The sequence below is a fragment of the Arenibacter catalasegens genome (assembly GCF_002909235.1).
Classification (GTDB): domain Bacteria; phylum Bacteroidota; class Bacteroidia; order Flavobacteriales; family Flavobacteriaceae; genus Arenibacter; species Arenibacter catalasegens.
In genome coordinates, this window is the sequence record NZ_PHQQ01000001.1 from 346,030 (window position 1) to 403,700 (window position 57,671).

Below are 57,671 nucleotides of genomic sequence, written 5' to 3' on the forward strand. Positions count from 1 at the left end.
CCCGAAAACAGTTCCATCTTTACTCAAAATCGGCAATGATCGTCATTTTTTGTTTACTGCTAATTGTAGACTATAAACAGATTACTGATAATTAGGCCCAATCCTCCTTAATCAATTTGGTTTTAGATAAATGTGTGATTTTGCTGGGCTGAATCTTCGATTTCTCCTCGCTATGGCACTTTCGCAAGGACTGCAATGGTCATTTAAAAAGGGTAACAACTGATAATTGTTTAATTGCTTATTGTTAATTAAAATTGTAAACTGTCTACTGCAACTGTTCACTGATTACTGTTCACTACCTCCTTGCCCTCCACATAATCCTGTAAATAGGTATATCGATTCGTTAGTTTACCATCTTTTGTCATTCTGGCCCGTTCCAATACTCCGTCTTTGTCACCATTAAAAAAAGCTGGAATTACATTTTTCATGAAGGCATCCCCAAAACCAACACTGGCATCACGTGGCAATTCGCAGGGTAAATTGTCTACGGCCATTACCGCAATTGCTTCCTTATCCGTAAAATCTATCTCGGACTCTGTAATTGGATGGTATCCATAAATTGGATCCGCTATAGTACTAGGCCTTATGGTTGTGGCCACGGGACCATCAATATCGCAGCTAACATCGGCTACTACCTTGATTCTAAAATCGGGATGCTTGGCATCTTCCCGTGTAAAAAGATAAGGAGCACCATCACCGTAAAAATGACCAGCAATATAAAAATCTGTTACTTTGGCAAAACGAAAAAAATTGGATTTATAATCTTCAGGGTGCGCAAAAAAATCAGCTTTATTCCCTCTTATCCCATCTTTGCGCTTGTTATATTCAGAAATATCAATCTGACAATAGACTACTTCATCGAAGTCTTTCTTAAGGTAATCAGTAACCGTAACCTCCTTAACTTCCATGGCATCCAGCATTTCTTTGGCTCCATTTCCCACTCTGCCCCTACCAGTTAGGAGAATTTTAATATTGGGGAGTTTCACCTTCCTTAGTTCCGATATCAAGGCTTGTTGGTCTGTCAATGTTTCCGCTTTGGGTAATTTGAATAAATCAAATTTAAGTCCATAAGCCCTAATTCCATTATACGCCCCAACTATTCCAGCATATCTCCCAAAGGCAACCATCCGCTGTCCCTTAGAATTGGTAATTACTTCATGATCATACAATTCGATATTCTTTTCCAATATAGCATTGAGCAAAATTCTATTATAAGGTTGCTTTTTTATGGTGTGGGAAAAAAAGAAATATTTTTTATTGGGGATTAAATGATCAATAGGCACTTCCTTGACACCTATAAGCACATCGCATTTCTCCATTTCCGATGCCACTTGAAACCCTTTCGCCTTATACTCCACGTCTTTAAAAACCCTTATAGGCGATGGCTCTACTATTATCTTTGCCTCCTTAAATTTAACCACTAACTGTGCACAGGCATCTGGTGTTAGGACCACGCGACGATCTGGTGGATTTTTTCGCTCTTTAATAATCCCAAATTTCATATTTATAACTTTGTAGTCATGTTTAGTTGTAAATGTAACATATGACAAGTTGACAAGCAAAACTTTTTTTGGAATACTTTTTGGAGTACCTTTGGCGACCGCGTTAGGGATAGAGGCGGCATCTTTTTTGATTTTCCCTGGACCGTGTTCGGGAAAAAATCAAAAAAATATAGCCGACAGCCCGACCTTTTTTTGATACCTACAAGGTTTTGAAAACCTTGCAGGACAGGAAAAAAAGGGAACGCCAAAGAAAAGATTATATAGTTCATTGAAAAAAAAGATGAGAGAATAGTATTCTGCCTGTCCGTATCCTTTGATAAGGCAGGTTGGATTAAAATATCCCGCCATCGGCGGGATTCAATTCGATTACGGTACGCCCAGGCGTACCTATCTCATTGAAGGGGCCGACTGGTTTTGACAACGAGACCAATTGGAATGTAAGCATGTCGAGCGCTGGGCTACAGCTCGTTAATCTCATTTTCCACACTTTTTAATTGGCGAAAATAATTACGCTCTTGCCGCTTAATCCGAATCATAGTAGGATTTAGCCTCGTCCCTACTAGGTAGGGAAGCGAGATGTTTCTGGGAAGCCTTTGTTGACGGCGTCCCTATCAGAAGCACCATCAAAGTCAATATAAGGAAGATGTTGCTCTGCCATCCTCACTAAAACTTAAAGAGCTAAGTGTGTATTAGGCTGTTTCCAGTCAGGTGCACATCGAAAATTAATTGGGAACTAAGCATGTAGAAGGCATTGTAATTGCTTGTTTGGACGAGGGTTCGAATCCCTCCGGCTCCACTTCAAAAACCACCTACGGGTGGTTTTTTTACTCATTACTTTTTTATGTTGATTTTTTATAGGTATTCGTGAACCTCCTAAGGTCGGTTTCGTTACGCCTCTGGGATTCGAAGGCCAGCGCGCCAGCTCACTCCATCACTAAAAATGCCCACAGGGCATTTACTTAACGCTCGACCGTCTCCGGCTCCACGATCACCCACAACTGTGTTGTGGATCAAAACATTAAAACCCAACAAGTTTACTTGATTGGGTTTTGTTGTTTTTAGACACCTGGCTTGAAAAATCAGGCAGTTGTACTTGCAGTACGATAACCATTAGGGAAAACCGAAGGTAATCCTTCGGAAAAAGTAAGTTACGCCTCCAGGATTCAAAGGCCAGCTCAGTAGTTCGCGCCTGGCCAAAGCGAACGCAAACTATTTTCCAGTTACATTTTAAATGGCCCCTTCTATCTCAATGGACTTGAACAGATCAGAAAGAATGGAATCGGACAATGGCTTTACTATAAAGTCTTTTACTATATCATAGGAATGGGCTTTTTCAATATCCTGATTATCAATTGAAGAGCTCACTATATACACCCTAGTTTTATTTTCTATAGGTAACTTTATAAATTCATCCAAGAATTCCCATCCATCCATAATCGGCATATTTAAATCCAAGAAAATCACATCTGGCAATCGCTCTCCGCCTTTAACCATTGAAGTAAGATTTTCCAATGCCTCTTTTCCATCCTCATGCACTATGACGGAGGAACCAAAACTGCTGTTGTAATTTAATAAAATTTTTGTTCCATAAACAAAAATGGGATCATCATCAATAATGCATACTGTCTCAATCTTCATAAGCTTAAAAAGTGTAAAAGGATACATACAAATCGTCTGCATACTATTTTCTGGATATAATTTAGGCATATTATTTACAACCTACAATACCATGGAAAATATTGCTAAAGATTTGGTGGTCCTTATTTGGGAAAGTCTATAATTTTAAAAAGTAATATTTTTCCTATAATTTATTTTTCAACAAATGTAAGTAAAAATTGTTAACCATATGATAATTACTAATTCTAACTACCTATATTTCAATGACTCAACAACAATCCCTGAGTATATTGAATACAACCAATGACAATTGCGCATTTATGAAAGGTCTAGGAATCCTTTTTAGACAAATTAAGGGGTACTAATTGAATGAGTGAATATCGATCATCCCACCAAACCTGCAAGCACAAGTCATATAAATAGAACAAACGCACTAATAAACCACAGCGCTCCTTAATATGTAGCTGTTAATTTTCTCACCCCCTTTTAATTCATTTAAAATCCAAGTATCCTTATTTTCTCCTTCAAGCAATCTCCAGTCCTTCTCTGCTTTTACCAAAAGGTTTTTAATATCTCTCGGAAAGGCATTTGCCGCTCTAGCCTTTTCCCAGGTCCTGATTACTTTGAAAATGGCATCCTTTTCGGGACAGCTTTCCACATCTTTCTGATTTAAATAGAGACTGTAAGTAGTTCCTAGTCCGACCGAAATGGCCTGAATATGTTCATATTGCCCAACCGTTGAATTGGCATTGATGGGAAAATTTCCACCCATACCCACCGGAAAATAATTGGCGTATGTTACATCCCTAAGATCTTTACCCTGACTGGTAGCACTACCCCATTCCCTTGTATCAATATCATAAAGGTTTTTGCCCCCTCCAACATTCCATATGCTCTGATAATGCCATGAACCTTCAGATAATGTGGCTCCCGTGAAGCGAATGGGAGGAATTCCATGCGAGTGGGCCCTTTCGAACATTTTTCGGAAAAAGCGTTTGGCCGAGTAATAACCATGTCCGTTATTGAACAAAAACTCCTGTCCATCAAAATCGTAGTAGCCCAGACCGTTAATAAAACTAACATCTGCATAGTATTCTGCAATTTTATCCTGAAGTTGCATATTGGGTATTAATCCGTCATAGCCATAGTTTATGGTTACCTGTAGTTTGTATATGGTATCGTTGGTATTGTGCTCTATAGGTGTGGTGCCCCAATAGCCCCTCTTTACATTTAGAAGGCGATAAGGCTCTTCTTCGGAAATACCCAGATAATGGATAAGCTCCTTACCTATTTTTACCATATTCAGATTTTTTGCATGCCCTTCCCAACTAGCAATCTCGTCCATGTATTTAGGGTCGTCCACAATAATAATGGTATCCGTAGGACTGATGCCTTTCATCAACAAACGTTTTTGCTGATAACACAAACTATCGCTTGGAATGGGACTGGCATCTTTGGTACCTGGGGCCAATGCTGTAGTTATGGGGGTTCTACCTATGGTAATACCGTATTTTCCTGCCAAATCTGAGAACTCTTTATGTGACAAATTACCAGAAGTTAATTTTAACGGTTTTTTCTCAAAATCCTTTCCATCTATATACCCCTCATTTCCACGGTCTGCCCGCAGAAAACTCTGATCGTATAGACTAATCGCCTTAAAGCCCAATCTGGAGGTGTAGGATATAATACTATCATACAGACCGCCACTAGTAATGGCATCAGGTACGAAAGCGGCCGGATCTTTTACCCATTTTCCATCTATAGTGGGATAAGGTAGATCCTCCGACAAAACAATATCTTGAACTACATCCAGCAAGGCGGTACTGTCAGGGCTGCCCCATAAAGCGACAGATGATCCAATATAATCCACCCCAGGTAGAGGCTGAACCTGCAAATGATTGGGGGTATTGGCAGGCATATTAGGTATCAAAGAGAAATACACTTCCCTTTTCTTTGACCTATCCCTTGAGTTATAGGTAATGGATATTCTCCCTTTATCGTCAACCTCTGCGGCGTTACCGTACAAAATTCTATAATAGGGTTCTTTATGGGCATAAAAGGCCACATCATTTATTCCATTACCACCAAGGGTAAAGACCTGTCCTTCATGAAGTCCTTCCGGCAAGGGATATTGGGTGGAGTCTGGGGAATGAATAACATACTGAAAAGGAGCCGCATCCCCAATTGTCCTTGATGTACCCCCCAAAGTATTATCATCTAGGGCAAGCATACCTACGGCATAGTTGATGGTTTCACTAGTGTCTCTGGCTACACCAATAATTTCACCAAAAAGATTGGTGATATTGGTGTGGATAGAACCCCATTGCACCCCCTCAATATCGTCCCTATTGGTCAACGACAGCAGGGTAAATTTAAGATACTTATCCTTTGGCTCAACACTGATTTCCGCCAGGGAATTGTTGGGATAGGAAAGCTTTATCGTATTCTTGGACTTGTTATATTCGGCACTTTGTGGTTCGAAAATGGTATCAAGTTTACTGTTATATAAGGACAGCAATGGTGAGGTCTTATCGGACGGACTTAATTCTAGAGCTTGTTGTTTGGTAATATCTTTTAGGCTGTATATACGCCCTTGAGCATTCAAACTAACCTCCAAATAAGTTGTCTTGAAGTTGGTTTGGGCATTATTGGAACAACTCCCAATCACCAATAAAAATAGTAATGACAAAAGTCGACTACAATTCCTTTGGAAATATGATTTAAGACCTGTTGTAATAATAAATGGATTGTATTTTCCTAAAGCGTAATTATTCTTGGCAATTTTGTATATCATTTTCAATAATTTTTTAAATCCTTTAACTCACCAATTATTATTTCAAAAGAAAACTGATTCCATAAAAACATTCTATTGGTCGCCAGTAGTTTTAGAAATATTCAAATCTATTGAAAGGCTATCCTGATCAATGGAATCAAAGGCTATCTCTCCTGGTACAATCCCTTGAATTGAATCGACTGATATTGGTGCATCTACCAATATAGCAAGTGTATCCCTTACCCGTAATTCCTGTAAATAAGTAGAATCTTTCTGTGCGTAATCGTAGGCCTCTTGGGCATTCAATTCTACAAAAGGCCTACAGGGAAAATAATCAAAACCATACTCAAAATTACTGAGTATCGGCCGTTTCCAATAACTTAAATTTTTAAATACGGATGCCACAATAGGTAGCGCCGTATTAGAACCAGAACCCATACTCGTGGATGCAAACTGAACCCGTTTATCAAAGGTACCTACCCATGAACCAACAACAAGTTCGGGAGAACAAGCTATAAACCAACCATCGCCATTATTTTGAGTAGTTCCCGTCTTACCGATAAGATTATAGGGAATTTCATAGCCCACTAAACGAGATCCTGTACCCTCCTTAATAACCCCTTCCATCATTTTTTGAATGGATTTAATGTTTTCCGTGCTGGCTACGCGTCCTAGGTATAAGGGCTTTGCTTCATACAACAAATTACCCTGTTCATCCTCTATGCGGTCAATGGCATAGGGTTTTATTTTATTTCCTCCGTTGGAGATACTGGCATAAGCGGTTACCATTTCCATTAAGCTAATATCCGCAGTGCCTAGCACTATGGAAGGCACATTTGGAAGCTCGGATTCTATACCCATCCTTTTTGCCTGCTCCAATACTCTTTCTATCCCAGTCTTCAACTGAAGGGTTACTGAAACAGTATTTATGGAATTCACCAAAGCCCCATACATACTATAACTACCTCCATATTTATTATTGGAATTTCGAGGTCTCCAATCCTCATATTTCGAGTAGGTAACAAGATTATTGTCATAGTAATTACAAGGCTCCTCTCCTGCTTGCAAGGCTGCCAAATAGGTAATGGGCTTAAAGGTGGACCCCACCTGCCTCGGCGTGGTAACATTGTCCATTTGACTAAATCCATAATCGATTCCACCTACATATCCCATTATTCTTCCAGAGGTACTGCTTACTGCTATAACTCCGGCATGCAACCTATTTATACTTTTTACAATTGAATCCTCCAAAGACTGCAGCTGATCTTCATATCCTTTGCCGATTACCCAATATTTTCTATTTTGTTTTTCCTCGACAAATGCTTCGATCGCCGATTCCGTTATTCCACTAAGCCGCATTTGCCGCACTTCGTTATTTTGATCCACCAATTTTTTCAACAACACCTCCTTACCCCCCTCGGTAGTTGCTGAGGCCCAATAAGTATCCATAAGTTTTTGCAGGTTGTCCGCTTGACGGTGCAGGGCAGATTCTGCATACTTCTGTATGTTGACATTTAGGGTAGAATAAATATTTAAACCATCTGCCTCCAAATCGTAAATATGACCGTCAGGTGCAGGGTTCTCAGTTGCCCAAACTGCAAATTCCGTAGCAACATAATCTTTGAAATAAGCAGAAAAAGAAGATACTTTTTTTGGAGTCTGATAATCCACCTTCATTGGAATCTGGGCCTCTGCAAAAGCTTCTTCCGTGATATAATTGTATTTAAGCATTTGGGAAAGTACCACATTTCGTCTTTGCTCGGCCCTTTCGGGAAACCTTCTGGGATTATAGTAAGATGGTGCCTTTAACAGGCCAACCAAGGTTGCACTTTCCGACAAAGTCAGTTCCTCGGGCACCTTGTTAAAAAATCGGAATGCTGCCTTTTCAATCCCATAAATATTTTCACCAAAAGATACCGTATTGAAATAGAGCAAAATAACATCCTCTTTATCATATATACTCTCAAGTCTTCTGGCTATAAATATTTCCCTTATTTTATTAATTGGGGTAGAAAGAAAAAACTGTTCTTCCCTGCCAAACAAATTTTTGGCCACCTGTTGGGTAATAGTACTGCCACCTCCTGCGTTTTGCTGCAAAATGATGGATTTTATCAATACCCTCGCATAACTCCGGTAATCGATTCCACCATGCTGATAAAAACGTACATCTTCAGTAGCAACTAACGCCTCTTTAAGGGAGGACCTTATCTGTGAACTATCGGCATTAGATCTATTTTGAAGATAATAATACCCTATGGGTTCTTTATCGGAGGCATAAATGGTTGAGGTTACAGGGTTTTTTAAACTTTTTAAATAGGCCTTTGTTGGTAATTTGCCAAAGGCACCCAAATAAATGATCAAAAAAAGCAAAAACAGACTTGTAAATCCGGCAATACCAGCAAATAATAATGATTTAAATGGATGTTTCCTGACATATGCCAACACCTTCATTAACCTACTCCAGCTTGACACCAAAACATTCCTAACACTTTCCAAAAACATATTATCTTTTCTCAAATTTCTACATTTACAATTCGGTTACAAAAAAATAAGTCAATATTAAATAAGAATTACCCTTTTACCAATAAATAATTTTATAGGAATTTATAATAAGAGAATTTTGTATATCCAATTGCTTCATTAGAAATTACAAAACCTATAAATTAGGTTTCCAAAAAGGTATGATCTTTAACTTCGTTTTTAATGTTTTAGTTCTTCTACTTGTGTCTAGCCAATGAATGTCTTGATGTACATCAGAAAAAAATATAATTACAACGATCATATCAATTTTAACTTTTAAAATCGTTTCTTCTTATTTATCTTGCTGATTAATTGCCCGTTAGAGATATTGAATCGATTATCAAAAGAATTGAAATTTTAAGATAATATGCAATATTTGCGTTTTATCTTTGTAAAACGATCCGGAAATCTTTTCGAGCAAGGTAGATTGATTATCCTAATTAAATACATATTTGCGAATATTGTATTTTTTGTATTACCATTACTATAAGTAATATAGTTTTCGATAGGTAGTTTATTTGCATTTTAGAATCCAATCTTATGATAACACAGGTAACTAAAGGAATAAAAATATCGGTGAACACGAGTTTTGAAGGAACTTTCTTCAAGAATTATAAGATGCATTTTGCTTTCGGCTATACCATTACCATAGAAAACCAAAGCAAAGATTCGGTTCAATTAACGTCACGTCATTGGCAGATTTATGATTCGCTAAACGAATTGGAAGTGTTGGATGGCGAAGGGGTTATTGGCAAAAAACCAGTAATTAAACCTGGCGAATCGCACACCTACAGTTCTGGGTGCCTATTGGCTTCCACTATAGGAGCCATGAAAGGTCACTATAACATGGTAAGCATAAACAATTCAGAGAAGTTTAGGGTTTATATTCCCACTTTTAAATTTAGTGCTCCATTTGCCCTAAATTAGTCTTCCAAATTGCCTGGTCTTTTTCATAATTTCCCTTGGTTTTCTTTCATGGGAAACATTGGTATTGTATTAACTATCAACTCCCCAGAATCTGGCTATTCTAATTTAGAATACCACACTAAAAAGCATAATTCACGCACCACTTCCTTTTAATATCGCAGATGAATTTAGTACCTTTGTGGTGAATTTGAACTTAAAAATAAATTATCATGGGTAAAGGATTCTTTCAAGTCCCTACGGCATATAACGAACCTATTAAGAGTTATGCCCCTGGCTCTCCAGAGCGGGAAGAAGTATTAAAACAATACAGCACCTATTTCAATGGCCACACCGACGTTGCAATGTATATTGACGGGAAGGATGTTAAAACGGGACAAACCAAACCTATTTCCCCACCGCACGACCATAAGCATATAGTGGGCCAATATCATACTGCAAAGAAGGAAGATGTATCCCATGCCATTGCCAACGCATTGGAAGCAAGGGAACATTGGGCTAATCTGGAATGGGAACAACGTGCTGCCATTTTCCTAAAAGCCGCAGAGTTAATTTCAGGACCTTATAGGGCAAAAATTAATGCTGCAACGATGATTGCGCAATCAAAAAATATACATCAGGCAGAGATCGATGCGGCATGTGAACTTATAGATTTCCTTCGATTCAATGTAGAGTACATGTCCCAGATCTATGAGGAACAACCGGATTCTGCCGAAGGTATTTGGAACAGGGTGGAATACCGTCCGTTAGAAGGCTTTATCTACGCCATAACTCCGTTTAATTTTACCGCAATTGCAGGAAACCTTCCCGCGAGTGCAGCAATGATGGGAAATGTAGTACTATGGAAACCAAGCGATAGTCAGGTCTTTTCTGCCAAAGTAATAGTAGACATCTTTAAGGAGGCAGGAGTACCAGATGGCGTTATCAATGTGGTTTATGGCGACCCTGTAATGATTACAAAAGAAGCATTGAGCAGTCCAGATTTTGCGGGAATCCATTATACAGGATCCACCCATGTCTTTAAAGAGCTATGGAAACAGATAGGGAACAACATTCATATCTACAAAACCTATCCTAGGATTGTTGGGGAAACAGGTGGCAAGGATTTCATTATAGCCCATCCTACCGCGAATCCTAAGCAAGTAGCTACTGCTATTGTGAGGGGCGCCTTTGAATTCCAGGGACAGAAATGTAGTGCTGCCTCTAGGGTCTACCTTCCGAAATCTATTTCCAAAGAAATATTGGATTTTGCTAAATCCGATGTGGAATCGTTCAATAAACCAGGATCTCCCGAAGACATGAGTAATTATATTACTGCCGTTATACATGAAGGTTCTTTTGACAAACTGGCCAAATATATTGATCAGGCCAAAAAAGACAAGAATGCTGAAATTTATGCTGGTGGGAATTATGATAAATCCAAAGGTTATTTTATTGAACCAACGGTCATTGTAACGACCGACCCAAAATATACTACCATGGAAACCGAGCTTTTTGGACCCGTGGTTACCATTTATATTTATGAGGACAAGGATTGGGCTAAAACACTTAAACTGGTAGATAGCACCTCTGAATACGCCCTTACCGGCGCTGTCCTCTCAGGTGATCGATATGCTATTGCGGAGGCAACGAAAGCTTTACAGAACTGTGCAGGAAACTTTTACATCAATGATAAACCCACTGGTGCCGTTGTAGGGCAACAACCATTTGGTGGAGCAAGGGCATCCGGCACAAATGATAAGGCCGGTTCGGCCCAAAACCTATTGCGTTGGGTATCCCCAAGGTTGATTAAAGAAACCTTTGTTACCCCAGTGGATTACAGATACCCGTTTTTGGGCTAACAGAAGTCATTTTATAATTATAAAGCCCGTATTTGCGATTTGCAAATACGGGCTTTATTCTTGAAATAATCCTTTTAATAAAACTGGGCTAGAAACATTCCGCAATCAAACTAAAGGCAGAAAAATGCGCTTAATCGTTCAAAAATACAGGAACCGAAAATAACCCCTCAAACATCCCTCTTAATTACTACACAATAATAAAATCTGCAGTTAAAAGCAATTATTTAAAATATTTTGACAATAATAATGTAAACTTAACGTTAATTTATTGTAAATTAATAGTCAAAACAAGGTTAACCTTAAATCAAAGCATCATGAAAGAAAATCTTAAAAAAAATACTCCTAAAGAGGCAGCAAAAGCCATTTCATTAAGAAATTTTCCTAAATACATAAGGACCTATGCCAGGACGTGTAGAGAATCTTATTACCATATGTTAAGCCTATAGCCCTATCCTTTATATTTAACCGGCAGGTAAACTAACTTTTTGGTTTCAAAAAATTCCTCCTCAAACATTTCCGAAAGATTATGTATCTGCACGGTACGGTATTCTTTTAGCTCTTCCTCCAAATCACCTCCCTTTAAATAAAGGATTCCGTTCTTAAGGTCGTGTTCCGATTTCTTCTTGATTTTACCTTTCACCCAGTGGGTAAAAGTAGGCATAGCGGCTACCGCCCTACTAACAATATAATCGAACTGACCATCTATTTCCTCTACTCTGGAGTGAATGGCTTTTACATTCGTAATTTCCAATCCCTCCACAACTTCCTGCACTACTTTAATCTTTTTTCCAATGGCATCAACTAAAGTAAAATGTGTCTCGGGAAACAAAATGGAAAGAGGTATACCGGGAAAGCCTCCGCCAGTACCAACATCCAATACTTTTGCACCAGGATTAAATTTATGAAATTTAGCTATCGCTAGGGAATGTAACACATGCCGGAGATACAACTCGTCTATATCTTTTCTGGAAACCACATTTATCTTTAGATTCCAATCCTGGTACAGATCCTGCAACTTCTCAAATTGCAGTTTCTGTATATCGGTTAAATCTGGAAAATATTTATAAATAATTGAATGGTCCATTTTGTTTTATTAAATTTTTGCCAAAAATAGTACTTTAATGGGCATGGCCTACGTTTTAACAAAGCAGTTATACTTAATTTGGCCTTGAATTGCCGTATATTTACAAAAAAATAAATCATGGACAACAAACCCATAAGATTTTCAAGAAAAGACTCTGCCCAATTTTTCAAGACCCTAAATAAACGTGTTAATGATTATTTTAAGGAAAATGACCTTAAAAAAACTGGGAATTGGAAATTGCATATAAAGACTGCCGTAATGTTTGCGCTATTTTTGGCTCCCTATTTTCTAATATTGACCTTAGGGCTTCCCAATTGGGCTAATTTTTTATTGACCATTACCATGGGTGTGGGAATGGCAGGAGTGGGCATGAATGTAATGCACGACGGAAACCACGGTTCCTATTCCAATAAAAAATGGGTGAACAAACTCATGGGGGGCAGCATCTATATCCTTGCCGGAAACGTTTACAATTGGCAAGTTCAGCATAATGTACTGCATCATACCTACACCAATATACACGAGCATGATGAAGATTTGGAAGCAGGAAGAATTTTGCGGTTTTCCAAACATGCCAAGTGGCACAAATTCCATAAATTCCAGCATTTTTATTCCCTTTTCCTTTATGGACTTCTTACCTTTAACTGGGCCATTACCACAGATTTCCAACAAATGTATCGCTACACCAAAAGAAAATTGGCCTATGGAAAATTCCCCAATCCATTCATGAATTGGAGTATGTTGGTAGCAACAAAGCTTATTTATCTAACCATTTGGATAATACTACCTATGCTATTTTTAGATATAGCATGGTGGAAAATTCTTATAGGATTTTTTATCATGCACTATGTTGCCGGCGTTATTTTGAGCGTTGTATTCCAGTTAGCGCACGTTGTAGACGAAGCGGATACTCCCTTACCTGAAAAAGACGGCAGCATGAAAAACACTTGGGCCATACATCAATTGTTCACTACCGTAAATTTTGGTACTAAAAACCGTATTGTAAATTGGTTTACCGGCGGCTTAAACCATCAAGTGGAACATCATATTTTTCCCAACATAAGCCATATACATTACACAAAAATTGCCAAAATTGTTAAAGAGACTGCAAATGAGTTCAATTTACCATACAACGAATATAAAACTACAAGAAAAGCTATAATTTCGCACTTCAAACATCTGAAGGAATTGGGTAAAAAACCCACATTACATTATCAGTAAATTATAACAGAAAAATGAAAAACCATTTATCCGATAGGATCAACTCCATGTCCACCTCGGCCACATTGGCTATGGCCGCTAAAGCCAGAGAATTAAAAAGTGAAGGCAAAGATATTATTGGTTTAAGTTTGGGGGAACCAGACTTTAACATACCGGATTTTATCAAAGAAGCCGCTAAACAAGCAATAGACCAAAACTATAGCAGTTACTCCCCAGTGGATGGTTATGCAGATTTAAAGCAGGCTATTGCCAATAAATTTAAACGCGACAATGGACTTACTTATGGTCTGAATCAGATCGTAGTATCTACAGGTGCAAAACAATCCTTGGCAAATATTGCCATGGTAATGCTCAATGATGGTGATGAAGTTATTCTACCAGCTCCATATTGGGTAAGTTACAGCGATATTGTAAAATTGGCCGAAGGTGTACCCGTGGAAGTTCCTACGAGTATCGACACCGATTTCAAGATGACCCCGGAACAATTGGAAAAAGCCATTACACCCAAAACCAAAATGATCTGGTTTAGCTCCCCCTGTAATCCAAGTGGATCCGTATACAATCAGGAAGAATTGGAAGGCTTGGCTGCAGTATTGAGAAATCATCCAAATATTTTTATAGTTTCCGATGAAATTTATGAGCATATTAATTTCATTGGTGCCCATGTAAGTATTGCAAATATTGATGGAATGTACGACCGCACCATTACGGTAAACGGTGTTTCTAAGGCATTTGCCATGACTGGATGGCGTATTGGTTACATTGGTGGTCCAGAATGGATTGCAAAGGCCTGTAACAAGTTCCAAGGACAGATTACCAGTGGTGCCAATGCTATTGCCCAACGTGCTACCATAGCAGCTCTTGACGCCCCTATTTCCTCAATTAAATTCATGATCGATGAATTCCACAAAAGACGTGATTTAGTTTTAGCGTTATTGGGTGAAATAAAAGGATTTAACCTTAATGTACCCGAGGGAGCATTTTACGTATTCCCGGACATCTCTAGCTTTTTTGGAAAAACGCTTAACGGAATCTTAATCAATAATGCTTCCGATTTTGCACTATACCTTTTAGAAAAAGCAAATGTGGCCACCGTTACAGGTGAAGCCTTTGGAAATGCCAATTGTATACGTATATCCTATGCCGCCTCCGAGAAGGAATTGAGAGAGGCTGTTTCCAGAATAAAAGCAGTTTTATAATTAACGACAATAATCCAAAAAAAAATGGACGTCTTAACCGACGTCCATTTTTTTTGTTTTTATATGCGCTTCCAGAAATATGGAGAAAATAAAATCAATACGGTAAACAGTTCCAATCTACCCAAGAGCATTAGGAATCCGCACCACCATTTCCCCAACGCGGGGAGGCTATTAAAATTGGCCAAAGGATTTAAGGTACCTAAAGCCGGACCCACATTTCCCAGGGAAGATGCAGCACCACCAACGGCACTTTCAAAATCTAGCCCCAGTGCACCAAGCACTAAAGATCCAATTATAAACAGCAACATATAAAGTACAAAAAAGGCGATGATGTTATATACAATTTTTTCCTGTACCGTCTTATTGTTATACCTAACGGGAATAATGGCATTGACATGTAGGGTACGTTTAAATTCCAATAAACCGTTCTTAATAATAAGTAAGTGCCTCATTACCTTGATACCACCAGCGGTAGAACCGGCCGAGCCACCAAGGAAAAATAGTCCAAAAAAGAATACGGTTAAAAAAGGTGTCCAAGAAGTAAAATCGGCCGTTACAAAACCTGTGGTCGTAATCACCGAAACCACTTGAAACAAAGCATGCCTAAATGCACTTTCGCCTTCCCCAAATACCATGGGATGAAAATCGGACTCTTGAACATTGGCCTGAAAATACACTACCAAACTGGCAACTATGGTAAAACAAATTATAAAAATGGAGTAGAACTTAAATTCCTCATCCATAATCACTTTTTGCACCCTGCCTTTAAAGGCATAATAACTTAGTACAAAGTTGCTACCTGCCAAAAACATAAACAGAATTACAATGTATTGTATCAAAGGTTGGTCGTTCCAATAGGCCATGCTGGCATTCTTGGTAGAAAACCCCCCTGTAGATAGCGTTGCCAAAGAGTGATTTATTGCATCGAAAAAAGACATTCCAGCAAGTTTCAATAATAGGGTTTCAGCCACCGTATAACTAAAATAAATTAACCATAATCGTTTGGCTGTATCCGTAATCCTAGGATGAAGTTTATCCCCACTTGGTCCAGGAGCCTCCGCTGCAAAAAGCTGCATCCCTCCTATTCCCAAAAGTGGTAAAATGGCTATAGCAAGTACTATAATCCCCATCCCCCCGATCCAATGCGTTAAACTTCTCCATAATAAAATCCCCTCTGGCAAAGCCTCTATATCATCTACAATTGAGGCTCCGGTAGTAGTATAACCGGAAATAGTTTCAAAAAATGCATTGGTAACACCCGGAATAGCTCCAGAAAAAAGATAGGGCAACATTCCTGAGGCGGACATTACCAACCACCCAAAAGTAACAATGATATAACCTTCCTTTCGTTTTACTTCCTTTTTATGATGGCGCGTATAAAACATAGCCAAAACACCTACCAGCATTGTTACTATAGCAGCAAGCGTAATGCCCAAGGTAGCCCCGTCGTCGTAAATTCCACTGACTACTGCAGCCAAAATCATAAAAAAACCATTGCAAAGCAATAGCAATCCCATGAGGTGAATGATAATTTTAGAATTTAAACCCATATTACAGGAATAACTTTTCAATTTTAGGAATGGCACTTGGCAAACAACACACCACTACCCGATCACCCTCTGTAATCCTAAATCCTCCAAGCGCTATAATGCCTTGATTATCACGAATTACACCTCCAATAGTAGCCTCTCTGGGAAATTCGAGCTCCCTTATAATTTGCCCGTTCACCTGGGAAGTTGGCTTAACAATAAATTCCAAAATCTCTGCATTTAAATTATTCAACCTAGTCATTGCAACTATCTCTCCTTTTCGGATATGTCTAAAGATATTATTCGCGGCAAGTAGTTTTTTATTGAGTAAGGTGTCTATACCTATGGAATGTGACAATTGAAAATAATCCATATTTTCAACTAAAGCGATTGTCTTCTTAACATTCTTGGACTTGGCCACCAAGCAAGACATAATATTTGTTTCCGAATTCCCGGTGACAGCTACAAAAGCATCCATGGCCTCCAGATTTTCCTCTTCCAGTAATTCTACATTTCGTCCATCACCATTAATGATAAGGGCATTGGGCAGTTCATCTGCCAAATCAAAAGCCTTTTCCTTATTCTTCTCTATAAGCTTAACATTAAACTTATTTCTGCAAAGATCTCGTGCCGTCTTAAAGCCTACCTTACTCCCTCCGAGAATCATAACGTTTTTAATTTCCTTCTTCTCTTTTCCCGTGAGTTTATAAAGTTCGTCCAAACCCTCTTTGGCAGTTATAAAATAAACCTGATCATTTTCCTTGAAAATGGTATCTCCTCTAGGTACAATTGTATATTGAGTACCCATTCTTTGAATAGCAATGGGCATAAAGTGTAGTTCAGGAAATATTTTAGCCGCATCTTTTACCATCTTGCCCACAAAAGGTGCAGTCTTAGGCAAGGAAACGCCCACCATTATCAAGAGTCCTTCCTCAAATTCATAGGTGTTGTTAAAAGCAGATTGATTTAATAATAGTTGTATTTCGGTAGCGGCCAAAGCCTCTGGTGAAATAAGTTCATCAATGCCTAAATCTGCAAAATTAATTTCCTCTTTATTATGAATAAATTCTGCATTGGATATCCTGGCAATTGTTCTTTTGCTTCCCAATTGTTTTGCCAACATGCACAAGGTAATATTGGTAGTCTCGGAGGAGGTTACTCCAATGACAAGGTCGGATTTATCTACCTGTGCATCCTTTAAAATGGCGATTGAAGTGGCATCACCCCTAAGCACCCTAATATCCAAATGACTATCTGCATATGATAAACTATCCTTATTACAGTCTATCAGAGTAATATCTTGAGATTCGTAGGACAATAACTTGGCCAAATGAAAACCTACTTCACCCGCTCCTGCAATAATAATTTTCATCTGTTATATAAATTGTTTTTCATCAACCTAAGTGAACAATAATATGTGGTTGGTCCTGTATGCTCAAGTTATGCACCTTCCGTCCTCTACATTCAACTAAAACGGAAACCATATCTATTGTATTTGTATACCAGATTGGGATATAATAATAAATCCATTTTACTAAAAAAGTACAGAAGCTTATTAAGGCCAATTTCAAATAAAATCTGAATATAAGCGGCACAAAATTACACAATTAAATCGGGTTGTATTCCAAATAGAGAAGTTAAAACAAATGGAGGTCCGTGCTTATTGTAAAAAATTAGAAGTATAACTTTATGTCTATATAGTATCTTTACCAAAAATTTGATGATTATGGATAAGAAGGTGACCCCTTATAAAGATTCAACGCTTGGTAAAAAGGAACAGGTAACTAAAATGTTTGATACCATATCCGGAAATTATGATGGACTGAACAGGGTAATATCTTTTGGAATAGACATTAAGTGGAGAAAACGGGTAGTGTCCATCGTCTCAGAAAAACATCCCGAAAAAATATTGGACATTGCTACAGGCACGGGGGACTTAGCCATTAATATGACAGAAACTGGTGCAAAGGAAATTATTGGTTTGGACATCTCGCCTGGCATGTTGGAAGTTGGCAAAAGAAAAATCGTTGAAAAAAAACTGGAAAACATTATTGAACTGATAGTAGGCGATAGCGAAAACCTGCCATTTGAGGCCAATTCTTTTGATGCAATAACGGTTGCATTTGGCGTTCGGAATTTTGAAAATCTAGAAAAAGGCTTATCGGAGATATATAGGGTCTTAAAACCTGGCGGTTCATTTGTTGTTCTGGAAACATCCATACCCACAAAAACACCCTTTAAACAAGGTTATAAATTTTATACTAAATTCATCCTGCCCGGCATTGGTAAATTATTTTCCAAAGACCGTAGTGCTTATACTTATTTATCGGAATCCGCGGCTACTTTCCCCCATGGAATGGCCTTCAACAATATTTTGAATAAAATTGGGTTTATAGGTATAGATAATAGACCTCAAACTTTTGGGGTTGCCTCAATCTATGTAGCTACAAAGTAAAATATGAAAAATATTCTTATTCTTTTTTTGGGTTTTATACTTTTAGGCACCACTTCCCATGCCCAGTTTAATGAAAAACCCGTAATGAACCTTGAAAATGAAGATGAGCCCTTGCTTAATTGGGGATATTTTTTAGGCTTCAACCAGTATGACTTTAAATTCGAATATAAAGACGATCTGCCCGATGTTTTGGTGGACAAATCCTTTGGATTTAATGTAGGTCTTATCGGGGAACTACGACTCAACAAATTTTTGGACCTAAGGTTTGAGCCCGGCCTACATTACAATCAAAGAAATTTAGGGTTTCCTGGTTTTGATAATGAAAGAGATGCTATCCGAGAGGTAAAATCGACCTATATAAACTTTCCCTTGCTCCTAAAAGTTAGCACTAAAAGGTTAGGAAACTGGAAGCCTTTCCTTATCGGAGGTGGCTCAACATCTATGAACCTAGGGAGTAATGAACAAAGTTTGGACGATAACAGCAGTGCCACTTTTCGAATGAAAAAAACAACCTATTATTACGAAATGGGTTTCGGGATCGATTTTTACCTAGAATATTTTAAGTTCACTCCATCTATCCGTGGCGTTTTTGCCATTAATGATGAACTGATTCGGGATAATGACCCCAATAGCCCGTGGACAGGCAATATTGAGGCTATGATGACCAGGGGCCTGTTTATCAATTTTACCTTTGAGTAAAAGACTACCCCCTTCTAATTTCATTAACAAGTATAGCTGTTGCCGTTGCCACATTTAAACTTTCTGTTGTTTTAGCGCCAAACTGGGGTATACTTATTTTTTTACTTACCAAATCCTCAACCGCTGCTGACACCCCATTGGCTTCATTCCCCATAACCAATATCCCGCTTTTAGGAAACTGCTCATTATATACCTCCTTGCCATCCATAAATGCCCCGTATACAAGAACATCTGTCCGTCCAAAAACCTTTTGCAAATCTTCATATACCAAATTTACCCGGCTAATAGAACCCATGGTAGCTTGTAGGACCTTGGGATTATAACAATCAACGGAATTGGGCGAACAAATTAGGCTTGCAATTCCAAACCAATCGCATAAGCGGATAATAGTACCCATATTTCCGGGATCCCTAACATCGTCTAGGGCTATGACCCAGTCAGTAAAGTCTATTTCCTTAGGCGCAGGAATATAAAAAACTCCCAATACCTTATTGGGAGTGGACAATCCACTCATTTTTTTCAAATCTGCCTCACTTACCAATTCCACAAAATTCCCATTCGTCTCCAGAAGGGAGCTCTCCGTAACATATATTTTATAGACCTTAAGTTTGGATTGCAAAAGTTCATTTACAGTCTTGATTCCTTCGACCACAAACAACTTATTTTGTGTTCGGTACTTTTTTTGCTGTAAATTTTTTATAAATTTTATTTGGCTTTTAACAACCATACAAATAATGTATTTTTGACTTCTATGAGGACACGGCCGTGTATGTATTTTAACATTACGAAAATAGGATTATTATTGCTAGTAATTGCAATAACCTCATGCAATGCCATAAAAAGAGTTGGCGAAGACGAACTCCTATTGACCAAAAATCTTCTTTACGCCGATAGTGTAAAAATTACTGACGAAGATATTCATAGCCTTATTTTTCAAAAACCGAACAGTACCCTACTGGGATACCCCCTTAGATTAAATCTTTACAATCTTGCCAAGAAAAATCCCGATTCTTCCTATCAGGTTTGGTTACACAAAAAAGCAAAAAGGGAGCAGCACCTCGTCAATATCTTATCTAAAAAGCAGGTGGAAAGATTAGGTGAATCCTTTTTGGTAAAAGGGGCAAGTGTATGGCTCAAAAACATAGGAGAACCCCCGGCAATAATAGATACCACAAAAGCTAGAAGATCACTGCAAAGACTGAATGCCTTTTATAAAAGCAAAGGGTACTTTAACAACAATACCACCTATGTCATAGATAGTAGCTCTAGAAAACAAAGGGCTATAATGCACTACAGCTTAGATTTGGGGAATCCATATCTTATAGACTCGGTTACCTCCAAAATTACCTCTTCCGCTCTAGACTCCATTCATAAAGCAAACAAAAGCAATTCGTTTATAAAGCATGGTCAACAAATAGATTTGGACAATTTTAACAATGAAAGGGAACGATTGACCAATCTTTTTAGAAACACCGGGATACATAACTTTCAAGAGAGCTCCATTTCCTATGATTTAATTGGTGACACTACCAAACTTGGAAACAATAAACAATTGGATATTCTTTTAAATATTGAAGATTTAAAAACAAGAACTGACAACACCATTTCTACCTCGGAATACAGGGTACACTCATTTGAAAAAATCAACATATACACCAACTACACCTTTAATAATGGATTGGACAGCCTAAACAAATTAGATTATAAGGACTTTACAATTTACTATCAAGGTAAGTTGCGCTACAAACCAAAAACACTTACCGACGCCGTTTTTCTCAAAAAAGATAGTATTTATAGAGAAATTGATCGTATTAGAACTTATAGACAGATTACTAACCTGAATACCTTTAAATACCCTAATATTGAATTTGTAGAAGATAGTGTGGCGTCTAAATTAACGGCCAATATCTATCTTTCTCCTCGACCAAAATACTCCTTAGGTACCGATTTTGACGTAACCCACTCCAATATTCAATTTTTGGGAATTGCCTTCAGCCCATCCCTACAAGCAAGAAATTTGTTCAAAGGAGCAGAAAACCTCAGCATTTCAGGAAGATTTAACATAGGGGGCTCCAAGGACCCCAATATAGCCGACAACCGTTTTTTTAACATCCTGGAAGTGGGAGGGGACATCAACCTTAATTTACCCCGAATTTGGTTCCCATTTGTAAAAACATCTAAAATAATCCCAAATTACATGCTTCCCAAGACCAAATTATCTATGGGAACCAGTTTTCAACAGAACATAGGCTTGGACAAGCAGACTTTTAATTCGGTTTTTGGATATAGTTGGTCGCCAACAGATTTTATAAAAAACACGGCCGAACTTCTAAATGTTCAATTCGTACGTAATGTAAACCCAAATAGATTTTTTACGGTGTATCAAAACACCTATGAAAATTTAGATGATATTGCGGACAATTATGAGACCGAACCAGCTCTTGCCGATTATTATGAGACCGCTGATGGAAGTACGAACCCAAAATTAATTATTCCCGAAGGCACCATAGGCTTTACCAATGCCATCCTAAATGGAGAAGTATCTTCCAGTTCTTCAGATTTTGACGACATAAGTAGTATTGAAGAAAGAAGAAAAAGACTTACCGAAAACAATTTGATATTCGCGAGTAATTACACCTTTAATAAAAACAATAAAAATGGTATTACCGATAACGATTTTTATCAGTTCAGGTTCAAATTAGAAAGTGCCGGAAACCTATTGTCCGGAATTTCCTATTTAATTCCATTCTATAAAAGTGAGGATGACAAACTTTTGGTTTTTAATGTACCTTATTCCCAATATGTTAAAACGGAATTCGACTTTATAAAACATTGGAGTACTTCAGGGACCAATGTACTGGCATTCAGAAGTTTTTTCGGCATTGCCATACCTTACGGCAATTCGGACAACATCCCTTTTGTCAGAAGTTATTTTGCTGGTGGATCCAACGACAACCGTGCTTGGCTGCCTTATTCCTTAGGGCCTGGGAGAACCGATGATGTAAATGATTTTAACGAAGCCAATTTAAAAATAGCGCTTAATTTAGAATATAGATTTCCATTGGTGGGCGATATAAAAGGAGCTCTTTTTGCCGATGCGGGCAATATTTGGAACGTCTTCGACAATGTTACAGATGAAAAGGCAAATTTCGAAAACTTAGGCTCCCTCGCAGACATTGCACTAGGCACTGGCCTTGGTCTCCGTTACGATTTTACCTATTTCGTTTTTAGACTGGATATGGGATTTAAAACCTACAATCCAGCGGAAGAATCTACTAAAAGATGGTTTAGAGACTATAATCTATCCAAGGCAGTATTCAACATAGGTATAAATTATCCTTTTTAGAGCTGAATATTTTATTACTTTTGTCCCATCTTTTTAATTAATTACACTAAAATAAGATTATGTCACACAATATTAAACCAGGAGTTGCTACCGGAGATGAAGTACAGAAAATTTTCAACTATGCGAAAGAAAAAGGTTTTGCCCTTCCTGCTGTTAATGTTATAGGATCAGACACTATAAATGGAGTTTTAGAAACTGCTGCCAGTTTAAATGCTCCTGTAATAATACAGTTCTCGAATGGAGGAGCCCAATTCAATGCTGGCAAAGGATTGTCCAATGAAGGTCAGCAGGCCGCCATTTTGGGTGCCGTTGCCGGAGCAAAACACGTTCACCAATTGGCCGAGGCCTATGGTGCCACTGTAATATTGCACACAGACCATTGTGCAAAAAAATTATTACCATGGATCGACGGATTGTTGGATGCAAGTGAAAAGCACTTTAAAGAAACTGGAAAACCGTTATACAGTTCACATATGATCGACCTATCGGAGGAACCGATTGAGGAGAACATTGAAATTTGTAAAACATATCTTGCCAGAATGAGCAAGATGGGGATGACACTAGAAATAGAATTAGGCATCACTGGAGGTGAAGAAGATGGCGTGGACAATTCAGATGTTGACGATTCCAAATTATATACCCAACCAGAGGAGGTTGCCTATGCCTATGAAGAGCTTTCCAAGATAAGCCCTAGGTTCACCATTGCAGCCGCTTTCGGAAACGTACACGGCGTATATAAGCCAGGAAACGTAAAATTGACCCCGAAAATTTTAAAAAATTCCCAGGAATTCATCACTAAAAAATACGGTGTAGAAAATAACCATATCGATTTCGTTTTCCACGGTGGTTCAGGTTCAACTGTTGAAGAAATACGTGAAGGCATTAGTTATGGTGTCATTAAAATGAATATAGATACGGACCTACAATATGCCTTCTTGGAAGGGATCAGGGACTATGTTCAAGGAAAAAAAGATTATTTACAATCTCAGATCGGCAATCCAAATGGTGCCGATGAACCAAACAAAAAGTATTATGACCCACGTGTTTGGTTAAGAGAAGGTGAAAAAACTTTTGTTACACGTCTAAAAAAGGCCTTTGAAGACCTTAATAACGTGAATACCCTATAATCCCCCAACCCAAAAAGAAAGTTTATGTCGTCTTGGTTCAAAAGAAAGGAAAAAGGAATACAAACTGCCACCGATCAGAAAAAGGATACCCCAAGGGGCCTTTGGTACAAATCGCCTACAGGTAAAATTGTAGAATCCGATGAGTTGGCTAAGAACTTTTATGTTAGCCCTGAGGATGATTACCATGTACGCATTGGTAGTAAGGAATATTTTGAAATTCTTTTCGACAACAACAAGTTCACAGAGTTGGATGCCAAGTTATCTTCCAAGGATCCCTTAAAATTCGAGGATACCAAAAAGTATGCCGACCGTTTAAAAGCTGCCGAAGCTAAAACGGGACTTAAGGATGCGGTTAGAACTGCGGTAGGCAAATCTTTAGGTAAGGATTTAGTCATTGCTTGTATGGATTTCAGCTTTATTGGTGGTTCTATGGGTAGTGTGGTAGGAGAGAAAATTGCACGGGGAATAGACTATGCTATAAAAAAGAAAATACCCTTTGTAATGATTTCCAAATCCGGTGGAGCACGTATGATGGAAGCTGCATTATCGCTAATGCAATTGGCCAAAACATCGGCTAAATTGGCTCAGCTTGCGGATGCAGGCCTCCCCTATATCTCACTCTGTACGGATCCTACTACTGGCGGAACAACTGCTTCCTATGCCATGCTTGGGGATATCAATATCTCCGAACCTGGAGCACTGATCGGTTTTGCCGGTCCACGTGTTGTTAAGGAAGCTACCGGCAAGGAATTGCCAGAAGGCTTTCAGACGGCCGAATTTCTTCAGGAACATGGATTTTTAGATTTTATAGTCCATCGAAGGGATCTTAAAAAGAAAATCAATCTTTATATAGATTTAATAGAGAACAATCCTGTTAGAGGATAAGGATAAAAGGCCCTGATATTATATTCAGGGCTTTTTTATTTAATGGCTGCCAAAAAATACTATGATTCCTCAAGGTTTCTAAAAAAAAGTCTATCTTTGCGCCCTGATTGAAAATCAATCATGTACATAAAAATCATTAAAATAATATTGGAATGTATTTAACGAAAGAAGTTAAAGCCGAAATTTTTAAGAAACACGGTGGTGAGGCTAAAAACACAGGGTCTTCTGAAGGTCAGATTGCACTATTTACTCACAGAATTAACCACTTAACCGAACATTTAAAAAGAAACCGCAAGGATTTCAACACAGAACGTTCTTTGGTAAAGTTAGTAGGTAAAAGAAGATCACTTCTAGATTATTTAATTAAGACTGATATTGTAAGATATCGTGAGATAATTAAAGAATTAGGAATTAGAAAATAATTTATAAAAAGGGGAAAGTTAAAACTTTCCCCTTTTTTACAATACCAGTATTACTGTTTATTGTAATATTGTAAAGTCCCAAAGGGTTACCAATGGGCAAAAACAAAAAGCTTGCACATAGTTTTTCATTGGTCAACAACACACAACTACAACACAACAACGTCGTCTATTGAAGACGAAAGACCATTGTTTAACAAACCTGTAATGACACAGGTTTTAATTCGTATTTATGATACCAAAAGTATTTAAAGAGGTCATAGACCTTGGAGACGGTAGGGAAATTTCTATCGAAACCGGAAAATTGGCAAAACAGGCCCATGGTTCTGTTGTTGTACAATCTGGAAAATGTATGTTATTATGTACAGTAGTTTCCAATTACAAACAAAGTGATGTGGATTTTCTTCCACTAACGGTAGATTACCGTGAAAAATTTGCAGCTTCAGGTCGTTACCCTGGTGGTTTCTTCAAAAGAGAAGCTAGGCCTAGTGATGGTGAAGTATTAACTATGCGTTTAGTAGATCGTGTATTACGACCACTTTTCCCAAAAGATTACCATGCGGAAACTCAGGTGATGATCCAATTAATGTCCCATGATGATGATGTTATGCCAGAAGCAATGGCAGGACTAGCTGCATCTGCAGCAATCCAATTATCAGATTTCCCATTTGAATGCGCTATCTCTGAAGCAAGAGTTGGTCGTGTTAATGGTGAATTCGTGATTAACCCAACACGTGCTCAATTGGAAGAATCAGACATCGAAATGATGATTGGTGCTTCAGCAGATTCAGTAATGATGGTTGAAGGCGAGATGAAAGAAATCTCAGAAGAAGAAATGGCTGATGCCATTAAGTTTGCCCATGAAGCTATTAAACTTCAAATTGCCGCGCAATTGCGTTTGGCAGAAGCATTTGGAAGAAAAGAGGTTCGTGAGTATGAAACTGCAGAAAAAAACGAAGACTTAGAAAAAAGAGTACACGATTTAGCTTACGATAAATGTTACGCAATTGCTAAGAAAGGAACTTCTAAAGCAGAGCGTACGGAAGCATTCGCAGCTGTAAAAGAAGAAGTGAAAGCTTCATTTACGGAAGAAGAGATGACTGAATTTGGCCACCTTGTTGGAGGTTATTATAGCAAAGCGGAAAAAGAAGCCGTTCGTGAATTGACTTTAAGTGAAGGTTTACGTTTGGACGGTAGAAAAACTGATGAAATTAGACCAATTTGGTGTGAAATAGATTATTTACCATCTACACACGGTTCAGCTATTTTCACAAGAGGAGAAACCCAAGCTTTGGCAACAGTTACTTTAGGAACTTCTAGAGATTCCAATAAAATTGATATGCCATCTTACGAAGGTGAAGAAAATTTCTATTTACATTACAACTTCCCTCCTTTTTGTACTGGTGAAGCGCGTCCTTTAAGAGGCACCTCCCGTCGTGAAGTTGGTCATGGTAACTTAGCACAGCGTGGTTTAAAAGGAATGATTCCTGATAACTGCCCTTATACAGTAAGAGTAGTTTCTGAAGTTTTGGAATCTAACGGTTCTTCTTCAATGGCGACTGTTTGTGCAGGGACAATGGCTCTAATGGATGCTGGGGTTCAAATGAAAAGACCAGTTTCCGGTATTGCAATGGGATTAATTTCTGATGGTGACCGCTATGCTGTATTGTCCGATATTTTAGGTGATGAAGATCATTTAGGAGACATGGACTTTAAAGTTACAGGTACTTCCGAAGGAATTACTGCTTGTCAAATGGATATCAAAATTAAAGGTCTATCCTATGAGATTTTGGTAAAAGCATTAAAACAAGCACGCGAAGGTCGTTTACATATTTTAAGTAAAATTACCGAAACTATTGCTGAACCAAATGCAGATGTGAAACCACATTCTCCAAAAATGATCATGCGTAGAATTCCTAACGAATTCATTGGCGCATTAATTGGTCCTGGTGGAAAAGTAATTCAAGAACTTCAAAAAGAAACTGGATGTACAATCGTTATTAACGAAGATCCTGTTACTGAAGAAGGTATTGTTGAAATCTTAGGTACTTCACAAGAAGGTATTGATAAAGTACTTACAAAGATCGATTCTTTATTGTTTAAACCAGTTGTGGGCAGCGCATACGAAGTTAAGGTAATCAAAATGTTAGATTTTGGTGCTGTAGTTGAATATATGGATGCCCCCGGAAATGAAGTATTGCTTCATGTATCCGAATTGGCATGGGAACGTACCGAAAATGTTTCCGATGTAGTAAATATGGGTGACGTTTTTGATGTTAAGTACTTTGGTCTAGACCCAAGAACAAGAAAAGAAAAAGTATCCCGCAAAGCTTTATTGGCAAAACCTGAAGGCTATATAGAAAGACCACCACGAGAAGATCGCGGTAGAAATGATAGGGGCAACGATCGAAATAGAGATAGAGATCGTAAGCCAAGAAGGGACTAGTTTATTAAATAATTGTAACTATTCAAAGCCACGTTTTTTCCTTTTTAAAGGGAAGGCGTGGCTTTTTTCATGCATTTCAACTAAAAAAGAAAAATAAAACAGACCAATTGTAACATTTCTAACTTTTGTACGTATAACCTTATGCAGCTTATGCTTAATGCACATAATATAGAAATAAAAAATTTCGATGAGACAGCTTAAAATTACAAAACAGGTTACCAACAGAGAAACTGCTTCTTTGGATAAATACTTACAAGAAATTGGTAAGGTCGATTTAATTACAGCAGATGAAGAAGTAGAATTGGCACAAAGGATCAAGGCAGGTGATCAACTTGCACTTGAGAAATTGACCAAGGCCAATTTACGATTTGTGGTTTCCGTTGCAAAGCAATACCAAAACCAAGGTTTAACACTTCCCGATTTGATCAACGAAGGCAACCTTGGCTTAATTAAGGCTGCACAACGTTTTGATGAAACTCGTGGATTTAAATTCATATCCTATGCGGTATGGTGGATTCGTCAGTCCATATTACAAGCTTTGGCAGAACAGTCTCGTATTGTAAGATTACCATTGAACAAAATTGGGTCTATCAATAAGATAAATAAGACGTTCGCTTTCTTGGAGCAAGCCCACGAAAGACAACCTTCTGCAGAAGAAATTGCCAAGGAATTGGACATGACCGTGGAGGATGTAAAACAATCCCTTAAAAATTCAGGGCGTCACGTATCCATGGATGCACCTTTAATAGACGGGGAGGATTCTAACCTGTACGATGTATTGCGTAGTGGGGAGTCTCCCAATCCGGACAGGGAATTGTTGCATGAATCCCTTAGGACCGAAATAGAAAGAGCTTTGGAAACTTTAACGCCAAGGGAAGCGGATGTAATTCGTTTGTACTTTGGATTGGCAGGACAACATTCCATGACATTGGAAGAAATAGGAGAAACTTTTGACCTTACCAGGGAAAGAGTCCGTCAAATAAAGGAAAAGGCTATTAGAAGGTTAAAACACACCTCAAGGAGCAAAATCCTTAAAACATATCTTGGTTAACCCAAACAATGAAATTTTTTGCGCAAACGCCTATCCCCATTGGAAAGCTAGCGCAAAAATCGTAAATTGTAAACCTTAACAACAGTTATCATGACTGTTCGTTTTTTGATTGATGAATAAACTCCGGCTGATTACCGGAGTTTTTTGGTTTTTACAGCTATCCAAAAACCTTTTTAAGCCACGTGTTTATTGATTTATTTATAAAATAAAAAAGAGGTACCCCACTTTTTTAAACTAAAATCATTTGACTACCAGCAATTGCATTCCCTACCCATTTACCAAGCCTATTACTAGAAACACCCTTATCTTTGCATCATAATCCATAATATTATCATGGCCAAAGACCTTCTTCTTATAACCCCTCCCTTTACGCAATTGAATACCCCCTATCCGGCCACGGCATATTTAAAGGGTTTTTTAAACACAAAAGGCATTAGTGCTTTTCAGATGGATTTGGGCATCGAAGTTATTCTGGAACTCTTTTCTAAATCTGGATTACAGGAGATTTTTGACCTTGCCTTTGAAAAAAATTCTATATGCTCCGATAATGGCCATAGAATATATGCCTTAAAAGAAGAGTATTTAAAAACCATAGATTCAGTTATTACTTTTTTACAGGGAGGAAATACCACATTTGCCAGACAAATATGCACCCCTAATTTTTTACCACAAGCTGCAAGATTTGATCAATTGGACGATTTGGAATGGGCCTTTGGCACCATGGGTAATCAGGATAGGGCGAAACACCTTGCAACCTTATACCTTGAAGACCTATCCGATTTTATTGTGGAATGCATTGATGACAATTTTGGTTTTAGTCGGTATGCAGAGCGATTGGGAAGAAGCGCCAATTCCTTTGATGAATTATACGGCCATCTACAAAATAAAATCACTTATATTGATCGGATTACTTTAAGCCTTCTGCAAGAAAGGCTTATTACAATAAATCCTAAACTGGTATGCTTTTCAGTGCCCTTTCCTGGCAACTTATACAGCGCATTTAGATGTGCCCAATTTATAAAACAGAACTTTCCGAAGATTAAGGTCTCCATGGGGGGAGGCTTTCCAAATACGGAATTAAGGTCCCTTACAGATGCGCGGGTTTTCGAATTCTTCGATTATATTACATTGGACGATGGGGAGGTTCCCTTAGAACTTTTAGCAGCCCATTGCAAAGACCCAAAATCCGATGACGATGATGCCGTATTAAAAAGGACCTTTTTAATCAAGGAGGGGGTAGTATTTTATAATAACCGCTCTACTAGGACAGATTACAAACAAAGTGAGGTGGGCACCCCAGATTATTCCGATCTTATCTTGAACAAGTACATTTCCGTTATTGAAATCGCCAACCCCATGCACAGTCTGTGGAGTGATGGCCGATGGAACAAACTTACCATGGCACATGGTTGTTATTGGGGCAAATGTACCTTTTGCGATATCTCCTTGGACTACATAAAAATCTATGAACCTATAGCCGCTAAACTTTTAGTGGACCGCATGGAGGAACTCATAGAGCAAACAGGGGAAAGGGGATTTCATTATGTGGATGAAGCTGCCCCCCCGGCCTTAATGAGGGCCTTGGCACTTGAAATTATTAATCGAAGATTAATTGTTACTTGGTGGACCAATATAAGGTTTGAGAAAAGCTTTGGCAGGGACCTTTGCATACTCTTGAAGGCCTCGGGTTGTATTGCCGTTTCCGGTGGTTTGGAAGTGGCTTCGGACCGTTTGTTGGCTTTGATACAAAAGGGTGTTACCGTGGAGCAAGTAGCCAAGGTGACCCGTAATTTTACAGAAGCGGGCATTATGGTTCACTGTTATCTAATGTACGGCTACCCTACCCAAACAATACAAGAGACAGTAGACAGTTTGGAAATGGTACGCCAAATGTTTCAAGTTGGTATTTTGCAGTCGGGTTTCTGGCATCAATTTGCTTTAACCGCCCATAGTCCAGTGGGACTCAACCCATCTGAATACCACATTATACCAGACTATCAACCCATAACATTTGCCAACAATGATATCCAATTCAAAGACACTACCGGTATAGATCACGAGCGCTTTAGTTTCGGATTAAAAAAATCGCTCTTCAACTATATGCACGGAATCTGTTTTGACCATCCATTACAGGAGTGGTTCAATTTCAAAATCCCAAGAACCTCCATCTCCCCCAATTTCATAGAAAATGCATTGATAGAAGAGCCTGTTTTAACGACCAAACCAAATGCTAAAATAGTTTGGTTGGGAGGTAAACCTATTGCACAGACTATTTCGAAATCTAAAAAAGGTTTTACATGGGAATTGCTGAAATTGACCTTTCACGACAAGGTAGGCACTATATCCGTCACAGTAGATAACAAACAAGGGGAATGGTTAAGGGACACTTTGGGGCATTTATCAGATCAAAATGGAAAAACCCTCACCTTTGGCCAGCTTAAAACCGATTTTGAATCACAATTTGAAGATTTTGAATTGTTCTGGTATTCCAAACCTTTACAGACCCTAAGAACCCATGGTCTATTAACATTGTAAAATCGAAAATTAGCTCTCCCAACACGTTAAGAATATCACAATTAACAACACCGAATTCACAATTAACAAGTTGCCCTTTGAACAAATCAGTAACTTTAATGGTTGAGTTTAGGTTAATACCGGGATACAGAATGTACTTAAATATCAATAAACCACCTACCAAACTCTTTTTTTGAACTTCCAATTACCCCCCTCCATTTAAGTTTTCTGCATTTGTATTTATACATAAATAAGAAAAAGAGGAGTCCAGAAACCCCTTTAAAAAACGGGGCGTAACCGAAAAGCCACACGAGTAGGAAAAAAACTTCTGTACTATGAAAAAAGTTGTAGTTCAATTTGACTTTCGTGGAATGACCACGAAGCAGTATGACCAAAGTTGGGTAGAAATCAGAAAAGCAGGCCATACCCATCCAAAAGGATTGATACACCACTTTGGTGCACCCACTTCCAATGGTATGTTGATTGTTGATCTCTGGGAATCAGCAGAGCGTTTTGAAGCATTTGGAAAAACCCTAATGCCCATTTTGGAAAAATTACAAATCCCTAAAACAAAGCCTACCATTCTACCATTGCATTATGAATACAATGGCAATTTGGTTGCGCATTAAAAACTTTTTATGTAGTTACACAGACCAAATAGACCATATTAACTGTAAGAGAAGCATTGACAAGTCAATGCTTCTTCTTTTATAAGCAATTGTATCAAATACTAAATTCCGATCAAGCCATGGCAGCCTCTCCCTTGATACCAGATTCCAGCAGCCCTTTATTTTTGATCAACCAGGATTTAAAGGACATCAAATTAGGATTTAATTCCTTGGTAAAATTTACATCACGGACTTTACAAAAATAATCTTCAAATTCCTTTTTAAATTGGAACATATTTCCAAGATCATCTGCGCCAGGAAACCCCAATTTCCTGTAATCGTCGGCCGGAATATCTTTGAAACCAATTTCAACTCCGAAAATCGTTGTAAAAGCTTCGGCCATTTGCTTCCCGGTGATATGCTCACCGGCAATACCCACGGTTTTATTTTGATACTTTTTACCTCCCCTGAAAATTCCCAAAGCAGATTTACCTATATCTTCAGCGGCAATACCTGGGAGCTTTGCACTACCCATAGGCATTGTAATACGTAATTTACCGTCCATCCCTCTGGTAGGCCCTAAACCAAAATATATAAAATTGTCCCAATAAAACGAAGTTAGCAAGAGCGTGTAGGGAACGCCACTTTGCTCGAAGAAAGTGTTGGATGCTCCTTTGGCATCAAAATGAGGTACTTTGTAACTTCCCATCAAGGTTGGCATGCGTTTGTCCGTCAAAGGAACCCATTTGCGTGTATCTTCCAAAGTAGACCAAATAACATGTTTCAATCCTACCTCCTTGGCCGCCAATGCCATATTCTTTGCCTGTTCCATCTCCTTTTCGGGAGAAAAATGATCCCAGAAAAAGGTGACACAATAGGCCCCGTAAGCCCCTTTAAAAGCTTTAACAATACTATCCTTATCATTCAAATTGGCCAGAACCACCTCAGCTCCCAATTCCTTTAACTCCAGTGCCTTTTTTGAATTAACATCCCGGGTTATTGCCCTTACAGCAAATTCCTTTTTACTATCATTTAAAATTGAGCGTACCAAACCGCCACCTTGGGCTCCAGTAGCCCCTACTACAGCAATAATTTTCTTTTTTTCCATAATAAATAACATTTTAGATTAATCAATTCCATCAAAGTAAATCTTGAAGTAAACCAAAGTCGCTACTTCATTATTATCAGGAAAGGAGATTCCATGACATTACCCATTTCAATTAAAGTATGGAATTTAAACGCCTTTCCACATCTGTGTTTTGCTCATTTTAATTCATATCTAATAAAGGGGGACATTCTGACCATCGTACCCCAATTATTTTTATAATTAGGATTTTAGAAGACTGTTTCTATCTAAATTACTTTAGAGGAGTTAACCATAGAACATGAAACAGAACAACTTTAAATTTAATAAATAACCTTTTGCCATCTAAAATTCCCTAGTTAAGGTTAAGCTAAATTTGTGGGGTTTCATTATAAAATTATTTGTTGCAGGTGGACTTTAGAGAAATGACCAACAGTTTTTTTAGGTAGTAGTTTAGTACGTAAACCATACACGTGGTTAAGCCTTATTTTACTTACCTTTGTAACCATCACTGCCAAAACTAGTACCCATATGAATTTTAAAGAATTAAAGCTAAATAAACATCTCCTGAGAGCGGTTGCGGAAATGAACTATAATGATCCAACCTCAATTCAGGAAATTGCCATCCCATTGGTTTTACAGAAAAATGACATTATTGCGTCCGCCGAAACAGGAACGGGAAAAACAGCCGCTTTTGCCCTACCCATTCTACAAATGTTATTTGACAAACAGGAAACCTCTGAAAAAGGCAAAAAAATCAAGGCCTTAATAATTAGTCCTACACGAGAATTGGCATCGCAAATTCATGAGAGTTTTATAGATTACGGCAAGCATACCCATTTAACCTCAACCGTAATTTACGGTGGAACTAGAATAGAACCACAAATAGCCGCCTTAAGAAAGGGAGTGGATATCTTAGTGGCAACTCCAGGTAGATTATTGGACCTGCACAAACAGGATGTGGTTAATTTGGACTACGTAGAAACTTTAGTATTGGACGAGGCCGATTTAATGCTGGACATGGGATTTATTGATGATGTAAAAAAAATAGAACGACTGTGCCCAAAGGAAAAACAAACCTTGTTGTTTTCTGCTACTATGCCTTTTAAAGTGGTTCAATTAGCAGATACCATTCTGAAAGACCCAAAGAAAGTAGCCGTAACCCCAACATCCTCGGCAGCGGCTACCGTACATCAGCTGTTATATTACACTCCAAAGCCCGATAAAATAGAATTGTGCCTATACCTACTTAGAAATACCATAAAGGGTAATATCCTTATTTTTAGACGTACAAAATTTGGAGTGGATAAATTAGAGAAAACACTCCACAACAATAATTTCAAGGTAGGGAGCTTACATGGCGACAAGTCCCAAGACGAACGACAAGAGGCCCTAGGCAAATTCAAAAAAGGAGAAACGAACATTCTTGTGGCCACTGATGTTGCTGCCCGTGGATTGGATATAGACGATCTGGACGCCGTTATCAACTTTGACCTACCCAATATACCTGAAACCTATGTTCACCGTATAGGAAGAACGGGTAGAGCTGGTAACACTGGAACCTCCTATGCTTTTTGCTCCGCGGATGAAAAAGTATACCTGTCCACTATTCAAAAACTGATGCAGAAGCACATTGAAGTTGTTGAAGAACATCCTTATCCACTTGATCCCAAGGCAAAGCCGGAAGTGCACAAAAAACAAGGTAGTAAACATAAAAAAGGAAGGAAATCGGAAGCATCAAAAAAGAAAAAGAAGCGCTGGTATTGATTGCGAACGTACTAAAGCGATTTGGGGGGCCGAAATCTACAAACGCTTGCCCCCGATTGCCTTAACCATATCATTTTATTACCTTTGTAGAACTAATTTCCTTAAAAGTAATGGACGAAAAGATTATTGCCCCTTCCCTATTGGCAGCCGATTTTGCCAACCTACAGCGAGATATTGAAATGGTAAACCAAAGTGATGCCGATTGGCACCACATAGATATTATGGATGGTGTTTTTGTACCCAACATATCCTTTGGTATGCCAGTCCTCAAGGCAATTGCAACCCATGCAACAAAAACTTTGGACGTACATCTAATGATCGTTGATCCGGATCGCTATATCAAGGCCTTTGCCGAACTGGGCGCCAACAACCTAACGGTACATTACGAAGCCTGTCCTCATTTGCACCGCACACTACAGGCTATAAAAGCCGAAGGCATGGCAGCAGGTGTTGCCCTAAACCCACATACCAATATTAACTTATTGGAAGATACTATAAATGACATTGACCTAGTTTGCGTCATGAGCGTAAATCCTGGATTTGGGGGACAAACGTTTATAGAAAACACCTATGACAAGGTAAGGGCCCTAAAAGAACTTATCATAAGAAAAAGTGCCCATACCCTAATAGAGATCGATGGCGGAGTTACCTCTAAAAATGCCAAGCAACTTATTGATGCCGGGGCTGATGTCTTGGTAGCAGGCAGCTTTGTATTTAAAAGCGATAATCCAACGCAAACCATTAAGGAACTCAAAAATTTAGTAGGATAATGAAGATTTGGGATTTAGTAATTGTTGGAGGGGGCCCTATTGGGATTGCTTGTGGATTGGAAGCCAAAAAAAAGGGATTGACCTACATCATCCTGGAAAAGGGATGTATCGTTAATTCACTTTATAATTATCCCTTAAACATGCAATTCTTCTCATCTTCCGAAAAATTGGAAATTGATGAGATTCCTTTCATCAGCATAGAGGCGAAACCAAAAAGAAATGAGGCACTGGAATATTATAGACGCATAGTTACGTCCAACCATTTAAATATTTCCCTTTTTGAAAAAGTAAATTCAATAAACAAAATTGACGGACTTTTTAACATTGTCTCCGACAAAAGTACTTATCAATCCAACAATGTTATCATCTCAACAGGCTTCTATGATATCCCCAATAGAATGAATGTACCTGGAGAGGATTTAAAAAAAGTGACCCATTATTACAAAGACCCACATTATTACTCCAACCAGAAAGTTGCGGTTATTGGGGCAAGCAATTCATCTGTAGATGCAGCTCTGGAATGCTATAGAAAAGGAGCGGAAGTATCCCTTATTATTCGTGGACAAGAGGTGGGCCAACGTGTTAAATATTGGGTAAGACCAGATATTATAAACAGAATTGAGGAGGGTAGTATAAAAGTCTATTACAATAGTGTGGTAAGTGAAATTACAGAAGACGAAATTATCCTGAATTCCCCCACTGGAACCATAAGCCTAAAAAATGATTATGTGCTGGCTCTAACGGGTTATATGCCCAATTTTAGTTTTTTGGAAAAAATAGGAATCCAATTGACCCAAGATGAGAAAAGACTTCCACAGTACGACCCGGAAACCATGGAAACAAATATTGAGAATTTGTATTTGGCCGGAGTAATATGTGGAGGAATGGAAACCCATAAATGGTTTATAGAAAACTCAAGGGTACATGCTCAAATAATTATTGAGAATATTGTAAAAAATATAAAATCACTTAACAGCAAGTTAAACTAGGGCAACTTGCTGTTAAGTGATGGATTATTTAGACCGTTCCATTTTTTGCAATCTGTCCAAAGCTTCTATATAATAATAATCGGCATAGATCAAGGCCACATCAATTTCTTTGCCCAGCGATTTTGCACCAGTAGAATGCAATAAAAAGGAATCAGCCCTGCCCACACCAGAATATTCCTCGGAACTCAGCGATTCCAACATCTGCATTGCGGCATTGTAATACTTTTCCTGCTCCTTTCTATCTTCTACTAAAGTGCTCAGTTCCAACAGGCCTGAAGCTACTATGGCTGCCGCGGAGGCATCGCGTTCCTCTCTTTCTAAGTTAGGCACATCAAAATCCCAATGAGGTATATAATCTGCCGGAAGTAATTCCAGATATTTATCCGTTAACTTTGTGGCAAAATCCAAGAATTTTTTATCTCCAGTCTCCCTATATACCATAGTGTATCCATAAATACCCCATGCCTGTCCACGTGACCATCGACTGTCATCTGCATAGCCCTGTTTGGTATGTCTGTTCAATACTTTTCCCGAAATGGAATCATATTCAATAACATGCCAAGAAGTATAATCTGGTCTAAAATGATTTTCCATAGTAGTCTCCGCATGTTTTACGGCTATATCATAAAATTCTTGACTACCGCCATTCTTTGCTGCCCAGAACAAAAGTTCTAAATTTAGCATATTGTCGATTATAGTAATATGTTGCTGCCATCGTGGATGCATTACATTGGACCAAGACTTTATAGTTCCTACTTTTGGATTAAACCTACTAGCTAGGGATTCAGCAGATGTTAGAAGAATGTCCCTGTACTCCTTTTTGTCTCCAAACATATATCCATTACCATAGGCCGGGAACATCATAAACCCAATATCGTGGTGTTCATTGATAGTTTTAAAATCTTCAAAAACTTCTGTTCTCTTTATAGCTTCCTCTTTCCACTTTTCGTCCTTAGTAAGGTCGTACATATACCAAAGGATTCCTGGATAAAATCCAGAAGTCCACACCAATCTCCCGTTAGGTATTTCTTTCCATTCTGTTTCATTGGTTTCGATCAGACGTGGATGTTTGGATAGATCGGTAAGTTTAGGAACGGCTTGGTTTAATTGATCTTCACAGTTATTAATTTCCTTTTTTAGATCAAAAGAATTAATGTTCTTGGCTGTATAATTATCTACTTTAATATTTTTGCTTCTGGATAAACTCTGACAACTGGTTAAACAAATAAGTAAGGATACAAGTAATAGTTTCATAGGATATAAATTTTATTTATTTGGATAATTTTTTAGAGGAATCCCGTTCAATTAAGGAAGACTTCAGAATAGTTGTTTTGCCCTTTGTTGATTTCGAAGAACTATTTATTTCTTCCAGTAATAGCTTTGTGGAAATTTGACCTATTTGAAACCCTGGCTGATCAATGGTGGTCAATGAGGGATCTATTATTCCCGAAATAGGCTCATTACTGAATCCCACAATGGCAATATCATCTGGAATTCTTATTCCTTTATTTTTAAAATACTTCATTGCACCTATTGCTGCAATATCATTGGCTGAAAATAGACCATCTATTTTCTGAGGTAAGGAAAGCAAGGTTTTTGCACCTTCCGCACCGTCGAACTCCATTAAACTTGAACGGAGAACTAGCTCTGGTCTATATGGAATATTATGTTTCTCCAAAGCTTTTATATACCCAGCTTGTCTATTCCCGTAAATGGCTAATTCCTGAGGGCCAGAAAAATGACCTATATTTTTACATCCATTTAAAATTAAATGCTCAGTAGCATCAAACCCACCTTGAAAATCATCTATAAGCACACTGCTAATTCCGTCTATATCACAATGCCTATCAAAAAAAAGAAAAGGTGTACGATTATTTTTAATATTCCATAAATGGTCATATTCATTTGTTTCCATCGAAACGGACAGCAACACCCCTGCAACCCTATTGGCCAATAATGTTCCTACAATATCCTGTTCCCGTTTCAACTGCTCCAAAGACTGACAAATAATTACATTATATCCCGCATCAAAGGCCGCCTCCTCTATTCCGGAAATAACCGAAGAAAAAAAGTGTCGAGATATTCTTGGTACTATTACACCAATGGTATTGGTCTTATTTTTACGGAGATTGGACGCCAATAAATTACGTTGATACCCTAATTCATTAGCCTTCGAAAGTATTTTCTCTTTGGTTTTCTGGCTTACCCTTGGACTATTGTTCAGCGCCCTGGAAACGGTAGAGGCGTCAATATTCAGAGCCTTGGCAATATCATGTATAGTTGTTTTATTTTCCATGAATAAAGAGTATCTTAACTCCCACAAATATACAAATCCAAAAATACAATCGATTGTATTTTAATATATTTTTAATATATTTACAATCTAATACCATCAATATTCTAAAATTCCCCACTAATTGATAAACTAATTATTACATATATAGTCATGAAAAACAATTACGAAGTTAGATATGCTTGCTCTCCAAAAGAGACAAAGGAACTAACCACTGAAGGTCTAAGAAAGGAGTTCTTAATTCAGAATTTGATGGAAGTCGATACTATAAATTTAGTATACACGCATTTTGACAGATACATAGTAGGAGGGGCTGTACCTGTTAGCACTTCATTAAAACTAACCACCATAGAGCCATTAAAATCGGATTATTTTTTGGAGAGAAGGGAGATTGGCATTATCAATGTCGGTGGTTCGGGGTCGGTCACCGTTAATGGTGAAAAATATAATTTGGACTATAAAGAAGCCTTGTACGTTGGAAAAGAAAATGTGGATGTAGTATTCAGTAGCGATAGTCCCGAAACCCCTGCCAAATTTTATTTAAACTCTACCCCTGCACATAAAGTTTATCCAACTAAAAAAATTAGCCAAGCAGATGCTGAAATCGTAGAACTTGGCTCCATGGAGACTGCAAATGCCAGAACTATCAGGAAATTGATCGTTAACAGTCTGGTCAAGACCTGCCAGGTTCAAATGGGAATGACCGAATTAAAACCCGGTAGTGTTTGGAATACCATGCCAGCACATGTACACGATAGAAGAATGGAAGTTTATTTCTATTTAGAAGTTCCAGAAGAGCAAGCCGTTTGTCATTTTATGGGACAGCCCCAAGAGACGAGGCATATTTGGATGGCCAATAACGAAGCCGTAATTTCCCCACCATGGTCCATTCACTCCGGTTCAGGAACCAGTAATTATACCTTTATTTGGGGAATGGCCGGTGAAAACTTAGACTACGGAGACATGGACCACTGCAAAATAAAGGACTTAAAATAACTGCAACGAACACACAAATATGTCAATGAATTTATTTGATCTAACTGGAAAAATAGCGCTGATTACAGGTGCTACACATGGATTGGGCAAGGCTATGGCCATTGGATTAGGCCAAGCAGGTGCCACCCTAGTCATAAATGGAGCCTCTTCACAGGAAAAATTAAACAACGCTGTTGCCGATTACAAAGCCTTAGGATTAAAGGCCCATGGCTACCTCTTTGATGTTACCAAAGAAACCCAAGTAATAGAAAATATAGCCAAAATTGAAAATGAAGTTGGACAAATTGATATTTTGGTAAACAATGCTGGAATTATCAAAAGAATTCCCTTAGAAGACATGGAAGTAGCCGATTTCGAAGAAGTCATAAAAGTGGATTTAGTGAGTCCGTTTATTGTATCCAAACATGTTGTAAAGGGAATGATCGCTAGAAAAGAAGGCAAGATTATTAACATTTGTTCCATGATGAGCGAATTGGGCAGAAACACAGTAGGGGCTTATGCTGCTGCCAAAGGTGGCCTAAAAATGTTGACCAGGAATATGGCTACGGAATGGGCCAAACACAACATTCAGGTCAATGGTATTGGACCAGGCTACTTTGCCACTGCACAAACTGCCCCCATCCGTATAGATGGCCATCCCTTCAACGATTTTATAGTAGGAAGAACTCCAGCAGGGAAATGGGGAGACCCGGACGACCTTCAAGGTGCAGCCATTTTCCTAAGTTCCCAGGCCAGTAATTTTGTAAATGGCCAAATTGTTTATGTAGATGGAGGCATTTTGGCCACCATTGGCAAACCCTCCAACGAAAATTAATTAAACAGCCATGAAAGTAATTAATAAAACCGCAATACTCTCCTTTAGCCTCTTGTTCTCCATGGCCTGCTCCCAACAAGAGAAGCCACAGACTATCACCGTAAAAAACAATCTTGACCAAGAGCGGACTTCGGAAACCGTGGAGCTCAACAAGGCCATCTTAAAAATGGAAGAACTATCTAATGCAGGAATTCGAAATATGGAAACCAAGCAACTGGAAATCATCCAAAAAGTAGATAATGATGGAGATGGCACTTTAGATATGATTTTATTTCAACCGAAGGTGGCCCCGAATGGGGAAAGTAAGTTTGAAATCATTAAAGTTGGGGAAGGGGAAAATCCCACAGCGCCAGAATTATGTTATTCCAGATTCGTTCCAGAGCGCACCGATGATTATACCTGGGAAAACAACAAGGTGGCGTTTCGGGTTTACGGCCCTACTGCACAAAAAATGATAGAGGACAAGGTCCCAGGCGGCACACTTTCCAGTGGGGTAGATGCCTGGCTAAAAAAAGTGGACTATCCCATAATAGACAAATGGTATAAAAAAACTCTCGATGGATCGGGCAGTTACCATGAGGATACGGGTGAAGGCCTCGATGATTTTCACGTAGGTCCAAGTCGTGGTGTTGGTGGTATTGCAGCCAAGGTAGACAGCACATACTATTATTCCAAAAACTATACACAGTGGCGGACTATTACCAACGGCCCTATTAGAACTAGCTTTTATTTGGAATATGCAGATTGGGACGCTGATGGCAAAGCCATTAAGGAATCGAGAATTATTAGTTTGGACCTAGGTCAGAATTTATCCAAATTCATTATCACCTTAGACGGTGTAGACCAGATTTTCGCCGGACTTACCCTTCATGAAAAGGATGGTGAAGTAAGTGGGAAGAAGGAAAAAGGATGGGTAAGTTACTGGCAACCTCATGGAGGTTCCGAATTGGGAACTGCTATCATTGCCCCTACCGATACTTTCATAGATTTTGAAAAGCACGATGTGCCAACAAAAGATCTAAGTAACGCCTATGCACATTTAAAGGTGAAGAATAATGTCGTAACCTATTACGCTGGATTTGGATGGATAAAAAGCGGACAATTCAACAATAAACAGGATTGGGAGCAATATCTGGATGCATTTTCCGAACAGATCAACCACCCTTTGGAAGTAATTGTTGCCCCATAAGTCAACTTACTCTTTAAAAGATATTTTGCAATACCTTAATTCATGAAAATGTCTTGAGGTATTGCCTTTTTTTATATAATTCCCATTTTTACGCTTTCCTTCCTAGAAACAACCTCTTCTTATCTTACCCTAGTTTTATATTAGAAAAAGATTTCATAAAGCCAATCGTAATAATCAAAAGTTATCCACTCAAAAAAAAATCTACTATATTAGACAGCTAATGGGCATTTAGCAACTTATTACTATATGTGTAGGCTCTACACAATTTAGAAGAAAGAATGAAATCAAAAGAAATAATTAGAAAAGGTGAAGGTGAAAATTACAATTATTCTCAGGATCACTGCTTTATAAAGCTTTCATCAAGACATACGAACGGTGAACTGTGCATGGTGGAAGACACCTTAAAACCAAAATTCTATTTAAAGCGGCATCATCATAAAATAATGACGGAGATTTTCTATATGTTAGTAGGAGAACTTGAGCTCATTTTCGATGACGAAACAATAATCCTTAGAGAAGGAGATACAATAACAGTTCCTCCAAATGTTTGGCATGAAGCAAAATGTGTTGATGGAGGAAAAATGCTTACTATCTTCAAAAATGGTGAATTTGATATCTTTTTAGAGCAACTCTCAACCATGAACGAAGATGATTTTTCCAATGAAGAATTAATGAAATCTTTCTCTGCAAAATTTGACATTTACGAAGAATAAATTGTGCTAAAATACCATAAAACGAAGTTTGACCAGTTCCTTGTGGTTCATTATACCCTACCTAGAAACCAATGATTAAATTCCTTCAAAAAAAATACCAAAAGAACAACACCATGCATTAAACATAGAGTGATATAGTAAGAACAGAAACCAAATAGTTATAAAATTTTCAAATGGATAGCGTTCCTTTTTGTTTTAGACCTAGGGTTTACCTTGAAAAATTAAAAAAATTATCAAATTGAGATATTACAGAGTAAAAATGATGAACAAATCGATTAAATGTAAAAATATAATATGTCCAATGAGACAAAAATCCTTATTCCTATTTGCCTTTTCATTTTTGTTTGTACTTGTCACTTTTGGACAAGAAAGCAAATCTTACAGTAACGATCGCATACATGTATATTGTAATGAATCCAACGATCTTTTTCAATTATTAAAGTCTAATGGTCAGAATTGTATTCGATACAATGACATTAACAGTGCTCTTGAAAATAGCAAAAAAAATGACGTATTATTGATTTTGGCTAAAAATTACCCTGAGGCCACAACTATGATTCCAAGCAATTTTTTCAAAATTGTTAGTGAAAAGAACTTGAAAACTTATATTGAATTCCCCGACCATTTGGAATCAGGAATTAGTGGGGAAATTAAATCAACTAAAAAGGAACGCTTAGTAGTTACATCAGATTTCTTTGGAGAAGAACTTCCGCCCATGAGTATTTTAGATGCCGGATTATATTTCTATATAGATACTCCAGAAAGGGACAGTCATTTAAAAGGGGCTAGTATTGCAGGTTTCGACAAGGCAGTTTACGGATTGGAAAAAACAAAGAATTCACCCATCCTTTTTGAGGATAGAAATGTGTTGGTTTCAACAACAAAATTGAGCGATTTTAACAAAAGTCGCTATTCCCCATTAACAGCCTGGCAAAGTACTATTCGTGGTATTCTATCCTACTTGTCAATTGAGATGGAAAAGGAAGCCGTAAAATGGGATCCAATTGTAAAACCCAGCTACAATGCTACAGTTCCCCTTCCTGAAAACGCCTATAAATTGGCAGTGGAACGTGGCGCAGAGTGGTACAAGAAAGCTCGTTTTTTAATTCATCCCGATTGGAAAGATCAATGGCAGAGTATCGACACTTTAAAACTACCTGTTGGCCCTCCTATGGACCTAAATCTGCCTTCAGGTGACGGTTCCCTTGGTGTTATGGAAGGACACTACTCATATATTAACTATGATGGAAGCCAGCCCTACCGATACTGGTTGCGCGGTGATTGTGTGGCAGAGACAGCCATGACCTTTGCTATGGCAGATGACATTAAGGAAAATGGGCAGAATGAAAAAATCGCAGAAAACCTAATGGACTTTTTGTACAACACTGACATTTTTAAAACGAGCAGTAGTAAGGACCCTAAGATGTCATCCTATGGTTTGGTTGGCTGGGCAGCAACACAAACCTCAAGATACTATGGTGACGACAATGCCAGAATACTACTCGGCTCCATTCTTTCCTCACAATTGATGGAAAATAATAAATGGAACGTGCAAATTCTCGAATTGATTCTTGCAAACTTTCGGACTTCAGGAAAAAACGGTTTTCGTGGAGGTGCCCTAAATGGCAAAGACATTGATAAAAAAACTTGGCAAACATTGATGCAGGGAAAAATCGATAACATAGCCCCACACTATGAATCTTGGATATGGGCTACCTACCTTTGGCTTTATGACAAAACCGGGTACCAACCATTGTTGGATAAAGCTAAAACTGCCATAGAAATTACAATGAACAATTATCCAAAAAATTGGACATGGACTAACGGTATACAGCAAGAACGCGCCCGAATGATCCTTCCATTGGCATGGTTGGTTAGGATAGAGGATACCGATCAACACAGGGATTGGCTAAATACCATATGTGATGACCTTCTGAAGAGTCAAGTTGAAGCGGGTGCTCTCAGAGAAGAGTTGGGCGAAGGTAGTAAGGGCAGGTATGGTGCACCAAAGTCCAACGAGAGTTATGGTCATGCCGAGGCTCCAGTAATTCACTCCAATGGAGATCCAGTTGCTGATATGTTGTACACCAGTAACTTTGCCTTTTTTGCATTAAATGAAGCTGCACAGGCTACCCAAAATCCTAGATATATTGAAGCCGTAGACAAGCTTGCTGAATTTATGGTACGTATTCAGAGCACTTCTTCTGGACGAGCTGATTTGGATGGTTGCTGGTTCAGGGCTTTCGACTACGAAAACTGGGAATACTACGGTTCAAATGCGGATCATGGTTGGGGAGCCTGGGGCACTCTCACTGGGTGGACACAGAGCTTTATTACAACCACGCTGGCTCTGAAACTAAAAAAAACAAGCTATTGGGATATTACCAAAGATTCTGGTATTGGCGACAATATTGATATCGTTTGGTCAAAGATGCTTCCGGGCATTGAGCATTAATATCAAAATTTCTAAACAACTAAAAACTTAATTATTTCTCCTAGATTAAAATCAGGAAATTACCTAATTTAAGAATAGAAAAACTGCGCTATAACAGTCACCCTAAAACCGTATACAATTAAATGCCAGTGCAAACCTCCTTAGAAAAGCCTTTCACCATTAAAAGTATGACAATACAGATCTTCTATTTGATTTGTATTTGCTAAATTGGGGTCTAAATCGACACAACTAATTTTATAGAAAATCGTTAGCAGCCAATATGAATTAGCGGATATCGGCCTACAGGACCATAATCCTCGATCAATGATTCATTGGATAAGGGTCTCTTTACTAAAAAGATATAAAAAACAAGTAATATAATAAATGGAAGATATTAATTGGATATTTCAGCTTTTAGGCCGTTTTCACCCCTTGTTGGTTCATTTCCCGATAGGATTGTTGGTCATTGCCCTAGTTTTTGAGCTGTTCACGATCGGCGGCAAGCGACAAGGGTTGCGAGAAGGTATTTATTGGATGGTTATTGTTGGAGCTGTAACGGCTATAATGGCCGCTATAATGGGCTGGCTGTTGCGTAATTATGATGATTATACCGGCGACCTAGTAACCTACCACCAATATACGGGAATAGCAACGGCTGTATTGGCAGTTATAACCGCGCTTTTGTTGCGAAATATCGTGAACAAAAAATTGACGGATTACCGACTATATCGATTTGGACTTTTGGTAACGGTCGTATCGCTAAGCATTGCCGGTCATTTAGGGGCAAGTCTAACCCACGGCGAGGACTATTTGACCAGTGTATTGCCGAACAATCAAGATTCCTATGACGATGAGAAGACCACGGTACTTCTCACTGAATTAAAGGGACAGGATTCTTTAACTGAAACTCAGCAAGAAGATCTTAATCTTGGGGTTAGGGCAATATTGGCGCATAATTGCTATCAATGCCATAGTGAGAATAAGCAAAAAGGCGAATTGATACTGGAAAATAAAGAAGGAGTTTTCAAAGGCGGGGAATCTGGCCCGGTCATAGTTGCTGGTAAACCTTCAGAAAGTGAGATGTATAAAAGGATTACCCTTTCCCCCAATGATGATGACGTAATGCCCAAAAAGGGAAAAGTACTTAAAGAAAATGAAATAGCGCTAATTAAACTTTGGATCCAAAATGGTGCTTATTGGAGCGATAAAGCGCTTAAAGTATTTCCTGAAGCACAATTGGCACTTTCTAAACCTGATCTGCCAAAAGTAGAAAACCAAACCCACCCAGTGGATAAATTAATGGCCGCCTATTTTGACAAGAATGATATTGATTGGCCTAAGATAGTTGATGACAGAACATTCATTAGACGATCCTACATGGATATAATAGGGTTACTTCCAGAACCGAATGAGATAAAGGACTTTATAGATGATTCCAATCCCGATAAAAGAAATGTCCTAATTGACCAACTTTTAAACGACACTCACAACTATACTCAAAATTGGTTGAGTTTCTGGAATGACCTACTACGTAACGACTATAGTGGTACCGGATTTATTACAGGGGGGAGAAAACAAATCACCCATTGGCTATATACCTCACTGGAGAAAAACAAGCGTTATGACCAAATGGTCAAGGAACTGGTTAACCCAACGGAGGTATCGGAAGGATTTATTAAAGGGATAGAATGGAGGGGAGTGGTGAATGCTAGTCAGCGCACCGAAATGCAGGCGGCCCAAAACATTGGTCAGTCCTTATTAGGTGTAAACGTAAAATGTGCTTCATGCCATAATAGCTTTGTAAGCAACCTTACCTTGGAACAATCCTATGGGTTTGCGTCGATCTTTGCAGATTCCATTATGGAATTGAATCGATGTGATATGCCCATTGGCAAAATGGCCGAGGTGAATTTTCTTTATCCCGAATTAGGTTCCGTAGAGGCCGAAAGTGTAAAGGAGCGCTTATTATTGCTTTCAGAAGTAATTGTAAAACCTGAAAACGGAAGATTATATAGGACCATTACCAATAGATTTTGGGAACGACTTATGGGTAGAGGCATTATTGAGCCTTTGGATGAAATGGACAATGAGGCTTGGAACTCTGATCTACTGGATTGGTTGGCATCAGATTTTGTAGATTCCGGGTACGATCTCAAACATCTTATTAAACAGATCATGACGTCCAAGGCCTATCAATTGCCGACCGCTAATTATAAAAACATAGCTGAAATAAAAAACGAATATGTATTTAAAGGACCTATTCTAAGGCGGATGAGTGCCGAACAATTTTCTGATGCCGTAAGTCAGTTGATTAAACCGGTATATGCCGCAGTAGCTTATAACCCAAAGGGGAATGAGCTACCTTCTTCACGGATTTGGCATAGGGAATTAAAGTTCGACCGGGACGTCCTTCCTGAACCCGGCAAAAGATATTTCCGTAAAACATTCACACTCCCAGAGAAATCTATAGATAGTGCCATTGTCCTAATTTCCGTTGATCATTCGTATGCACTTTACATCAATGAAAAAAAGATATCCCAGGGAACGGATTGGACGAAAGTGGATAAGCTGAATGTCCAAAAAGTCCTTTCCAAAGGAACAAATACTATCGCTATAGAGGGCATTAATGAAGGAAGCATAGCCAATCCTGCTGGAATACTATTCTCCATGAAAATAGCCTTTACAGATGGTAGTGAAACCATTCTGAACTCAGACACCAGTTGGAAAAGTACAGCTATGGACCAAACAGAAGATTGGATAAGTATAGGCTATAATGATAGTAACTGGGAAAAAGTTCGTAATTACGGCACTTCAAATTGGGGAAAATTAATAGATTACACATTTGAGGAACGCAATGGAGAATTTGCTAGGGCCAGCCTTGTAGAACAGCACCCTTTCTTAAAAGCTCTTGGTAGACCGAGCCGAGAAAATGTGACGACTTCAAGGGACGAACAAGCTACACTTTTACAAGCCTTAGAATTGACCAATGGCGAATTTTTCAATAAGGTGTTGGAAGAGGGTGCAGATATATGGCTCAAAAGGTATAGTAGCAATAGTGAAAAAATTATAGACGAACTCTATCAGAAATCCATGGGCAGAGAGCCCACAGATCAAGAAAAGAAAATAATGATTGCGGTATTGGGCAAACAGCCAAAGAAAGAGGCATTACAAGATCTATTTTGGTCAACTCTCATTCTACCGGAATTTCAATTTATTAATTAAATAAGACAATGGATAAACCAAACGCCCGTAGGGATTTTATAAAGAATATGGCGGCCGCTAGTTTAGCGGCCTCTGCTACGACCATACCAATGGCCAGCTTTTTAAGTTCGTGCAGCAGACCTAATCCAAAGATCACTTCCACGGCCGATACGGTTATTTTGCTTTGGATGGCAGGAGGAATGGCACATACCGAGACGTTTGACCCTAAAGCTTATGTCCCCTATGAAAAAGGTGTTGAAAGCAAGAGAGTCTTAAGTACTTTCCCTAAAGTGCCGACTATAGTAGACGGACTTGATTTTTCACAAGGCTTGGAATCTATTGGCGGGGTAATGGACAAAGGCGCCATTATACGTTCATACAAATCTGCAGATCTCGGCCATATATTACACACTCGGCATCAATACCATTGGCATACCTGTTATGAGCCGCCACAGACTGTACAAGCTCCCCATATAGGCGCTTGGATTGCCAAGGAACTTGGGCCGGCCAACCCTGTTATACCACCATTTATTGCCATGGGTCAGCGATTCACGGTTGGAGAGGCCGAAGAATTAAAAGCCTTTCATACAGCGGGATTCCTAGGTAGCGAATACGGTCCCTTTCTAATACCTGATCCTTCTTCCGGCTTGGATAGTGTTAGACCACCCCAAGGGATGTCGCTTAAAAGATTTGAGGCGCGCAATAAGTTATTTAAAGAATTAGCCAACAAAAGTGAAATTATGGAAAGAGGAAGCGATTACCAGCGCGAATCCTTAATGCGTTCCATGGAATCATCCTATAGGCTACTAAATTCTCCAGAGTCCAAAGTATTTGACTTATCCCAAGAGCCTAAAGAGGTTTATGACACCTACAATACGGGGAGGTTTGGTCTAGGATGTCTTCTGGCCAAAAGATTGGCCATGAACGGAGGTAGATTTATAAGTGTCTCTACCGAATACGAACCTTTTCTAGGATGGGATACACACGAAAATGGGCATACACGGGCCGCTAAAATGAAGGAACTAATCGACAGACCAATTGCCCAGTTAATAAAAGACTTGGATGAGAGTGGTCATTTGGATCGAACCCTGATTATTTTGGCCAGCGAGTTCAGTAGGGACGCCATAATGGAAGGCCGCCCGGGTGAACTAGTGAAGGACCAAGTAGCTCAACCAGATATAATCGAAGATGAAAAATTCTACGGTATGCATAGACACTTTACCAATGGCAGTTCTATATTAATGTGGGGCGGGGGTATAGAAAAAGGTCTCGTATATGGAAAAACAGCAGATGAAAGACCATGTTCTTCCATTGAAAACCCTGTGGTGATCGATCAGGTTCATCAAAGCATATACCATGCATTGGGAATGGACCCAGAGACACAGTATACCATTGAAGGGAGACCTTTTTACACAACCCCGGACGGACATGGCAAACCCATATTAGATCTATTCGGACAACCAATGCAAAAAAGTTCAATGGACAACAACAAAGAAAAGTCGATCACAACCTAGTGGTCATTGAAAGATTATTAAACCTATCAATAAGGAATCGGAATTAAAAAGGGATTGGCTGCGCCCTTCCCTACAAAGCTCCGCTTTGAAAAATAAGGATACGTGCAGTTTCATGAATTCCTCACTCCTCTACTGTTCTCTGGAACAGAATCAAAAAGGGATTGGCTACGCCCTTCCCTACAAAGCTCCGCTTTGAAAACCACAAAAAGTTATGCTTCGCTTTACTTCAAAAAAGAAGCGAGCTTCTTTTTTGAAGCTCGCTTGCACAACCACATTTTTGTGGTTTATTAGTGACCCCGGAGGGATTCAAACCCCCAACCCTCAGAGCCGAAATCTGATGCGCTATTCAGTTGCGCCACGGGGCCAATATTGACCTAAATGGTCAGTTTTACTTTCTTAATTGGCTAATTTAGCCTTTACGATATTGGAAATGGTCTTCCCATCTGCTTTTCCTGCCAATTCTTGAGAAACAATTCCCATAACTTTTCCCATATCCTTCATCCCTGCAGCACCTACTGCAGCTATAGTTTGCTCCACAACCTTTTCGATTTCTTCCTCCGACAATTGCTCTGGCAAGAACTTTTCTATAATCAATGCCTGTGCCAATTCCGGTTCTGCCAAATCTTCACGACCTTGTTCCTTATAAATAGCTGCACTATCCTTGCGTTGCTTTACTAATTTCTGAACCAGCTTTACTTCCTCTTCCTCAGATAGTTCCGTCCCTGGACCTGTTTCGGTCTGTGCCAATAACAAAGCAGATTTTATAGCTCGCAACGACTCCAAGGCTACCGTATCCTTGGCCCTCATTGCTGCCTTAATATCCTCCATTACCCTTTGCTGTAAACCCATATCTCTTTTTTAGCCCTGCGAATATAAAAATAAACCCGAAAATAAAAGCTATTTTCGGGTTTAAACTTCGTGAATAATCGTTCACCAAACGCTACTAGTCTACATTATCATGTAAATAGGAGTTATTGGAGCGCAATTGGATATCGTCATTACTATCCTCACTAAGGCTAGTTCTGGAAACTTTATTCTCCCTAGGGTTGTCATTTAAATTTACCCCTTGTCTTTTATAAGCTGGCTGCTTGGATACTTCATCCAAGTTACTAAGGCTATTCTGGAATTTATAATTAAAGTCCTTTAGCTTTCTTCTTCGCTCGTCTGCCCGTTCCTTTAGAAGGATTTCTATTGGGGTATTTACAGGATCTTCATCTTCTACATTTACCCTTGGCTGGTTTGATTCTTGTTTAGCAATGGTACGCTTCTCAAATATCAACTCGTCCTCAACAATACGGGGCTCAAACTCCTCTGCCTTGGATTGGGCTCCGGTAAGTTTCTTCTCCAACTCCATATAATCATCCAAACTGTAGCGCTTCTCTCCATTCTTATTGTATTCGAGAACCGGTATAACTTCTACATGATCTTTCACTTCCAAATCCCTTACCTCTTCATCTAAATCGAAAGTGATAATATGCCGGGTATCTTCTTCCTCCTGTACAGGCTTTTTGGCCAAAGGCATATCAAAACTAAATTCGAATTGATCTTCCTCTACAACCTTATTGGATACTACACGAGGATCTACCACCTCTATATCCTTAATTTCATCGGAAGCATTGATTATGATAAAATCATCCTGAACATTTTCCGCTATAACTTCCTCATAGAATACATTAAAATTCTTAATAAAATTGGTTGTAGGTATCAAATCCATTTGCGACTCCTCCTGTTCCACTGTAGACTTAACTGGAGTTGCTGTAATTTCCTCTTCTTCGACCAACTGGTGAACAACACTTTTAGCAATCAGATTGTGCTCAGCGCGTTGTTCATCTTCTAACGTATGAATGATTTTTTTGGATTCGGTATTTACTATATCATCCTGTTGATCTATATTAAAACCCGTGGCAATAACTGTAACTGCAATGGCCTCGCCGAGTCCCTCATCTTCACCAACACCCATTATGATATTTGCCCCAAAACCGGCCTCATTTTGAATATGGTCGTTAATTTCACCTATTTCGTCAATCGTAATTTCTTGGGAACCGGAAACAATTAGTAGGAGTACATTCTTTGCCCCTGTAATTTTATTATCATTAAGCAATGGAGAATCCAAAGCCTTCATGATTGCTTCATGTGCCCTAGCGGAGCCAGATGATATGGCCGACCCCATTATGGCCGTACCACTACTGCTCAATACAGTCTTGGCATCACGTAAATCTATGTTCTGAGTATAGTGATGTGTTATTACCTCTGCAATCCCACGAGCGGCAGTGGCCAATACTTCATCTGCTTTGGAAAAACCAGCCTTAAATCCCAAATTTCCGTATACTTCCCTTAATTTATTATTATTGATAACAATCAAAGAATCCACATTTGCACGTAATTTTTCAATTCCCAACTGAGCCTGTTGGCAACGCATTTTACCTTCAAATAGAAATGGCATGGTAACGATTCCCACAGTAAGAACGTCCATTTCCTTTGCCATTTTTGCAATAACAGGGGCAGCACCAGTACCTGTTCCCCCGCCCATACCAGCAGTAATAAAGATCATCTTTGTAGTAGGTTCAAGCATTCGCTTTATCTCTTCCATACTTTCAATAGCCGCTTGTTCCCCTACTTCAGGATTGGCACCAGCACCCAATCCTTCAGTCAATGAAACCCCCAATTGTATCTTATTGGGCACAGGACTATTATTAAGTGCTTGCGAATCGGTATTGCAAATCACAAAATCCACCCCATTGATACCGGCCTGGAACATATGATTAATTGCGTTACTACCTCCACCACCAACACCAATGACTTTAATTACGTTGCTTTGATTTTTGGGCAAATCAAAGGCTATACTTTCAAATTCCGTGTTCTTGCTCATATTTCGTATTTTACTGGTTTCCTATACTGTTCTTATTTAATAATCTATTCGGCATTATCCAAGAAGTCTTTCAATTTCTCGGACCATTTGTCAAAAATAGATTTGCGCTCTTTTTTAGAAGCTGTTTTGGTCTGTGTGTTATCCTCGCCTGTGAAAACATCATGGTCTGCATCCTTATCCTCTTCCGCCTGGCGTTCTTCCCTTACTTTCGATTTATTCTGTACGGCATTCATCAATAGCCCCACTGCAGTTGCATACAACGGGCTAGCGATTTCCTCGTCAGAATCACCTGCTAAATGTTCATTTGGATAACCGATCCTAGTGTCCATTCCCGTAATGTACTCCACTAATTGCTTAAGGTGTTTCAACTGACTTCCTCCGCCTGTTAAAACAATACCTGCAATTAATTTTTTCTTTTGCTCGTCGTGCCCATAATTCTTTATTTCCACATACACCTGCTCCACGATTTCCACTACCCGTGCATGTATTATTTTAGAAAGATTTTTCAAGGTAATTTCCTTTGGCTCTCTCCCTCTTAGACCTGGAATGGAAACAATCTCATTATCCTTGTTTTCCCCTGGCCAAGCCGAACCAAACTTGATCTTTAAAAGTTCCGCCTGTTTCTCGATTATGGAACACCCTTCTTTAATATCTTCAGTAATCACATTTCCTCCAAAGGGAATAACTGCCGTATGGCGAATAATCCCATCTTTAAAAATGGCTAGATCCGTAGTACCGCCACCTATATCTATTAGGGCTACACCTGCCTCTTTTTCCTCCTGACTCAAAACTGCATTCGCAGAAGCCAAAGGCTCCAAAGTAATATTGCCAAGATCAAGACCGGCACTCTTTATACATCTACCCACATTACGGATTGAAGAAACCTGTCCCACTACCACATGAAAGTTAGCTTCCAGCCTACCACCATACATTCCCATAGGCTGCTTTATCTCTGGCTGCCCATCTATCTTGAATTCCTGTGGCAAGACATGTATTATCTCCTCACCTGGCAGCATGACCAATTTATATACCTGATTGCAAAGCTTTTCAACATCATCTTCATTAATGACCTCTTCGGATTTAGCTCTGGTTATATAATCGCTATGTTGTAAACTGCGTATATGCTGTCCTGCAATACCTACTACTACCGAACTTACCTTTAAACCCGAATTTGCCTCGGCCAGTTCAACAGCTTGTTGAATAGACTTGATGGTTTGCGTAATATTATTGACTACACCACGGTGCACTCCCAAACTTTTAGACCTACCTATACCCAAGATTTCTATCTTGCCATATTCATTTTCCTTACCAATGATGGCCACAATTTTGGTGGTTCCAATATCCAACCCTACTGAATAATTACCTTGTTCCATATCTTAAATTTTGGTGCACACTACTTGGTTATTAAATTCTAAGCTCACCCTATTATAATCGCTCAACGTTTTGTCTTTATTCGACTTGGTATAGAATGCTTTTAAATTGCTGAATTTTTTCTGCAATTCTGTTACATCACCCAAATCCACTACAAAATTCTCCATCCTAAATTTCAACTGATACTTATGTTCCTCAGTTATATGAACCCCTATTGTATTCTTTCTTAAGAATTCATCAGAATTTATATATGTCAAAATCTCATACACTCCTTCTGTACTTTTATTCGTTATTAGTCCCGTAATTATAGGCACTCGCGCTGAATGATATTTGGAAAACGGCATACGTCTCCCATCTTCATCAATATAAAACTTTGCAACTCCCTCAACTCTTCCGATTGGTTTACGCTGTATGACTTTAGCCATTAGGTCCCCGTTTACCGTAAGGTAAACTTGGGCATTCTTTACCATTTCATTAGCTTCGATAGCTTTTTCTATAGTATTCAAAACTATATCTTCTTTGGGCAGGTTTTTAAGGTCCCCAGAATTTTGTATTAACAATTTATTAACCGTCTCTTGGGTCATATAAAGATTCTGGTCTCCGACAAACTTAATTTCAATATTATGGATCTTTTTATGACTATTCCTGATGTTGGAAAATGCATAAACTCCCGTAAGAACAAGCAGTAAGGCCCCGAATTTTATGAAATTCCAATTAATTTTCATTTTTTATTGTTTATAGTTTTTTATCCACTAGATTTAATTCCTTCTTTATTTTTGGAACTTCCAATCCAATATCCCCTGCACCCAGGGTTATTAAAACATCTGGGTTTTGGGCTATTATTTCTGAAATCAACTCTGACTTTCCTATCAATTTTTTCCTCGGACTTGTGATTTTCTCCAACAACCATTGAGAGTTAACCCCTTCAATAGGGTTCTCCCTGGCAGGATATATATCCAACAACAGCAAACTGTGAAAATTAGACAAGCTCCGCGCAAATTCATCTACAAAATCCCTGGTTCTTGAAAATAAGTGTGGCTGAAAAACTGCCAGCACCTTCTTACCAGGATGCATTTCCGAAACAGCCTGAAAAGCTGCATCAATTTCGGTTGGATGATGTGCGTAATCATCTACAAAAACAAAATCTGCTCTATTTATCTGATATGAAAAACGTCTTTGAACGCCCTTAAAAGTACCCAATGCATCTGCTAGCCCTTGGGCTGAAGAACCAGCTTGGCTAGCCATAGCATAAGCCACTAAACCATTGAGCAGATTATGCCTACCCGGTTTATTGAAACGAACCGCTTTTAGTTTAGCTTGCGGGGAGTCCAAGTCGAAAACATAGCTGCCCTGATCTATTTTAATATTTTTGATGCAATAATCGGAACCATCTTCAATTCCGTAGGTTATACCCTCCAAGGGCAAACCATTGCGTACAAAAAGCTTCCCATCCGGCTTGATGCATTTTACAAAATCCATAAAAGATTCCTCAAGGGCTTCTCTACTACCATATATATCCAAATGATCGACATCCATAGAAGTAATGCATGCTACATCAGGGGACAACCGAAGAAATGAACGATCAAATTCATCCGCCTCTACCACCGAATAATCCGAACCTTCCAACAGAAAATTACTATTAAAATCTTCAGATATTCCACCTAAAAATGCTGTAATCGGAGTCCCTGTTTCTTTTAATAGATGTGCCAAAATACAAGAGGTCGTTGTCTTACCATGGGTCCCAGCAACCGCAAAGCAAAAGGTATCCTTTGTAATCAAACCTAGAACTTCAGATCGCTTTTTAACTTGAAAACCATTACCTATGAAATAATTATATTCCACATGGTCATTAGGCACAGCTGGAGTATAGACGATCAATGTATTTTCAGGAGTTAAATAAGTTTTGGATACCAATCCCAAATCATCGGTGTAATGCACATCTATACCCAATTCAACCAAATCCTTCGTAAGCGGGGTTTCGGTCCTATCATAGCCGGCAACATTTTTACCGACAAATTTAAAATACCGCGCAAGAGCGGACATACCAATGCCTCCTATTCCTATAAAGTAGACGTTATGTATATCTTTTATGCCCATTTTCAATTATTACACTAATAATTTTTCAATTTCATTTACAATTTCCTTGGTTGCATTTGGTAAGGCCAATTTCTTAATATTGGCTCCCAACTTTGCCCTAAGACTTTCTGAAAGAAGCAAATCGGAAAACACCTTTTCAAACTTATCATTCAAATCAGACTCCTTAATCAAAATTGCCGCATCCTTTTCTACAAGAGCGTTGGCATTTTTTGTTTGATGGTCCTCCGCCACATTTGGAGAGGGTATAAAAATCACCGGCTTGCCCACAATACACAATTCAGATACCGACCCTGCTCCAGCCCTTGAAATAATAACATCTGCAGCTCTATAAGCCAAATCCATTCTATTTAAAAATGCTACCACCTTTATATCTTCGCTGTCATATTTTTTATACTCATCATAATAAAGCTTGCCACTTTGCCAAACTACTTGAATTCCTTGTGCTTTAAAAAAAGACAATTTCTCCTCTATAAGATTATTTACCCGTCTCGCTCCCAAACTACCCCCTAGAACCAGCAGCGTGGTCTTACTAGACTGTAATTCAAAAAAGCTAAGCGCCTCCTCCTTATTACTTGCCAATGAAACCAAATCTCCACGTACCGGATTTCCTGTTTTTACAATTTTATCCTTGGGAAAAAACTTCTCCATACCATCATAGGCTACACATATTTTAGCAACCTTACCCGCCAATAACTTATTGGTAATTCCGGCAAAGGAATTTTGCTCCTGCAACACACACGGAATGCCTTTACCAGAGGCCACCTTTAAAAGAGGGCCACTCGCAAAACCGCCAGTCCCTACAACAGCATGTGGTTTAAAATTCCTTACTATGTTTGCCGCTTTTATCAAACTACTTATAACTTTAAAAGGAAACATTAAATTTTTTAAAGTGAGCTTCCTTTGTAACCCACTTATCCACAATCCTTCTATTTTGTATCCCGCCTGTGGCACCTTTTCCATTTCCATTCTGTCCTTTGCCCCTACGAATAAAAATTCAGCATTGGGATACCTAACTTTCAACTCATTTGCAATAGCAATGGCAGGATAAATATGCCCACCTGTTCCTCCTCCAGAAAGTATAAATCTATAATTGCCCACTTAAAACTTCTAAAGGGTTAGTTTCATCCAATTCCTCGTTCTCCGACTGCGCATGTTTATTACTGGCGCTTAAAATTATACCAATAGCCAAACAGGTCATCCAACTTGAGGTTCCTCCACTACTTATCAAAGGCAAGGTCTGACCGGTAACCGGAAAGAGTTCTACAGCCACAGCCATATTTATCAAGGCCTGAAAGACTATTGGGAGACCCACTCCCAAAACCAGTAATTTTCCAAAAACAGTTCCGTTACTATTTGCCACTACTACAATTCTAAAAAGCAACAATAAATAAAAGAACATTAGGACAAAACCACCTAACAGCCCATATTCCTCAACAATAATGGCATATATAAAATCCGAGGAACTCTGGGGCAAAAAATTCTTCATTACGCTTTTACCGGCTCCATTACCTACTATTCCTCCAGTTGCAATGGCAATTTTCGCCTTTTCAATCTGGTAATCAGCCTCGGTATCCTCTGGATTAGAAAAACTTTCAATTCTACTCATCCAAGTATCTACTCGGTTGGGAAACAAATCCGGCACGGCCTTGGCAGTCAATATAAACATGGTTAGACACAATATCCCAGCACCAACAATACCTATTAAATACTTAAAAGGATATCCACCTATAAAACAAAGCATCAATACCATTGAAAATATAATGCCCGCAGTAGAAAAATTAGCAGGTAGTATCAGTACTACAACCAAAAA

42 protein-coding genes, 1 tRNA gene and 1 other RNA gene (1 of these 44 running past the window's edge) are annotated in these 57,671 nt (G+C 38.7%); 25 read left to right on the forward strand and 19 right to left on the reverse strand.

Features of this window, described 5'->3' with window-relative positions:
* Positions 1 to 278: 278 nt before the first annotated feature.
* Positions 279 to 1,502 carry an NAD(P)-dependent oxidoreductase gene (locus CWD90_RS01565; protein ID WP_103474160.1) on the reverse strand — a complete coding sequence of 408 codons (1,224 nt, stop codon included), beginning with the start codon at positions 1,500 to 1,502 and terminating at the stop codon, positions 279 to 281.
* 400 nt (positions 1,503 to 1,902) lie between these two features.
* Here CWD90_RS01565 and ssrA point away from each other — a divergent pair.
* Positions 1,903 to 2,301: a transfer-messenger RNA gene (gene ssrA, locus CWD90_RS01570) on the forward strand.
* Between the two features lie 428 nt (positions 2,302 to 2,729).
* Here the strand turns inward: ssrA and CWD90_RS01575 are convergent.
* From CWD90_RS01575 to CWD90_RS01585, 3 genes are all read right to left on the reverse strand, one after another.
* Entirely contained in the window at positions 2,730 to 3,140 is a 411-nt protein-coding gene (locus CWD90_RS01575; RefSeq protein WP_239986429.1) for a response regulator, read from the reverse strand.
* 412 nt (positions 3,141 to 3,552) lie between these two features.
* Positions 3,553 to 5,913, reverse strand: coding sequence for a hypothetical protein (locus CWD90_RS01580; protein ID WP_205161182.1), 2,361 nt, complete (start codon positions 5,911 to 5,913; stop codon positions 3,553 to 3,555).
* Between the two features lie 72 nt (positions 5,914 to 5,985).
* A complete protein-coding gene (locus tag CWD90_RS01585; protein WP_239986430.1) occupies positions 5,986 to 8,409 on the reverse strand; it encodes a transglycosylase domain-containing protein in 2,424 nt (807 codons plus the stop codon).
* Positions 8,410 to 8,952: 543 nt separating this feature from the next.
* Between CWD90_RS01585 and apaG the strand changes: the two genes are divergently transcribed.
* On the forward strand, positions 8,953 to 9,339 hold the full coding sequence (gene apaG, locus CWD90_RS01590) for a Co2+/Mg2+ efflux protein ApaG (protein ID WP_085495565.1): 387 nt from the start codon (positions 8,953 to 8,955) through the stop codon (positions 9,337 to 9,339).
* A 209-nt stretch (positions 9,340 to 9,548) separates the two neighbouring features.
* Complete coding sequence (pruA, locus tag CWD90_RS01595; protein ID WP_103474161.1) at positions 9,549 to 11,177, forward strand: L-glutamate gamma-semialdehyde dehydrogenase; 1,629 nt, start codon at positions 9,549 to 9,551, stop codon at positions 11,175 to 11,177.
* Between the two features lie 448 nt (positions 11,178 to 11,625).
* Here pruA and rsmG read toward each other — a convergent pair whose 3' ends face one another.
* Entirely contained in the window at positions 11,626 to 12,261 is a 636-nt protein-coding gene (gene rsmG, locus CWD90_RS01600; protein ID WP_103474162.1) for a 16S rRNA (guanine(527)-N(7))-methyltransferase RsmG, read from the reverse strand.
* A 117-nt stretch (positions 12,262 to 12,378) separates the two neighbouring features.
* Between rsmG and CWD90_RS01605 the strand changes: the two genes are divergently transcribed.
* Both CWD90_RS01605 and CWD90_RS01610 read left to right on the forward strand, forming a co-directional pair.
* A complete protein-coding gene (locus tag CWD90_RS01605) occupies positions 12,379 to 13,482 on the forward strand; it encodes a fatty acid desaturase family protein (RefSeq protein ID WP_103474163.1) in 1,104 nt (367 codons plus the stop codon).
* A gap of 14 nt (positions 13,483 to 13,496) precedes the next feature.
* Positions 13,497 to 14,681, forward strand: coding sequence for a pyridoxal phosphate-dependent aminotransferase (locus CWD90_RS01610; RefSeq protein ID WP_103474164.1), 1,185 nt, complete (start codon positions 13,497 to 13,499; stop codon positions 14,679 to 14,681).
* Positions 14,682 to 14,740: 59 nt separating this feature from the next.
* On the opposite strand, the gene CWD90_RS01615 is transcribed toward CWD90_RS01610, so the two are convergent.
* Both CWD90_RS01615 and trkA read right to left on the reverse strand, forming a co-directional pair.
* Positions 14,741 to 16,231, reverse strand: coding sequence for a TrkH family potassium uptake protein (locus tag CWD90_RS01615; protein WP_103474165.1), 1,491 nt, complete (start codon positions 16,229 to 16,231; stop codon positions 14,741 to 14,743).
* Position 16,232: 1 nt separating this feature from the next.
* On the reverse strand, positions 16,233 to 17,582 hold the full coding sequence (trkA, locus tag CWD90_RS01620) for a Trk system potassium transporter TrkA (RefSeq protein WP_103474166.1): 1,350 nt from the start codon (positions 17,580 to 17,582) through the stop codon (positions 16,233 to 16,235).
* A 354-nt stretch (positions 17,583 to 17,936) separates the two neighbouring features.
* Between trkA and ubiE the strand changes: the two genes are divergently transcribed.
* Positions 17,937 to 18,665 (forward strand): bifunctional demethylmenaquinone methyltransferase/2-methoxy-6-polyprenyl-1,4-benzoquinol methylase UbiE, encoded by a 729-nt coding sequence (gene ubiE / locus CWD90_RS01625; RefSeq protein WP_103474244.1) that lies wholly within the window; start codon positions 17,937 to 17,939, stop codon positions 18,663 to 18,665.
* A gap of 3 nt (positions 18,666 to 18,668) precedes the next feature.
* Positions 18,669 to 19,364: a type IX secretion/gliding motility protein PorT/SprT gene (gene porT, locus CWD90_RS01630; RefSeq protein ID WP_103474167.1), complete on the forward strand. Its 696-nt coding sequence runs from the start codon at positions 18,669 to 18,671 to the stop codon at positions 19,362 to 19,364.
* A 4-nt stretch (positions 19,365 to 19,368) separates the two neighbouring features.
* Here porT and CWD90_RS01635 read toward each other — a convergent pair whose 3' ends face one another.
* A complete protein-coding gene (locus CWD90_RS01635) occupies positions 19,369 to 20,091 on the reverse strand; it encodes a TrmH family RNA methyltransferase (protein ID WP_103474168.1) in 723 nt (240 codons plus the stop codon).
* 75 nt (positions 20,092 to 20,166) lie between these two features.
* Between CWD90_RS01635 and tamL the strand changes: the two genes are divergently transcribed.
* From tamL to CWD90_RS01675, 8 genes are all read left to right on the forward strand, one after another.
* Positions 20,167 to 22,710, forward strand: coding sequence for a translocation and assembly module lipoprotein TamL (tamL, locus tag CWD90_RS01640; protein WP_317045678.1), 2,544 nt, complete (start codon positions 20,167 to 20,169; stop codon positions 22,708 to 22,710).
* A gap of 59 nt (positions 22,711 to 22,769) precedes the next feature.
* Complete coding sequence (fbaA, locus tag CWD90_RS01645; protein WP_103474170.1) at positions 22,770 to 23,837, forward strand: class II fructose-bisphosphate aldolase; 1,068 nt, start codon at positions 22,770 to 22,772, stop codon at positions 23,835 to 23,837.
* A gap of 24 nt (positions 23,838 to 23,861) precedes the next feature.
* The gene (gene accD, locus CWD90_RS01650) at positions 23,862 to 24,722 is read left to right on the forward strand and encodes an acetyl-CoA carboxylase, carboxyltransferase subunit beta (protein ID WP_103474171.1); all 861 of its coding nucleotides are present in this window, start codon (positions 23,862 to 23,864) and stop codon (positions 24,720 to 24,722) included.
* 152 nt (positions 24,723 to 24,874) lie between these two features.
* A complete protein-coding gene (gene rpsO, locus CWD90_RS01655; protein ID WP_103474172.1) occupies positions 24,875 to 25,144 on the forward strand; it encodes a 30S ribosomal protein S15 in 270 nt (89 codons plus the stop codon).
* Between the two features lie 229 nt (positions 25,145 to 25,373).
* Entirely contained in the window at positions 25,374 to 27,587 is a 2,214-nt protein-coding gene (locus CWD90_RS01660; protein WP_103474173.1) for a polyribonucleotide nucleotidyltransferase, read from the forward strand.
* Positions 27,588 to 27,774: 187 nt separating this feature from the next.
* On the forward strand, positions 27,775 to 28,638 hold the full coding sequence (locus CWD90_RS01665) for a sigma-70 family RNA polymerase sigma factor (protein WP_103440424.1): 864 nt from the start codon (positions 27,775 to 27,777) through the stop codon (positions 28,636 to 28,638).
* Between the two features lie 333 nt (positions 28,639 to 28,971).
* Positions 28,972 to 31,173 carry a B12-binding domain-containing radical SAM protein gene (locus CWD90_RS01670; protein WP_103474174.1) on the forward strand — a complete coding sequence of 734 codons (2,202 nt, stop codon included), beginning with the start codon at positions 28,972 to 28,974 and terminating at the stop codon, positions 31,171 to 31,173.
* A gap of 314 nt (positions 31,174 to 31,487) precedes the next feature.
* On the forward strand, positions 31,488 to 31,781 hold the full coding sequence (locus CWD90_RS01675) for a hypothetical protein (RefSeq protein WP_157941144.1): 294 nt from the start codon (positions 31,488 to 31,490) through the stop codon (positions 31,779 to 31,781).
* Between the two features lie 112 nt (positions 31,782 to 31,893).
* Here CWD90_RS01675 and CWD90_RS01680 read toward each other — a convergent pair whose 3' ends face one another.
* Entirely contained in the window at positions 31,894 to 32,868 is a 975-nt protein-coding gene (locus CWD90_RS01680; protein ID WP_103474245.1) for an NmrA/HSCARG family protein, read from the reverse strand.
* A 507-nt stretch (positions 32,869 to 33,375) separates the two neighbouring features.
* Between CWD90_RS01680 and CWD90_RS01685 the strand changes: the two genes are divergently transcribed.
* From CWD90_RS01685 to CWD90_RS01695, 3 genes are all read left to right on the forward strand, one after another.
* The gene (locus CWD90_RS01685) at positions 33,376 to 34,611 is read left to right on the forward strand and encodes a DEAD/DEAH box helicase (RefSeq protein ID WP_103474176.1); all 1,236 of its coding nucleotides are present in this window, start codon (positions 33,376 to 33,378) and stop codon (positions 34,609 to 34,611) included.
* A gap of 110 nt (positions 34,612 to 34,721) precedes the next feature.
* The gene (rpe, locus tag CWD90_RS01690; RefSeq protein WP_103474177.1) at positions 34,722 to 35,381 is read left to right on the forward strand and encodes a ribulose-phosphate 3-epimerase; all 660 of its coding nucleotides are present in this window, start codon (positions 34,722 to 34,724) and stop codon (positions 35,379 to 35,381) included.
* A complete protein-coding gene (locus CWD90_RS01695) occupies positions 35,381 to 36,370 on the forward strand; it encodes a YpdA family putative bacillithiol disulfide reductase (protein WP_103474178.1) in 990 nt (329 codons plus the stop codon). Before rpe ends, CWD90_RS01695 begins: the two co-directional genes overlap by 1 nt.
* Before the next feature lie 24 nt (positions 36,371 to 36,394).
* Here the strand turns inward: CWD90_RS01695 and CWD90_RS01700 are convergent, their stop codons facing one another.
* Together CWD90_RS01700 and CWD90_RS01705 are read right to left on the reverse strand one after the other, a co-directional pair.
* Positions 36,395 to 37,624 (reverse strand): glycoside hydrolase family 88 protein, encoded by a 1,230-nt coding sequence (locus CWD90_RS01700; protein WP_103474179.1) that lies wholly within the window; start codon positions 37,622 to 37,624, stop codon positions 36,395 to 36,397.
* A gap of 16 nt (positions 37,625 to 37,640) precedes the next feature.
* Positions 37,641 to 38,666 carry a LacI family DNA-binding transcriptional regulator gene (locus tag CWD90_RS01705; RefSeq protein WP_103474180.1) on the reverse strand — a complete coding sequence of 342 codons (1,026 nt, stop codon included), beginning with the start codon at positions 38,664 to 38,666 and terminating at the stop codon, positions 37,641 to 37,643.
* A 150-nt stretch (positions 38,667 to 38,816) separates the two neighbouring features.
* Between CWD90_RS01705 and kduI the strand changes: the two genes are divergently transcribed.
* From kduI to CWD90_RS01740, 7 genes are all read left to right on the forward strand, one after another.
* Entirely contained in the window at positions 38,817 to 39,659 is an 843-nt protein-coding gene (gene kduI / locus CWD90_RS01710; protein WP_103474181.1) for a 5-dehydro-4-deoxy-D-glucuronate isomerase, read from the forward strand.
* Between the two features lie 19 nt (positions 39,660 to 39,678).
* Positions 39,679 to 40,473 carry a gluconate 5-dehydrogenase gene (locus tag CWD90_RS01715; RefSeq protein ID WP_103474182.1) on the forward strand — a complete coding sequence of 265 codons (795 nt, stop codon included), beginning with the start codon at positions 39,679 to 39,681 and terminating at the stop codon, positions 40,471 to 40,473.
* Between the two features lie 10 nt (positions 40,474 to 40,483).
* Positions 40,484 to 41,662 (forward strand): DUF4861 domain-containing protein, encoded by a 1,179-nt coding sequence (locus CWD90_RS01720; RefSeq protein ID WP_103474183.1) that lies wholly within the window; start codon positions 40,484 to 40,486, stop codon positions 41,660 to 41,662.
* 278 nt (positions 41,663 to 41,940) lie between these two features.
* Positions 41,941 to 42,375, forward strand: a complete 435-nt coding sequence (locus CWD90_RS01725; RefSeq protein WP_103474184.1) for a cupin domain-containing protein — start codon at positions 41,941 to 41,943, stop codon at positions 42,373 to 42,375.
* Between the two features lie 301 nt (positions 42,376 to 42,676).
* A complete protein-coding gene (locus tag CWD90_RS01730) occupies positions 42,677 to 44,830 on the forward strand; it encodes a hypothetical protein (RefSeq protein ID WP_103474185.1) in 2,154 nt (717 codons plus the stop codon).
* Positions 44,831 to 45,193: 363 nt separating this feature from the next.
* Positions 45,194 to 48,031 (forward strand): DUF1549 domain-containing protein, encoded by a 2,838-nt coding sequence (locus tag CWD90_RS01735; protein WP_103474186.1) that lies wholly within the window; start codon positions 45,194 to 45,196, stop codon positions 48,029 to 48,031.
* Between the two features lie 8 nt (positions 48,032 to 48,039).
* Positions 48,040 to 49,524 carry a DUF1501 domain-containing protein gene (locus CWD90_RS01740; protein ID WP_103474187.1) on the forward strand — a complete coding sequence of 495 codons (1,485 nt, stop codon included), beginning with the start codon at positions 48,040 to 48,042 and terminating at the stop codon, positions 49,522 to 49,524.
* Between the two features lie 291 nt (positions 49,525 to 49,815).
* Here CWD90_RS01740 and CWD90_RS01745 read toward each other — a convergent pair.
* The 8 genes from CWD90_RS01745 to CWD90_RS01780 all read right to left on the reverse strand — a co-directional run.
* Positions 49,816 to 49,889: transfer RNA gene (locus CWD90_RS01745), tRNA-Arg, on the reverse strand.
* A 31-nt stretch (positions 49,890 to 49,920) separates the two neighbouring features.
* Complete coding sequence (locus CWD90_RS01750; protein ID WP_103474188.1) at positions 49,921 to 50,373, reverse strand: GatB/YqeY domain-containing protein; 453 nt, start codon at positions 50,371 to 50,373, stop codon at positions 49,921 to 49,923.
* 94 nt (positions 50,374 to 50,467) lie between these two features.
* Complete coding sequence (gene ftsZ / locus CWD90_RS01755; protein WP_103474189.1) at positions 50,468 to 52,393, reverse strand: cell division protein FtsZ; 1,926 nt, start codon at positions 52,391 to 52,393, stop codon at positions 50,468 to 50,470.
* Positions 52,394 to 52,437: 44 nt separating this feature from the next.
* Positions 52,438 to 53,766, reverse strand: a complete 1,329-nt coding sequence (gene ftsA, locus CWD90_RS01760) for a cell division protein FtsA (RefSeq protein ID WP_103474190.1) — start codon at positions 53,764 to 53,766, stop codon at positions 52,438 to 52,440.
* 3 nt (positions 53,767 to 53,769) lie between these two features.
* The gene (locus tag CWD90_RS01765) at positions 53,770 to 54,489 is read right to left on the reverse strand and encodes a cell division protein FtsQ/DivIB (protein ID WP_103474191.1); all 720 of its coding nucleotides are present in this window, start codon (positions 54,487 to 54,489) and stop codon (positions 53,770 to 53,772) included.
* Positions 54,490 to 54,499: 10 nt separating this feature from the next.
* Positions 54,500 to 55,861, reverse strand: a complete 1,362-nt coding sequence (murC, locus tag CWD90_RS01770) for a UDP-N-acetylmuramate--L-alanine ligase (RefSeq protein WP_103474192.1) — start codon at positions 55,859 to 55,861, stop codon at positions 54,500 to 54,502.
* 9 nt (positions 55,862 to 55,870) lie between these two features.
* Positions 55,871 to 56,959: an undecaprenyldiphospho-muramoylpentapeptide beta-N-acetylglucosaminyltransferase gene (gene murG, locus CWD90_RS01775; RefSeq protein WP_103474193.1), complete on the reverse strand. Its 1,089-nt coding sequence runs from the start codon at positions 56,957 to 56,959 to the stop codon at positions 55,871 to 55,873.
* Positions 56,946 to 57,671, reverse strand: partial view of an FtsW/RodA/SpoVE family cell cycle protein gene (locus CWD90_RS01780; RefSeq protein ID WP_103474246.1) — the 3' portion only. The gene runs 447 nt beyond the window's last position; only the last 726 of its 1,173 coding nucleotides appear in the window; its start codon lies beyond the right edge, outside the window — the gene reads right to left on this strand; it ends in the stop codon at positions 56,946 to 56,948. Before CWD90_RS01780 ends, murG begins: the two co-directional genes overlap by 14 nt.

What these genes read in the sequence shown, in the direction of transcription:
- CWD90_RS01565 (WP_103474160.1), bottom strand. Translation starts at nt 1,502, where the DNA reads ATGAAATTTGGGATTATTAAAGAGCGAAAAAATCCACCAGATCGTCGC.
- CWD90_RS01575 (WP_239986429.1), bottom strand. Translation starts at nt 3,140, where the DNA reads ATGAAGATTGAGACAGTATGCATTATTGATGATGATCCCATTTTTGTT.
- CWD90_RS01580 (WP_205161182.1), bottom strand. Translation starts at nt 5,913, where the DNA reads ATGATATACAAAATTGCCAAGAATAATTACGCTTTAGGAAAATACAAT.
- apaG (WP_085495565.1), top strand. Translation starts at nt 8,953, where the DNA reads ATGATAACACAGGTAACTAAAGGAATAAAAATATCGGTGAACACGAGT.
- pruA (WP_103474161.1), top strand. Translation starts at nt 9,549, where the DNA reads ATGGGTAAAGGATTCTTTCAAGTCCCTACGGCATATAACGAACCTATT.
- rsmG (WP_103474162.1), bottom strand. Translation starts at nt 12,261, where the DNA reads ATGGACCATTCAATTATTTATAAATATTTTCCAGATTTAACCGATATA.
- CWD90_RS01605 (WP_103474163.1), top strand. Translation starts at nt 12,379, where the DNA reads ATGGACAACAAACCCATAAGATTTTCAAGAAAAGACTCTGCCCAATTT.
- CWD90_RS01610 (WP_103474164.1), top strand. Translation starts at nt 13,497, where the DNA reads ATGAAAAACCATTTATCCGATAGGATCAACTCCATGTCCACCTCGGCC.
- CWD90_RS01615 (WP_103474165.1), bottom strand. Translation starts at nt 16,231, where the DNA reads ATGGGTTTAAATTCTAAAATTATCATTCACCTCATGGGATTGCTATTG.
- trkA (WP_103474166.1), bottom strand. Translation starts at nt 17,582, where the DNA reads ATGAAAATTATTATTGCAGGAGCGGGTGAAGTAGGTTTTCATTTGGCC.
- ubiE (WP_103474244.1), top strand. Translation starts at nt 17,937, where the DNA reads ATGGATAAGAAGGTGACCCCTTATAAAGATTCAACGCTTGGTAAAAAG.
- porT (WP_103474167.1), top strand. Translation starts at nt 18,669, where the DNA reads ATGAAAAATATTCTTATTCTTTTTTTGGGTTTTATACTTTTAGGCACC.
- CWD90_RS01635 (WP_103474168.1), bottom strand. Translation starts at nt 20,091, where the DNA reads ATGGTTGTTAAAAGCCAAATAAAATTTATAAAAAATTTACAGCAAAAA.
- fbaA (WP_103474170.1), top strand. Translation starts at nt 22,770, where the DNA reads ATGTCACACAATATTAAACCAGGAGTTGCTACCGGAGATGAAGTACAG.
- accD (WP_103474171.1), top strand. Translation starts at nt 23,862, where the DNA reads ATGTCGTCTTGGTTCAAAAGAAAGGAAAAAGGAATACAAACTGCCACC.
- rpsO (WP_103474172.1), top strand. Translation starts at nt 24,875, where the DNA reads ATGTATTTAACGAAAGAAGTTAAAGCCGAAATTTTTAAGAAACACGGT.
- CWD90_RS01660 (WP_103474173.1), top strand. Translation starts at nt 25,374, where the DNA reads ATGATACCAAAAGTATTTAAAGAGGTCATAGACCTTGGAGACGGTAGG.
- CWD90_RS01665 (WP_103440424.1), top strand. Translation starts at nt 27,775, where the DNA reads ATGAGACAGCTTAAAATTACAAAACAGGTTACCAACAGAGAAACTGCT.
- CWD90_RS01670 (WP_103474174.1), top strand. Translation starts at nt 28,972, where the DNA reads ATGGCCAAAGACCTTCTTCTTATAACCCCTCCCTTTACGCAATTGAAT.
- CWD90_RS01675 (WP_157941144.1), top strand. Translation starts at nt 31,488, where the DNA reads ATGAAAAAAGTTGTAGTTCAATTTGACTTTCGTGGAATGACCACGAAG.
- CWD90_RS01680 (WP_103474245.1), bottom strand. Translation starts at nt 32,868, where the DNA reads ATGGAAAAAAAGAAAATTATTGCTGTAGTAGGGGCTACTGGAGCCCAA.
- CWD90_RS01685 (WP_103474176.1), top strand. Translation starts at nt 33,376, where the DNA reads ATGAATTTTAAAGAATTAAAGCTAAATAAACATCTCCTGAGAGCGGTT.
- rpe (WP_103474177.1), top strand. Translation starts at nt 34,722, where the DNA reads ATGGACGAAAAGATTATTGCCCCTTCCCTATTGGCAGCCGATTTTGCC.
- CWD90_RS01695 (WP_103474178.1), top strand. Translation starts at nt 35,381, where the DNA reads ATGAAGATTTGGGATTTAGTAATTGTTGGAGGGGGCCCTATTGGGATT.
- CWD90_RS01700 (WP_103474179.1), bottom strand. Translation starts at nt 37,624, where the DNA reads ATGAAACTATTACTTGTATCCTTACTTATTTGTTTAACCAGTTGTCAG.
- CWD90_RS01705 (WP_103474180.1), bottom strand. Translation starts at nt 38,666, where the DNA reads ATGGAAAATAAAACAACTATACATGATATTGCCAAGGCTCTGAATATT.
- kduI (WP_103474181.1), top strand. Translation starts at nt 38,817, where the DNA reads ATGAAAAACAATTACGAAGTTAGATATGCTTGCTCTCCAAAAGAGACA.
- CWD90_RS01715 (WP_103474182.1), top strand. Translation starts at nt 39,679, where the DNA reads ATGTCAATGAATTTATTTGATCTAACTGGAAAAATAGCGCTGATTACA.
- CWD90_RS01720 (WP_103474183.1), top strand. Translation starts at nt 40,484, where the DNA reads ATGAAAGTAATTAATAAAACCGCAATACTCTCCTTTAGCCTCTTGTTC.
- CWD90_RS01725 (WP_103474184.1), top strand. Translation starts at nt 41,941, where the DNA reads ATGAAATCAAAAGAAATAATTAGAAAAGGTGAAGGTGAAAATTACAAT.
- CWD90_RS01730 (WP_103474185.1), top strand. Translation starts at nt 42,677, where the DNA reads ATGAGACAAAAATCCTTATTCCTATTTGCCTTTTCATTTTTGTTTGTA.
- CWD90_RS01735 (WP_103474186.1), top strand. Translation starts at nt 45,194, where the DNA reads ATGGAAGATATTAATTGGATATTTCAGCTTTTAGGCCGTTTTCACCCC.
- CWD90_RS01740 (WP_103474187.1), top strand. Translation starts at nt 48,040, where the DNA reads ATGGATAAACCAAACGCCCGTAGGGATTTTATAAAGAATATGGCGGCC.
- CWD90_RS01750 (WP_103474188.1), bottom strand. Translation starts at nt 50,373, where the DNA reads ATGGGTTTACAGCAAAGGGTAATGGAGGATATTAAGGCAGCAATGAGG.
- ftsZ (WP_103474189.1), bottom strand. Translation starts at nt 52,393, where the DNA reads ATGAGCAAGAACACGGAATTTGAAAGTATAGCCTTTGATTTGCCCAAA.
- ftsA (WP_103474190.1), bottom strand. Translation starts at nt 53,766, where the DNA reads ATGGAACAAGGTAATTATTCAGTAGGGTTGGATATTGGAACCACCAAA.
- CWD90_RS01765 (WP_103474191.1), bottom strand. Translation starts at nt 54,489, where the DNA reads ATGAAAATTAATTGGAATTTCATAAAATTCGGGGCCTTACTGCTTGTT.
- murC (WP_103474192.1), bottom strand. Translation starts at nt 55,861, where the DNA reads ATGGGCATAAAAGATATACATAACGTCTACTTTATAGGAATAGGAGGC.